The 57,671-nt window shown below is 38.9% G+C and carries 53 protein-coding genes (1 of these 53 running past the window's edge); 17 read left to right on the top strand and 36 right to left on the bottom strand.

The features are described 5' to 3' along the window. Nucleotides 1–342 carry the 3' end of a DUF58 domain-containing protein gene (locus tag ACTJKN_RS11355; RefSeq protein WP_440825053.1) on the top strand. It extends 1,005 nt beyond the left edge of the window, so only the last 342 of its 1,347 coding nucleotides appear in the window; its start codon lies off the left edge, out of view; it ends in the stop codon at nucleotides 340–342. Between the two features lie 67 nt (nucleotides 343–409). Here the strand turns inward: ACTJKN_RS11355 and ACTJKN_RS11350 are convergent, their stop codons facing one another. From ACTJKN_RS11350 to ACTJKN_RS11335, 4 genes are all read right to left on the bottom strand, one after another. After that, nucleotides 410–1,468 carry a nucleoid-associated protein gene (locus ACTJKN_RS11350; protein WP_440825052.1) on the bottom strand — a complete coding sequence of 353 codons (1,059 nt, stop codon included), beginning with the start codon at nucleotides 1,466–1,468 and terminating at the stop codon, nucleotides 410–412. Between the two features lie 103 nt (nucleotides 1,469–1,571). Further along, a complete protein-coding gene (locus ACTJKN_RS11345) occupies nucleotides 1,572–2,054 on the bottom strand; it encodes a MarR family transcriptional regulator (protein ID WP_440825050.1) in 483 nt (160 codons plus the stop codon). After that, nucleotides 2,054–2,557, bottom strand: coding sequence for a GNAT family N-acetyltransferase (locus ACTJKN_RS11340; protein WP_440825048.1), 504 nt, complete (start codon nucleotides 2,555–2,557; stop codon nucleotides 2,054–2,056). Before ACTJKN_RS11340 ends, ACTJKN_RS11345 begins: the two co-directional genes overlap by 1 nt. 103 nt (nucleotides 2,558–2,660) lie before the next feature. Next, nucleotides 2,661–3,233 (bottom strand): TlpA family protein disulfide reductase, encoded by a 573-nt coding sequence (locus ACTJKN_RS11335; RefSeq protein WP_440825046.1) that lies wholly within the window; start codon nucleotides 3,231–3,233, stop codon nucleotides 2,661–2,663. Nucleotides 3,234–3,866: 633 nt separating this feature from the next. Here ACTJKN_RS11335 and ACTJKN_RS11330 point away from each other — a divergent pair. Next, nucleotides 3,867–6,179 carry a TonB-dependent receptor gene (locus ACTJKN_RS11330; protein WP_440825045.1) on the top strand — a complete coding sequence of 771 codons (2,313 nt, stop codon included), beginning with the start codon at nucleotides 3,867–3,869 and terminating at the stop codon, nucleotides 6,177–6,179. Nucleotides 6,180–6,479: 300 nt separating this feature from the next. Here ACTJKN_RS11330 and ACTJKN_RS11325 read toward each other — a convergent pair whose 3' ends face one another. From ACTJKN_RS11325 to ACTJKN_RS11315, 3 genes are all read right to left on the bottom strand, one after another. Next, complete coding sequence (locus ACTJKN_RS11325; protein WP_440825043.1) at nucleotides 6,480–7,559, bottom strand: NADH:flavin oxidoreductase/NADH oxidase; 1,080 nt, start codon at nucleotides 7,557–7,559, stop codon at nucleotides 6,480–6,482. 106 nt (nucleotides 7,560–7,665) lie between these two features. After that, nucleotides 7,666–8,655 (bottom strand): aldo/keto reductase, encoded by a 990-nt coding sequence (locus ACTJKN_RS11320; RefSeq protein WP_440825041.1) that lies wholly within the window; start codon nucleotides 8,653–8,655, stop codon nucleotides 7,666–7,668. A gap of 2 nt (nucleotides 8,656–8,657) precedes the next feature. After that, a complete protein-coding gene (locus ACTJKN_RS11315; RefSeq protein ID WP_440825039.1) occupies nucleotides 8,658–9,053 on the bottom strand; it encodes a DoxX family protein in 396 nt (131 codons plus the stop codon). A gap of 220 nt (nucleotides 9,054–9,273) precedes the next feature. Between ACTJKN_RS11315 and ACTJKN_RS11310 the strand changes: the two genes are divergently transcribed. From ACTJKN_RS11310 to ACTJKN_RS11290, 5 genes are all read left to right on the top strand, one after another. Then, nucleotides 9,274–10,101, top strand: coding sequence for an ABC transporter ATP-binding protein (locus ACTJKN_RS11310; RefSeq protein WP_440825037.1), 828 nt, complete (start codon nucleotides 9,274–9,276; stop codon nucleotides 10,099–10,101). Between the two features lie 3 nt (nucleotides 10,102–10,104). Beyond that, nucleotides 10,105–10,923 carry a hypothetical protein gene (locus ACTJKN_RS11305; protein ID WP_440825035.1) on the top strand — a complete coding sequence of 273 codons (819 nt, stop codon included), beginning with the start codon at nucleotides 10,105–10,107 and terminating at the stop codon, nucleotides 10,921–10,923. 15 nt (nucleotides 10,924–10,938) lie between these two features. Continuing rightward, nucleotides 10,939–11,313, top strand: coding sequence for a GntR family transcriptional regulator (locus tag ACTJKN_RS11300; RefSeq protein ID WP_440825033.1), 375 nt, complete (start codon nucleotides 10,939–10,941; stop codon nucleotides 11,311–11,313). A gap of 4 nt (nucleotides 11,314–11,317) precedes the next feature. After that, on the top strand, nucleotides 11,318–12,163 hold the full coding sequence (locus ACTJKN_RS11295; protein ID WP_440825032.1) for a hypothetical protein: 846 nt from the start codon (nucleotides 11,318–11,320) through the stop codon (nucleotides 12,161–12,163). A 264-nt stretch (nucleotides 12,164–12,427) separates the two neighbouring features. Next, nucleotides 12,428–13,414 carry an alpha/beta fold hydrolase gene (locus ACTJKN_RS11290; protein WP_440825031.1) on the top strand — a complete coding sequence of 329 codons (987 nt, stop codon included), beginning with the start codon at nucleotides 12,428–12,430 and terminating at the stop codon, nucleotides 13,412–13,414. Between the two features lie 54 nt (nucleotides 13,415–13,468). Here the strand turns inward: ACTJKN_RS11290 and ACTJKN_RS11285 are convergent, their stop codons facing one another. The 3 genes from ACTJKN_RS11285 to ACTJKN_RS11275 form a co-directional block, all read right to left on the bottom strand. Next, nucleotides 13,469–14,293, bottom strand: a complete 825-nt coding sequence (locus tag ACTJKN_RS11285) for a DUF6263 family protein (protein WP_440825029.1) — start codon at nucleotides 14,291–14,293, stop codon at nucleotides 13,469–13,471. 82 nt (nucleotides 14,294–14,375) lie between these two features. Further along, nucleotides 14,376–15,149, bottom strand: coding sequence for a zinc-dependent peptidase (locus tag ACTJKN_RS11280; protein WP_440825027.1), 774 nt, complete (start codon nucleotides 15,147–15,149; stop codon nucleotides 14,376–14,378). Nucleotides 15,150–15,227: 78 nt separating this feature from the next. Further along, nucleotides 15,228–16,253, bottom strand: a complete 1,026-nt coding sequence (locus tag ACTJKN_RS11275; protein WP_440825025.1) for a Gfo/Idh/MocA family oxidoreductase — start codon at nucleotides 16,251–16,253, stop codon at nucleotides 15,228–15,230. A 105-nt stretch (nucleotides 16,254–16,358) separates the two neighbouring features. Here ACTJKN_RS11275 and ACTJKN_RS11270 point away from each other — a divergent pair, with 105 nt between their 5' ends. Beyond that, nucleotides 16,359–16,703, top strand: coding sequence for a hypothetical protein (locus tag ACTJKN_RS11270; RefSeq protein WP_131028267.1), 345 nt, complete (start codon nucleotides 16,359–16,361; stop codon nucleotides 16,701–16,703). Between the two features lie 588 nt (nucleotides 16,704–17,291). On the opposite strand, the gene ACTJKN_RS11265 is transcribed toward ACTJKN_RS11270, so the two are convergent. The 4 genes from ACTJKN_RS11265 to ACTJKN_RS11250 form a co-directional block, all read right to left on the bottom strand. Further along, nucleotides 17,292–17,969 (bottom strand): OmpA family protein, encoded by a 678-nt coding sequence (locus ACTJKN_RS11265; protein ID WP_208745766.1) that lies wholly within the window; start codon nucleotides 17,967–17,969, stop codon nucleotides 17,292–17,294. Nucleotides 17,970–18,146: 177 nt separating this feature from the next. Then, a complete protein-coding gene (locus tag ACTJKN_RS11260) occupies nucleotides 18,147–18,839 on the bottom strand; it encodes an ABC transporter ATP-binding protein (protein WP_440825022.1) in 693 nt (230 codons plus the stop codon). 2 nt (nucleotides 18,840–18,841) lie between these two features. Beyond that, entirely contained in the window at nucleotides 18,842–20,314 is a 1,473-nt protein-coding gene (locus ACTJKN_RS11255) for a DUF5687 family protein (RefSeq protein WP_440825020.1), read from the bottom strand. A gap of 66 nt (nucleotides 20,315–20,380) precedes the next feature. Further along, nucleotides 20,381–21,661 carry a replication-associated recombination protein A gene (locus ACTJKN_RS11250; RefSeq protein WP_440825018.1) on the bottom strand — a complete coding sequence of 427 codons (1,281 nt, stop codon included), beginning with the start codon at nucleotides 21,659–21,661 and terminating at the stop codon, nucleotides 20,381–20,383. A 114-nt stretch (nucleotides 21,662–21,775) separates the two neighbouring features. Between ACTJKN_RS11250 and ACTJKN_RS11245 the strand changes: the two genes are divergently transcribed. Both ACTJKN_RS11245 and ACTJKN_RS11240 read left to right on the top strand, forming a co-directional pair. Beyond that, nucleotides 21,776–22,156, top strand: a complete 381-nt coding sequence (locus ACTJKN_RS11245) for a VOC family protein (protein ID WP_025141902.1) — start codon at nucleotides 21,776–21,778, stop codon at nucleotides 22,154–22,156. Nucleotides 22,157–22,659: 503 nt separating this feature from the next. Beyond that, the gene (locus ACTJKN_RS11240) at nucleotides 22,660–23,682 is read left to right on the top strand and encodes an IS110 family transposase (protein WP_440825015.1); all 1,023 of its coding nucleotides are present in this window, start codon (nucleotides 22,660–22,662) and stop codon (nucleotides 23,680–23,682) included. Nucleotides 23,683–23,812: 130 nt separating this feature from the next. Here ACTJKN_RS11240 and ACTJKN_RS11235 read toward each other — a convergent pair whose 3' ends face one another. Then, on the bottom strand, nucleotides 23,813–25,111 hold the full coding sequence (locus ACTJKN_RS11235; protein ID WP_440825013.1) for an MFS transporter: 1,299 nt from the start codon (nucleotides 25,109–25,111) through the stop codon (nucleotides 23,813–23,815). 162 nt (nucleotides 25,112–25,273) lie between these two features. Between ACTJKN_RS11235 and ACTJKN_RS11230 the strand changes: the two genes are divergently transcribed. Next, on the top strand, nucleotides 25,274–26,011 hold the full coding sequence (locus tag ACTJKN_RS11230) for a class I SAM-dependent methyltransferase (RefSeq protein WP_440825011.1): 738 nt from the start codon (nucleotides 25,274–25,276) through the stop codon (nucleotides 26,009–26,011). Between the two features lie 109 nt (nucleotides 26,012–26,120). Here the strand turns inward: ACTJKN_RS11230 and hisS are convergent, their stop codons facing one another. From hisS to ACTJKN_RS11205, 5 genes are all read right to left on the bottom strand, one after another. After that, nucleotides 26,121–27,512, bottom strand: a complete 1,392-nt coding sequence (hisS, locus tag ACTJKN_RS11225) for a histidine--tRNA ligase (RefSeq protein WP_440825010.1) — start codon at nucleotides 27,510–27,512, stop codon at nucleotides 26,121–26,123. 191 nt (nucleotides 27,513–27,703) lie between these two features. Then, entirely contained in the window at nucleotides 27,704–28,318 is a 615-nt protein-coding gene (locus ACTJKN_RS11220) for a LytR/AlgR family response regulator transcription factor (RefSeq protein ID WP_440825008.1), read from the bottom strand. Further along, a complete protein-coding gene (locus ACTJKN_RS11215) occupies nucleotides 28,308–28,502 on the bottom strand; it encodes a hypothetical protein (RefSeq protein WP_440825006.1) in 195 nt (64 codons plus the stop codon). The genes ACTJKN_RS11220 and ACTJKN_RS11215 overlap by 11 nt, the downstream gene beginning before the upstream one ends. A gap of 121 nt (nucleotides 28,503–28,623) precedes the next feature. Then, complete coding sequence (locus tag ACTJKN_RS11210; protein ID WP_230142598.1) at nucleotides 28,624–28,974, bottom strand: translation initiation factor; 351 nt, start codon at nucleotides 28,972–28,974, stop codon at nucleotides 28,624–28,626. Nucleotides 28,975–29,122: 148 nt separating this feature from the next. Beyond that, the gene (locus ACTJKN_RS11205; RefSeq protein WP_440825004.1) at nucleotides 29,123–30,004 is read right to left on the bottom strand and encodes a diacylglycerol/lipid kinase family protein; all 882 of its coding nucleotides are present in this window, start codon (nucleotides 30,002–30,004) and stop codon (nucleotides 29,123–29,125) included. 225 nt (nucleotides 30,005–30,229) lie between these two features. Between ACTJKN_RS11205 and metK the strand changes: the two genes are divergently transcribed. Beyond that, nucleotides 30,230–31,480 carry a methionine adenosyltransferase gene (metK, locus tag ACTJKN_RS11200; protein WP_029277640.1) on the top strand — a complete coding sequence of 417 codons (1,251 nt, stop codon included), beginning with the start codon at nucleotides 30,230–30,232 and terminating at the stop codon, nucleotides 31,478–31,480. 556 nt (nucleotides 31,481–32,036) lie between these two features. On the opposite strand, the gene ACTJKN_RS11195 is transcribed toward metK, so the two are convergent. From ACTJKN_RS11195 to ACTJKN_RS11175, 5 genes are all read right to left on the bottom strand, one after another. Beyond that, entirely contained in the window at nucleotides 32,037–34,148 is a 2,112-nt protein-coding gene (locus ACTJKN_RS11195) for a peptidase domain-containing ABC transporter (protein ID WP_440825001.1), read from the bottom strand. Nucleotides 34,149–34,153: 5 nt separating this feature from the next. Continuing rightward, the gene (locus tag ACTJKN_RS11190; RefSeq protein WP_440824999.1) at nucleotides 34,154–35,314 is read right to left on the bottom strand and encodes an HlyD family secretion protein; all 1,161 of its coding nucleotides are present in this window, start codon (nucleotides 35,312–35,314) and stop codon (nucleotides 34,154–34,156) included. A gap of 61 nt (nucleotides 35,315–35,375) precedes the next feature. Continuing rightward, entirely contained in the window at nucleotides 35,376–35,582 is a 207-nt protein-coding gene (locus tag ACTJKN_RS11185; protein WP_131528933.1) for a bacteriocin, read from the bottom strand. Between the two features lie 309 nt (nucleotides 35,583–35,891). After that, nucleotides 35,892–36,425: an ExbD/TolR family protein gene (locus ACTJKN_RS11180; protein WP_440824997.1), complete on the bottom strand. Its 534-nt coding sequence runs from the start codon at nucleotides 36,423–36,425 to the stop codon at nucleotides 35,892–35,894. Between the two features lie 193 nt (nucleotides 36,426–36,618). Continuing rightward, nucleotides 36,619–37,149 carry a superoxide dismutase family protein gene (locus tag ACTJKN_RS11175; protein ID WP_108197209.1) on the bottom strand — a complete coding sequence of 177 codons (531 nt, stop codon included), beginning with the start codon at nucleotides 37,147–37,149 and terminating at the stop codon, nucleotides 36,619–36,621. Between the two features lie 119 nt (nucleotides 37,150–37,268). Here ACTJKN_RS11175 and ACTJKN_RS11170 point away from each other — a divergent pair, with 119 nt between their 5' ends. Together ACTJKN_RS11170 and ACTJKN_RS11165 are read left to right on the top strand one after the other, a co-directional pair. Continuing rightward, the gene (locus ACTJKN_RS11170) at nucleotides 37,269–37,616 is read left to right on the top strand and encodes a hypothetical protein (RefSeq protein ID WP_230142616.1); all 348 of its coding nucleotides are present in this window, start codon (nucleotides 37,269–37,271) and stop codon (nucleotides 37,614–37,616) included. Nucleotides 37,617–37,732: 116 nt separating this feature from the next. Then, entirely contained in the window at nucleotides 37,733–38,584 is an 852-nt protein-coding gene (locus ACTJKN_RS11165; protein WP_440824994.1) for an EamA family transporter, read from the top strand. Here the strand turns inward: ACTJKN_RS11165 and ACTJKN_RS11160 are convergent, their stop codons facing one another. Together ACTJKN_RS11160 and ACTJKN_RS11155 are read right to left on the bottom strand one after the other, a co-directional pair. Next, the gene (locus tag ACTJKN_RS11160; RefSeq protein ID WP_440824992.1) at nucleotides 38,585–38,869 is read right to left on the bottom strand and encodes a putative quinol monooxygenase; all 285 of its coding nucleotides are present in this window, start codon (nucleotides 38,867–38,869) and stop codon (nucleotides 38,585–38,587) included. It abuts the gene before it with no gap. After that, nucleotides 38,841–39,470: an NAD(P)H-dependent oxidoreductase gene (locus tag ACTJKN_RS11155; RefSeq protein WP_440824990.1), complete on the bottom strand. Its 630-nt coding sequence runs from the start codon at nucleotides 39,468–39,470 to the stop codon at nucleotides 38,841–38,843. The genes ACTJKN_RS11160 and ACTJKN_RS11155 overlap by 29 nt, the downstream gene beginning before the upstream one ends. A gap of 99 nt (nucleotides 39,471–39,569) precedes the next feature. Between ACTJKN_RS11155 and ACTJKN_RS11150 the strand changes: the two genes are divergently transcribed. Continuing rightward, nucleotides 39,570–40,472 carry a LysR family transcriptional regulator gene (locus ACTJKN_RS11150; protein WP_440824988.1) on the top strand — a complete coding sequence of 301 codons (903 nt, stop codon included), beginning with the start codon at nucleotides 39,570–39,572 and terminating at the stop codon, nucleotides 40,470–40,472. Between the two features lie 94 nt (nucleotides 40,473–40,566). After that, the gene (locus ACTJKN_RS11145) at nucleotides 40,567–43,059 is read left to right on the top strand and encodes a PAS domain S-box protein (RefSeq protein WP_440824987.1); all 2,493 of its coding nucleotides are present in this window, start codon (nucleotides 40,567–40,569) and stop codon (nucleotides 43,057–43,059) included. A 212-nt stretch (nucleotides 43,060–43,271) separates the two neighbouring features. Here ACTJKN_RS11145 and ACTJKN_RS11140 read toward each other — a convergent pair whose 3' ends face one another. Together ACTJKN_RS11140 and hutH are read right to left on the bottom strand one after the other, a co-directional pair. Beyond that, on the bottom strand, nucleotides 43,272–45,278 hold the full coding sequence (locus tag ACTJKN_RS11140; RefSeq protein ID WP_440824985.1) for a urocanate hydratase: 2,007 nt from the start codon (nucleotides 45,276–45,278) through the stop codon (nucleotides 43,272–43,274). Nucleotides 45,279–45,297: 19 nt separating this feature from the next. Then, nucleotides 45,298–46,833, bottom strand: coding sequence for a histidine ammonia-lyase (hutH, locus tag ACTJKN_RS11135; RefSeq protein ID WP_440824983.1), 1,536 nt, complete (start codon nucleotides 46,831–46,833; stop codon nucleotides 45,298–45,300). Between the two features lie 76 nt (nucleotides 46,834–46,909). Here hutH and ACTJKN_RS11130 point away from each other — a divergent pair, with 76 nt between their 5' ends. After that, nucleotides 46,910–47,803: a LysR family transcriptional regulator gene (locus tag ACTJKN_RS11130; protein WP_440824981.1), complete on the top strand. Its 894-nt coding sequence runs from the start codon at nucleotides 46,910–46,912 to the stop codon at nucleotides 47,801–47,803. 2 nt (nucleotides 47,804–47,805) lie between these two features. Here the strand turns inward: ACTJKN_RS11130 and ACTJKN_RS11125 are convergent, their stop codons facing one another. The 7 genes from ACTJKN_RS11125 to tssD form a co-directional block, all read right to left on the bottom strand. Continuing rightward, nucleotides 47,806–48,144: a hypothetical protein gene (locus tag ACTJKN_RS11125; protein WP_440824979.1), complete on the bottom strand. Its 339-nt coding sequence runs from the start codon at nucleotides 48,142–48,144 to the stop codon at nucleotides 47,806–47,808. 10 nt (nucleotides 48,145–48,154) lie between these two features. After that, nucleotides 48,155–52,741: an RHS repeat-associated core domain-containing protein gene (locus ACTJKN_RS11120; RefSeq protein WP_440824978.1), complete on the bottom strand. Its 4,587-nt coding sequence runs from the start codon at nucleotides 52,739–52,741 to the stop codon at nucleotides 48,155–48,157. 11 nt (nucleotides 52,742–52,752) lie between these two features. Further along, on the bottom strand, nucleotides 52,753–54,036 hold the full coding sequence (locus tag ACTJKN_RS11115; protein ID WP_440824976.1) for a hypothetical protein: 1,284 nt from the start codon (nucleotides 54,034–54,036) through the stop codon (nucleotides 52,753–52,755). Between the two features lie 18 nt (nucleotides 54,037–54,054). Continuing rightward, the gene (locus ACTJKN_RS11110) at nucleotides 54,055–55,872 is read right to left on the bottom strand and encodes a type VI secretion system Vgr family protein (RefSeq protein WP_440824974.1); all 1,818 of its coding nucleotides are present in this window, start codon (nucleotides 55,870–55,872) and stop codon (nucleotides 54,055–54,057) included. Nucleotides 55,873–55,895: 23 nt separating this feature from the next. After that, complete coding sequence (locus ACTJKN_RS11105) at nucleotides 55,896–56,741, bottom strand: hypothetical protein (RefSeq protein ID WP_440824972.1); 846 nt, start codon at nucleotides 56,739–56,741, stop codon at nucleotides 55,896–55,898. A gap of 1 nt (nucleotide 56,742) precedes the next feature. Beyond that, the gene (locus tag ACTJKN_RS11100) at nucleotides 56,743–57,462 is read right to left on the bottom strand and encodes a hypothetical protein (protein ID WP_440824970.1); all 720 of its coding nucleotides are present in this window, start codon (nucleotides 57,460–57,462) and stop codon (nucleotides 56,743–56,745) included. Nucleotides 57,463–57,551: 89 nt separating this feature from the next. Next, nucleotides 57,552–57,671: type VI secretion system tube protein TssD (gene tssD / locus ACTJKN_RS11095; protein ID WP_440825873.1), on the bottom strand; the 120-nt coding region annotated here is incomplete at its 5' end.

Raw genomic sequence — 57,671 nt, 5'->3', positions numbered from 1 at the left:
TCAGTAGTAAAACAAAGGGGCCTTTTGGTTTTCTTTACTAATTTCGAAAGTTTATCGGCACTGCAAAGACAGTTGCCTTACTTAAAGAGGATCGCTAAATACCACTTATTGGTGGTTGTATTTTTCGAAAATACCGAATTAAAAGAATTAAGCACAGCACCTGCAAAAGATGTAGAAGGCATTTACCATAAAACCATTGCTGAGAAATTTATCTACGAGAAAAAACTAATGGTTAAGGAACTCAACAAACATGGCATTTTAGCCATCCTTACCCCTCCCCAAAAACTTACTGTTAATGTAATTAACCAGTATTTAGCATTAAAGGCACAGCAGAGAATTTAGTCATGAGTCCTTAGTCTGTAGTCCAAAGTCGGACTCATGACTGAAGACTAAGGACTTAGGGCTAAACCTACTCCTCTTCCCTAAAATACACCTTGTAAAAGTTCATCGATTTATCATCGTCGTAACCTTTTTCGATCATATCTTTATTGCCATGGATATAAATATGGAAGTTTTTGTCTAGCTTTAACACGCTTTTATAGGCTCGGGCTTGTTTTTTAACAGCAGATTCGGCGATTTCAAAATTATCGGCAATCGGACTTTCATACTCTTGCTCGTAATTCTTCTTATAGTTTTTGAATGATTCAATCCCTTCGGCATTACCAATTACTTCATTACCGAATTCCTCAATATCAAAGGTTTCTTTTTCTTTGAAATACTTCATCGAGCGGTTTAAGAGATCGATTTTATCCGCTTTACTGATTTCGTAATCGTCATCAAGTTTCTGCGTAACGAAGTTTTTATAAACCCCTAAAACATTATTGGTTTGATTATAACTGTCGTTCCTGATTTTCAGTTTCAAAAATTCATCTTTCCAGTAAACAGCAGAATCGTTGCTACTTTTCGATTGATCCAAAACCACAACTTTGTAACCTTCTTCTTTATCAACGTTAAAAATCAGGCAGCCTTTATCCAGTTTATTAATACTGATCGCTTCTTGCTCGTAACTTACATTAAAGCCGTCCTGCTCAGGGTAAACTTTTAGGTAAGTATCTTTTGTTTCGGATTTAAAAACACCAACTACATCCAATTGCTCGCCTTCTATCTGCACCTTTTCAAAATAAGCGACATACAACTCGCCAGATTTAATTTTTGGGTGGTTGGCTACATCGTATAAATGTTTGGCCAGTTGTTGCGAATCTTCGTGAAAAAGTTCGATGTTTTCGAAAATTTCATGAACGAAATGGAATACTTCGTTCAACTCCAGGTTATCGTTAGGGTGATAAAAGCGATAGACTTCATTTACCTTTTCGAAAGGTTTTAAAAAATACTGCATCAACAGGTTTCCCAACACTTCATCATCAATTTTTAAAGGCGCATCAGATAATTTATAATACTCTTCAAGCAATTTATTGCCTGTATGGTGGATAGAAAGTTGCTTAAGCGAAGCCTCGAAAAATGAAATCATGGGCGCAAAAATAGTAAAATCATTGGGTTAACCTTCTCCATCATCCAATCATTCTCTAATTCAATCATTCGCCATTCCATCACTTAAACATTCTATCCTTCACTCATTTCTTAATATAAACCTCAGCCCTCTGCAGAAAACTTTTTTCCTTTAAAGATGCCTCAACCTCATTTATAGCCTTCATTAAGTTATTTTGAGTGTTCGTAATTTCTGCTGTGGCTTTAATAATCACATCCCAAACAGGCTCCATGGTAGAAAGAAGCGCTGTACCCTTTTCTGTGAGCTCAACCAAACGTTTACGGGTATCTACATTATCTTTTTTAGACCGAATCAGTTTCTCCTTCTCCAGTTCTTTCAATAAACTGATGGTAGATGGGTGCGCATAACCAATTTCTTCCGAAAGGGAAACCACGCTCATGGTTGATTTTTTATATAAAGTATAAAGCACAGGGAACCATTTGGGTTGAAAATCAATTCCAAATGCCTTATAAATCAGCAGGCCATCTTTACGGATCTGATCGCTCAGCCTTTGCAAGCGGGTAGAAATAGCCAATAAACCAGACGCATCAATTACATTTTGTTCCATTAAAGAAATTTTAAATCCAGGCTATAAAAAACATTGTCAACAGCCATCCGGGGGAAGTAAACCGGCAAATCTTCTATTGCAACTGATTTAAATCCGTTACGTTCATAAAAACGGCAGGCGGCCTGCAATACGTCTTTTGTACCCAAATATACCTCATTCAGGTTATTATCCTCACAGTAGGCTAGAAGTGTTTTCAATAAAGCTTGCGCAACACCCAAATCTTTCCCTCGGAATTCCTTTTTAACAAACATTTTTCTGATTGCCCCCGATTGATGCTCAGGTACAGCAATTAAGGCAATGGTACCGATCAATTCACCATTTAATTTGGCGCCCCAAAAAGCACCGCCAGAACCATCGTAATTTTTTTCGATATCCAACAAATCTGGCTGAGCTGCCAAATCGATATCTACATTAAATTCTACTTGTTGGATGGGAAGAATTAACCCAATAATCGCTTCACAGAATTGATTATCTAACCGTTCAATTTTAAAGTCGTTTTGCATCGTTAAATTAGTATAAAACAAATATATGTAGCTAACTACATATATTCCAAATGCAAATATCATTTGAACCTCAAATTTTAAGAAGGATCTGATTACTAGAAAGTTATTTTGTGTTCTTTAACTTATTGAGAAAGTCGACAATCTTTTTATCTGCATAATTGGCCACGCCCTCATGCCTGAAAGACAGTCGGCCCTGTTTATCGAAAATAACTGTTGTTGGTAAAGCGCCTGCAAATACTTTTTCAGGAATCTCGCTTTCTACTTTATAAACGGGCATCGCATATTTACGGTCGGACATAAACTTGCCCGATTTCACAAAATCGCCATCTGCATCTGCAAAAATGAAAACAACATGTTTATCATCTTTAAACTGGGTGTATAATTTATTGATCGATGGCATTTCAGCTCTACAGGGAGGACACCAGGTTGCCCAAAAATTAATAAAAATGACTCTTCCTTTTAAATCGCCAAGATTAATCACATTTCCTTTTACATCCTTAAACCGGATTCCGTTAAGGCTCGTTGCAATTTCCTTTGGGATTTCAACTTTTGGCGAGTAAAAACCAATTTCCATTAAACCTCTAATTAAAAATGCTTTTGCATCGGGCACAAAAACAATTACCAAAAGAATAATGACAAATAACGCGTTAAATATATTTTTCCTGATAAACTTCATTAATTGTTCGTTTTACTTATCGTAAATAATAACGAAATGGGTTTGCAATTGGTACTTCAATAATTTATTAGAAGATTTATATCCTTCTTATGTTAAACTATCGATTAAATCGAGTGTCATAACACTATAAATACAATGTTACTTTGTAAATATATATAATTGCTTAGGAATTACTACTTTTGGCCTGTTGAAAAAGCATAAACAAAACATTAAGAAATATTTATCAGCATTTATGCTGATCGTATTTGCTATTGCTTTAACTCCCTGGAGTGTTCTTCACCACCATAACCCTCTTCCTATTATACAGAAAGAGATCAACTGTAAACATGTTAGTCACGTGCAGGCCCATGGCGATACCTGTTTAATCTGTAATGCGAGTTTTGAAAAAAACTACGTACAAACGCACCACATTTATAGAATTTTCTTATCGGCCAAAATTTTTAGCCGAACTGAACCTACCTTAAAGAATGCCTTTACCGAAATAAAGCGCACTTGCTTACGAGGTCCACCTTTAGCCTAACTTTTTCTTTTCAAGCACATCCGCGCTTAATCAAATTATTTATTTGAGAAACTAAAACTAGCTTCATTTAGCTATTGCTTTGGTTTTTCTATCATTTTTATTTACTACAACACATGAAAAAATTACAGCTTATTGGCTTGGTAATTCTATATACATTATTAAGCAGCACTGTTTTTGCTGCCACTTTAAAGAATATAACAGGTAAGGTTATTGATGCCAGCACCAAACAAACGTTGCCAGGCGCAACCATTTTCATCCCTGATTTAAAAGTTTCAGCAGTAACCAACAATGAAGGAGAATTTACGTTGAATAACCTTCCATCAAAAGGAAGTTATCTGGTTGAGGTACACTATGTAGGCTATAAAACCGCTACGCAAGTGGTAAACTTTGCCAGTGCAGCTGGATTAGCGTTTTCTTTACAACCTACTGCAATAGAAACAAAAGAGATTGTAATTACCGGAAGCCTGATCAGCAGTACCAGCAAAAGAAATAGTGCTTCTTCTGCAGTAATTGGCAAGGATCAGCTTTTACAGCCTTCAACAAATTTAATTGATGCGTTAACTAAAATACCTGGTGTATCGCAGATTACTACTGGCCCATCTATTTCTAAGCCTGTAATCAGAGGCTTGGGTTACAACAGAATTGTAACTTTAGATGATGGGATAAAACAACAAGGCCAGCAATGGGGCGATGAGCACGGCATTGAAATTGACCAGTTTAAATCAGACCGCATTGAAGTTTTACGCGGTGCAGCATCGTTAATGTATGGTTCTGATGCGCTTGGTGGTGTAATTAACCTATTAGAGCCAAGTACCGCACCCGAAGGCCAGATTAAAGGTGAATTTATTACCAATTATTCTACAAATAATGGCCTTACCGCTAACTCGTTAATGTTAAATGGTAACGAAAACGGGTTTGTTTGGAGGGCCCGCGGAACGTATAAAAATGCTTACTCTTTTAAAACACCAACAGGTTATTTCCCTAATTCGGGCTTTAACGAAACCGATTTAAGTGGTATGGTAGGTTTAAATAAAAGCTGGGGTTATACCCACTTAAATGTTTCGAATTTTCATAACAATATTGGCTTTTATGAGCCCACTTTAGATGACAATGGAAATTTTGTAAAAGAAGACGGCAGTGCTTTTACCAACGATGATTATAAAAACCGTACTTTAGAATACCCTCGTCAGGATATCAGGCACTTTAAAATCGCTTTAAACAATAATTTCATTGTCGGTAACGGTAATTTGAAGGCTGATTTCGGCTATCAACAAAACCAACGCCGTGAGTTAGATGGACCAGATCCTGCCCTATTCTTCGATCTTAAAACTTACAATGCAGACCTGAAATACTATATACATGAAACCAATGGATGGCAGCCCGTTTTTGGTGTAAGTGTAGATGATGCACATAGCCAAAATAAAGGAACAGAATTTTTAATTCCAGCCTATGATACTTTTGGCTTAGGTATTTTTGCTTTTGCCAAGAAAAACTGGGAGAACAATACATTTAGCATCGGTGCACGTTATGATTTCAGAAAAAACAACGGAAAGCAATTGTTTGATGACGGAGAAGAGCTTTTTGCACCTTTCAAAAATAAGTTTTCCAATGTAAGCGGCGCATTGGGTTTTACACACCAATTTAACGAAGAATGGAATTTTAAAGCCAATGTGGGTTCTGCATTCCGCGCACCGAATCCAGCAGAGTTAGGCTCAAACGGCGTACACGAAGGTACATTTAGATATGAAATAGGTAACTCGGCCTTAAGTCCTGAGCGCAGTTACCAGGTAGATGCAGCTTTAGAATATGAAGGAAAAATTGTAAGCGCAAGTGCAAGTGTTTATAACAATTACATCCACAATTATATTTACGCTTCCAACAATGGCGAACAAAGAGAGGTTGATGGCACACTTTTCGACGTTTACCGTTATGGACAGGTAAACGCCAACCTTTATGGTGCAGAAGCCAGTTTAACCATCCACCCTGTTCCGTTTATCCACTTCGAGAATACCTTTGGATATGTTCATGCACAGAATAACACGTTAAACAGGCCGCTTTCATTTATTCCCGCAGGAACTTTAAGAAACGAATTGCGTTTTGAGCCTAAACTTAAAGGAACAAATGATGCCTACCTATCTGTGGGTATTAACTCGGCATTTAAACAAACACGTGTAGATGATGTTTTCGAAACGCCGACCAGCGGTTATACACTATTAAACGCAGGTATTGGTGCTACATTTAATTTAGGCAAACAGCCAATCAAACTATCTGTTTCGGCCAACAACTTGCTGGATCAGAAATACTATGATGCTTTAAGTAGATTTAAACCAGGCCGTTTTGATCAGGAGAATCCTAATTTAGGTGTTTACAATGCAGGCAGAAATATCACTTTCGGATTGTATGTTCCTTTTACCCTGGTAAAATAACTAACAAATCCGTCATTGCGAGGCACGAAGTAATCTAATAAAGGCAAATTAATAGCTAAATAGACTTACTTTGTGCTTTGCAATTAATACCATATTATTTATTTGGAAAGCAATGACAGTAGCTTTTAGCTTGGCTCCGGTCCCGCTAATGTTCCTGCCCCGATAGAAAAAACCGGGGCATCCACTTATATCGGGTTTAGGTAGATTGGATTGAGGTACTATGTGCCAGCCACATCATAATTGATTAAAAGGACAAAGCCGGCATTTGCCGGCTTTGTCCTTTTTTTTGGAAACCTATGATCATTTCTTAACCACTTCCCTCTTAGCCCTAACATATTGGTTTGGCCATTCGGTTTTATCGCCAAGTACTTGCGCCGCGTGTGTAGGAAAATAAGCATCACGTAACGATTCGCGGGCAATAAAAATCAAATCAGCTTTTTCCTGTTCTAAAATTTCTTCCGCCTGCTGTGCTTCTACAATCACGCCTACTGCACCGGTATAAATGCCAATTTCATTTCTGATCTTATCAGCAAAAGGAACCTGGTAATTTGGTCCCGCAGGGATAAATGCATCAGGTACATTCCCGCCCGATGAGGTATCAATCAAATCTACACCGCGATCTTTTAACACGGCTGCCAATTGTAACGAGTCATTCTCGTTCCAGCCACCTTCCGTCCAATCCGTTGCAGAAATGCGAACAAATAAAGGCAAGTTTTCTGGCCATACCGATTGTACAGCCTCAACCACATCGATTACCAAACGAATACGGTTTTCGAAACTTCCGCCATAAACATCTGTACGTTTATTGCTCAGCGGACTAAAAAACTGATGCAGTAAATAACCATGCGCAGCATGTATTTCTACAACTTTATAGCCTGCATCCAATGCACGTTTAGCAGCTGCTCGGAAAGCAAAAACAATGTCCTGAATCTCTGATATCGTTAATTCATGTGGTTCAACCTGTCCCGGCTTAAAAGAAATCGGAGATGGCGCAACTGGTTTCCAGCTATTTTCACCAGCAGCAATTTGTTCGCCACCTTTCCAGGGCACTTCACAACTGGCTTTTCTACCTGCATGTGCCAACTGGATACCTGCAATTGCCCCATTATCATGGATAAACGAAACAATCTGTTTTAATTTAGTTACATGTTCATCTTTCCAGATGCCCAAATCGGCATAGGTAATTCTTCCATCGGCAGTTACTGCAGAAGCTTCCTGGATAATTAAACCTGCACCACCAACGGCACGGCTTCCTAAATGCACCAAGTGCCAATCGGTTGCAAAACCATCAATAGCCGAATACTGGCACATTGGCGAGATAACAATTCTATTTTTTAAGGTTACATCCTTTATCGTAAAAGGAGAAAATAATTTAGACATATCTTGTTTGTTTAACCGCAAAGGACACAAAGTTTTTTCGCAAAGAAATCGAAGATCTTAACCTCTGTGTCCTTTGCGTATTCCTTCTTTTCTTTGCGGTTGAAGTTTAAAAACCTGCGTGCGCTAATTCGCTATTGATAAACTGAATCTCTTCAGTGTTCAATTTTACGTTTATAGCCTCAGCATTCTGAACGGCTTGTTTTTCATTTCTGGCGCCAACCAACGCAATGGTAATACCTGGTCGTTCAACCGTCCAACGCAAAACCAGCTGAGATAGGGTAGCATTTTTCTCATCGGCCAACGGTTTTATTTTAGTCAAAAATGCATTTGTTTTTTCGATGCTTTCTGGTAAGAAAAATTTATTCCCCTGACGGTGATCGCCTTCTTCGAATTTATAATCGGCGGTCATTTTTCCGGTTAACAAACCGCGCTCCATCGGACTATAAGCCAAAACCGATTTATTTTTTTCAATGCAAAAAGGAACAATTTCATCTTCTACACCACGGTTTACCATACTAAATGGAATCTGATTAGAAATAATTTCTAAAGTTTGATCTGCTTCTTTTAATTGTGCTACATTATAATTGCATACGCCCGCATAACGAACTTTACCCTGTTCAATTAACTTGTTCACTGCTTCGAAAGTTTCGCTGATCGGTGTGGTTACATCTGGCCAGTGGATCTGGTAAAGATCGATATAATCGGTACCCAGACGTTTTAAGGATTGTTCACATTCATAAATTACGCTCTCTTTACCTGCGTATTTATAGATATCGATTTCCTTCCCATCGTTATTTTTACTCTTAAAGCCGAAATCGCCTTTGGCCAGATCCCAACGCATTCCGAATTTGGTTACCAGTTGTAATTTATCGCGCGAGATACCTTTTATTGCATCGCCCACAATTTCTTCACTATCGCCCTGACCATAAATTGGAGCGGTATCGATTGATGTAACCCCTAAATCGTAACCTGCTTTAATTGCATTAATCGCATCGTTTCTATCCGTACTTCCCCACATCCATCCACCGGCTGCCCAGGCGCCAAAAGTGATTACCGAAAGTTCCAAATCTGAGTTTCCTATTTTTCTGTATTCCATAATTATTTTTTAATGATTTTATCAACCGCATAACTATTATGCGGCAAGTAAGCAAGTAGTACCGATAAAAATGCCACATGGATGAATTGAGAAGGCAATGCCTCCCAATTCTCAATTACTGTTGTTCCGAAAATCAGCACTAAAGAAATCATTCCAGCAAATAATAATCCTTGCCTTGTAAATAATCCTAATATAATCATTAGCCCTGCTATAAATTCGGCGAATGGCAAAATATAACTGAAGGGGATGACCAATGCATCTGGTAAATACGATTTAGAAAATTGTCCTACCATCCAATGGCTAAAACCAGCCAGCTTAGGCAAACGCACTAAACCATGCCCAAAAAAACTCAATCCTATTGCCAAGCGGCCAAGTAAATATGCCCATTTTGTATCCATAATATATCGATATACTACAAACATACAATCTCAACATTAAGGATGTTTTAATGCAACAATTATTAGACTGACATTTTACCTTCCTGTGGCGGATAACACGGAGCTATCGGCCTGAAAACGCCCACCGCTATTCGCTTACCGCTGAACTTTTTTCTATAAAAATTTGGATATCATCAAACAACAACATACATTAGTGTATTATTTAACTAATACAGTAGATATGATAAACATTAACAATCTTAATTTTGGCTACAGCAAGCATAAGCCATTATTTAAAAATATGAGCATGCGATTGAGCAATGGTCATATTTACGGTTTGCTTGGAAAAAATGGTGCAGGCAAATCGAGCTTATTAAAAAACCTGGCCGGTTTGGTATATGCACAGAGCGGTACATTGGATGTAATGGGTTTTAACCCTGCCAAGAGACAACCAGCACTATTGGAGCAGATTTGTTTTATACCTGAAGAATTCTATTTACCATCGGTAAAAATTGATGTCTATCTGAAAGCAAACGCTCCATTTTATAAAAATTTTGATCACAGTTATTTTACTGATCTGATTAAAGAATTCGATATTCCCGTTGAACAGAAGCTCATCAACATGAGTTACGGACAGAAGAAAAAAGTAATTATCGCCTTTGGTCTGGCTACACAGGCCAAGCTGATCATTATGGACGAACCTACCAACGGATTGGATATTCCTTCTAAAACCCAGTTCAGAAAAATTATGGCTTCAGCGATGACAGATGAACGCTGCATTATCATTTCTACCCATCAGGTGAGGGATCTGGATAACCTGATAGACACGGTGATTATGCTTGATGAGAACGATATCGCCCTTAAAGCTACGGTAGAAGAAATTACAGCAAAATTAACATTCAAAAAGGTTAAGGAAATTGATGACAGTATTATTTACGCTGAACCTTCCCTCTCAGGCTATAACGCGGTAATGCCAAACTACCACCAGGAAGAAAGCAAGTTGGACATGGAACTTCTTTTTAATGCCATACTTGCAGAAAAAATCAAATTTAAACCTTTATTCAGTTAAGCCATGAACAACACATTTAATATTAATCGATTTGGCTTATTGCTTAAAAGACAATGGCTTGATTTTGGGAAAATTTACCTCATCAGTCTAGTAGTGTTATTGGGAATTGTTGTGGGATTTTATAGCTATAGTATACCCTCACCATTTAAAGACAATAATTTTGACTATGACGGCAACCTTGATATGCGTTTCCGCTACCCTCTTTTCCTGATTTTGGGATTTGTTTTTATCAGCATCGTAGCCAGTAGCTATTTTAATATCCTCGGACAGAAATCAAGGGCGATTCTAGAACTGATGACACCCGCTTCAGTATTCGAAAAATTTCTGGCAGGTGTAGTTTACACTGCAATAATAAGTTTGTTTAGCTATCTGTTGATCTTTTATTTAACAGATTTGGCCTTTGTAAAATACCTGAACAGCCACCTTGGCGCCTTTAAAGGCCTCTTGCCTAAAAACGGGGCCGTTAGAGAAGTTGAAACGATTACTTATCAGGTATTTAATGATGAAGGCTATAGAAAATATTGCGGCTACTTTTTCGCATTCCCCTTTCTCATTACCAGCCTGTTCCTTTTAGGATCTGTCTACTTTAATCGTTTTCACTACATCAAAACGGCGCTTTCGGTGATGGTTTTTATCGGCCTGGCTTCTTACCTGGTGGTTAAACTTTCGATATGGTTAATGGAGGGTAAAGTTGCTAATCATCATAATTTTAGAAAAGAAGATAAAGACTGGGTTTTGCTAACAATTTTATTGGTAACAAGCATCATCACTTTAATTATCTGGACGATTACTTACATCCGTCTTAAAGAAAAAGAGGTTTAATTAAAAGGTATAGATATGGAATTTAGAGATAACAAGGCAATATACCTTCAAATAGCAGAATATGTTTGTGAACATATCCTGCTAGGAAAATGGAAAGCCGATGAAAAAGTACCCTCGGTGCGGGAGCTGGCCATAGAAATGGAGGTAAACCCCAATACAGTAATGCGTACCTACGAATTGCTACAAAATAAAAGCATTATCAACAACAAAAGGGGAATAGGCTTTTTCATTAGCAGTGATGCCATTGAGCATGTGAAAAGCTATAGAAAAGTGTTATTTATGGATGATGAGCTTCCCGTAGTATTCAGGAACATTTATTTATTAAATATTGGCTTTGATGAACTGAAAAGCAAATACGAAACATTTGTAAAAGAAAATTATAACGCTTAAAAATATGAAAACAAGCAATAAATTATTAATCAGCTTGGCTGTGCTATTAATTATTATACCGATCATAGTTGTCGGCATAAATATAAAGCTGAATTACAAGGAAAGAGGAATTGAAGACTCTTACCTTGGAACACAACAAATCAATAATGAAACTTTTGAACAAAAATCGAAAGAAAGGGTTAGCTTTCCATTGCAATCGCCTTTCAATGCGGTTCAGATTAAAGACGCAAAGGGTTTTAGTGTACAACTTTTTGTAAAAGAAGATAACAAGTATGGACTTAAGATTCAAGAAAAGTTTAAAAATGATTTAAAGTATGAAGTAGATGCAAACGGCGTACTTCAACTATCGATTAAAAATTTTAGCGAAGATAATGGCGTTGAAAAAATTGTTATTGTGATTTATTGCCCTAAAATCAACAGGGTTTCAGTTGCAAATTCATTCATTTTAGAATTTAGTGCCCATACTGACTCTTTAACACTAAATGTAGACCATAGTGAAAGTTTATTTTTATCAGGTAACATTACCAACAACGATTCCAAAGGGAAAGTTATCAGTGTAATTAACCCAACCAAAATCGGAAAACTCTTCCTGAACCTAAATAGCACCACTTTTCATGGTTATACAAATGCTTTTAAAGATCTGCATGTTACAGCAAATAAATCAGCGATCGAAATTGGGAATGAAGATGAGAACAAAGAATTCCCTTTTGATAACCTGAATATCAAAACAACGGATACATCGAGCGTAAAATTACAAAACGTTAAAGTGAAAACCTTTACTGGCGATTTTTCTGATGCTACAACCCTGCAGATTCCAACACCACTGCTTAAGAAATTGTTTAAGAAATAATTTATAAGGCTGTATCATAAATTCAAATTCAAGCCTGTCACGTTGAGCTTGTCGAAACGTTTGATCAAAAGTACTTAAACAGTTCCTTCGACAAGCTCAGGATCACAACTCTATATTTATGATACGCCTATTTTTTACGATTTAATGTATTTACAACCACCTTTTATTCCTCTTGTGTAAAAAGGGCATGATTTTTAAGCTAACTAATTGGCAAAAGTTTAACTTGGGCCAATTAGCTTTTTAGTTTTTACATCATTACCAATCATGAAGAGATATTTTCTTTTATTTGCCCTCAGCCTGTTCGTTTTTAGCCATGTACATGCACAAAAAATAGACACCCTATCTATCACCCTTGATAACGTTAAATACCCGTATCCGGTTAAATATTTTCCTATTAATACCGAAGGACAAGATATTAAAATGGCCTATATGGATGTTGCACCAACCGCAGCAGCCAACGGAAAAACAGCCATCCTTTTCCATGGAAAAAATTTTGGAGGTTATTACTGGGGCAATGTAATTAAAGCCTTAACCAATATCGGTTACCGGGTTATCGTACCTGATCAAATCGGCTTTGGGAAATCATCTAAAGCATTTATCCATTACAGTTTCCACCAAATGGCTACCTGGAATAAAAGGCTTCTAGATACCTTAGGCGTTCAAAAAACCGTAGTTTTAGGTCATAGTATGGGTGGTATGCTGGCTACACGTTTTGCTTTGATGTACCCGGAAGCAACTGAAAAACTCTTGCTCGAAAATCCGATCGGGCTCGAAGATTATAAAACTTTCATTCCTTACATCACCACTGCACAACAGTACCAAACGGAACTTAAAACCACAGCTGAGAGCGTAAGAAAGTATTACCAAGGCTCTTACTTTACGTATTGGAAACCAGAATATGAATACCTGGTGAGTATTGCGGGCGGGGTAACCAATAGTTCCGATTACCCGCGCTGGGCTAAAGTAGCAGCACTAACTTATACCATGATTTATGAACAGCCCGTAGTATACGAATTTCAGAACTTAAAGGTACCTACCGTTTTATTTATTGGTAAGGAAGACAAAACCATTGTCGGTAAAGGCCTGCTTACACCTGATCAACAGGCTTTACACGGGCAATATAAACTTTTAGGAAAGCAGACTGCAGCCAAAATTATCGGCGCTAAAATTATCGAATTTGATGCCTGTGGGCATATTCCGCATATCGAAATTCCGACGGAATTTCTGGTGGCGCTAACTGGTAGTTTGTAGTTTTCTATCAGACCTTATAGGTTTTTGAAACCTATAAGGTCTACAACAGTAAATCTAATTAACCTCTTTCCCTACAATTTTATTAATGCCCTGCATTTCGAAATCGATGTCTTGCCCCATCGATTTCATTTTACCATACAGCTCTACACGGAGGTGGCTGTTAAGTACAATTCCGGTTTTCATATCGAGTGAGGTTTCTCCAGAGTTGGTTCCTTGTAAATCAGTTTCCATTTTGTTGCCCATCACTTCAAAATTCCCCTTTGATATGAGGGTACCTTTTACGCTCAGTATGGCAATGCCATCTTTTACCTCTTTCAATGTGTATTGTGTAATTGTTTCAATCGGCATACTCATCTGCATCTTGGTATCAACCGTCCAGCTGTCGCCTATTTTAACAGGTTTGTCAGGGTAAATTTTAAATGATGATTCCATGGTTTGTTTCACCACCTCGTTGCTAAATTGTTTACTTAAAGCATTTTTAATCTGTTTAACCTCACTGGTATCCTTAGTCATCCTCGCTGCCATATTATCGAGCATTTTATCTATACCAGCAACGGTTTTAATGCCACCATTAGGGGTTACAGTCATGTAAAAAGATGCGCCTTTTAAACCGCTAAAAGGATTCTTTTTAGTACTATCCTGATCATCAGAATTAAGGGTCATGGTATTACCCATCGCAACTGATTTCATGGAAATTCTGTTGTATATTACTTTCACATCCTTTTCGCCACTATGGCCTTCGGTAATATCAAAAGTATAATCTGTCCCTATACTTTGTGTTAAATGTACATCGCGGCCAGCAATTTTCTGGTTAATGATCTGTTCGGAAGTGAGCGTAAAATCATACTTATAGCCTGTTGGATAATTTTGTCTTAACACATAGTTTTTTTGTGCAAAGGCACTTATAGAGACCAGGCTCCAGAAGATTATTGTAAATATTTTTATTTGATAATTGACCATTTTAACCTGCAGGCTGTTGCGCAAAAATGCGGCTTAACTGAAAATATAATTCCGGATGTTTATCCCTTAACTGTTCAGGTTTTTCAAAGAAATATTCAGAAACCACAGCAAAAAATTCTGCCTGATTGGTGATGGCATATGGATTAATATCCGATTTATTGTCTTCAATTTTTTCCATTTCCTCATGCATCATCTTAATCCAGGGCAAAGTATATTCATGCGCAATTAAATTCTCCGGAACACCATCTGTTGCGCCATCAGATTTATCCAAAAGGTGTACAAATTCGTGGATAGCCGTATTTTCTTTCCCGGCACTTTTAGAAAAACCATGTCGCAAGGCCGAGCGTGATAAAATCATCTGTCCATTCATATAACCTGTACCAACCATTCCCATAATATTCCTTTCGCCACCTTCAAACTGAAAATCTTTATTAAAAGTATCCGGATACAGTAAAACGCTGGTTAAGTTTTTGTATTGCCAATCGTCGAAACCGAAAATGGGAATAACTGCGCTCGAGGCAATCAGCAATTCATCTAATGTTGTCATTTCTAAACCAACCCCTTCTATCTTAACTGTGCTGAAAAACGCGGCCACTTTCTGCTCAAATCTAAGCTTATCGGTCGAATCGAGATTATGGTAGTATCCTACATAATCATCCAGTATCTTTTTGTCTACATCCGTTAAAGGTTCAACAGTAACCTTCTTTTTTTTAAGGATGAGATAAAGGGCAATTAGAAAAATAGGGATTAAGTAGGCAAGTGGAAGCGAGTTCATAAGTGGGATTACACAGATTAATGTGATTACAGGGATTTAGGGTGATTACACGAATTTAACAGATGGCACATATAAGGGTTAGCTTTCGATAATTTCTAATTGGATCAAAACATCCTCGCGTGTAACCGGATAAGGTTTATTATTATTTATTGCTTGATAAACGGCTTCGAAAAGAGGCAAATAGCTTCCTACTTCTGATGGGATTGTCTCCTCAGTTTTATGGCCTTCAGCATCAATGGTTGTTAATAAACCGTCTTTACTTGCTGGCTCAATACCGTAACCCGGATCGGTTAATTTCATCCCCGCCAGCAACTGTTCTTCCTGAATATCGGTTCTTTGTTTAATGAAACTTCCATTTACGCCATGTAAAACAAATCCTGCCTGTGGGTTTACCACCAACATGCTCGAAGTAACAAAAACATACAAACTATTAGGGTAACTCAGTTGGATCGAGAAATAATCGTCGACCAAAGTACCTACTCTATTTTTACCCAGAATTTTATGGTAACTCAATGGTTTGCCAAACAGGCAGATTACCTGGTCTAACAGGTGCGGGCCTAAATCGTATAAAAGTCCGCTGGCCTCTACCGGGTTTTCTTTAAATGCCTTCGGTCCAATTACATTACGGTAGCGATCGTAACGCAAGTGCATTTCGTTCAATTTGCCTAATTTACCGCTTTCTATTACTTTTTTAACCGAGGTAAAATCACTGTCCCAACGGCGGTTCTGGTAGAAAAAGATTTGTTTGCCTACACTATCGGCAAGCTCAAAAAGTTCCTTTGCCTGCGCAGCTGTTGCCGTAAATGGTTTTTCAACCAGAACATGCTTATGCTTAGTTAATGCCGCTTTCGAATGCTCATAATGAAGATTATTGGGCGTATTAATAACAACCAATTCTATTTCGGCATCATTTAAAAGCTCATCAACACTATCATAACTTGTAATATTTGGGTAATCATTAACTGCATTTTTATGGCTGCGTTCTACTATAGCCTTTAAATTGAAGCCACTATGTGCCTGTAAAAAAGGAGCATGAAAAACCGTCCCTGACATGCCATAAGCTAATAAACCGGCATTAATTGTTTTATTGATATTCGTATCCATAGGTTATAAATGTAGCTAAAAATACAATTACGATTCAAGCTTTAATGTTAAAACAGCAAAGCTTTTACTTATGCCTTACACCTTTTTACATTATCTTTGCAAGATATGAAGCCGTCGGAGATTAATGCCAAGTGGAAAGTTTTACAGGAAAAGATTTCAAAGGAATTTGATTCGGATTTTCCTGATTTAAAAGTAATGCTTTTTCTAATTGGCGTTCAGGAATTGGGCAAAGGACCAAAGAAATACAGTAAACGCCAAAAAGAGGAACTGATGCACATTGCCACCTGCCGTTTATTGAGCGAAATGGGCTTTTATGAGCTAGAAGGCTTAGATCAGGATGGCTGGCCACATTGGAAGTTAATAAAAGCGATACCTCCCTATACCATGCTTGAGCAGGAAATGCTGATGAAATCGCTCGTGGTAAGTTATTTTGAAGATATTTATTCTTAAATTCTATCGTGCTGTCAGATATTGCCATCTGACAGATTTCTAACATCGTGGTGTTGGATGTTACCATCCGACACAAATCTATTCAAAGATTTATTTCAAGATTTGGCAAGCAAGGTCATTTGCTTTTTTTAATGTCAGCCGGCTTTTCGCGGTATCTCCCAATCCGATGAAGAATCGGGATCGGGAGGATGTCGCTTCAATCCCGTTTAGAGCATTCAGTTTGTGCAAGTATTTGGGGCTACAGGACAGTTAGAAAACTTCGCAAGCCTGGCCCAGCACCGAATCCAGGTTAACTAAACCTGATAGAAACGGAAAGCCCATAACGCAGTGGAGGCTTGAAGTGCATAGCAGGGCTTTCGGAACCGATGTGCACAGGAACCTGATTTTCAAAAAAAAGACTAATTTATTATCTGGTGTCAGATGTTACCATCTGACACCACAACTAACTCTGCAAGAAAAACTTACGAAGTCTATCAGACTCCCAGCCCAAGCCGACTTCGTAAGTTTCACACGGCAACAAAAAACCCCAGTGGATGTACACTGGGGCTGGATTTATAATGACCTCATAGGTAGAGGGAAATTGCGATATTATCCTTGTTTTTGTGCTGTCGCTTTTAATGCATCGTTAGCAACGATTACAATCTCAACACGACGGTTTGCTGCACGGCCAGCATCAGTTTCGTTATCTGCAATTGGCTCGGCAAAACCTTTACCAATGGTAACTAACCTTGTTGAAGGCACACCTTGAGAAACGGCATAAGCTTTAACTGCTGCTGCTCTTCTTTCTGATAAGCCCATGTTATATTGTTCTGTACCGCGGCTATCAGTATGACCGATAATTTTGATATCAGTATCAGGATATTGATTTAATGAAGAAGCTAAACTCTGGATATTTGTTTTAGCTGCATCCTTTAAAGCCGTTTTATCGAAGTCGAATAAAATACCACTGTCGAATTTTACAATAATTCCTTCACCTTCACGAATAACTTCTGCATTAGGAATAGCTTTCTGAATTTCTGCTGCCTGTCTGTCCATTCTACGGCCGATAAAAGCACCTGCTGTACCGCCAATAGCACCACCAATTAAGGCGCCTACTGCTGTATTACCGGCTTTTTTACCGATCAATGCACCAATAACACCACCAGCTGCAGCACCAATACCAGCTCCTTTTTGTGTTTTAGTTAAACTATCACAACTTTGGAATGCCATCGAACCCACTGCTAACCCTATACTTAATGTTGCTATTCTTACTTTTGAAATACTCATAATAATCTAGATTTATAATTTCTACTCCTTATATTCAAACACAATGCCAAAAAGTTACTGAACTGTATTTTCTATCTGTTTTGCCCAAATTTTACCCTAAATAAAAATTATACGCACAAAAAAAAGAGTCCCGAATAATGTAGACTCTTTGATAATGTATCATTCTTAGTACAAAAACTAAGCAGAGAAATAACTCTCCAACTCCTTCAATGTATTTTCATCTGTTTTAAAATCTTTAATTATCTGCCCTTTTTCAACCAAAATGATCCTGTTACAAACGTCGGTAACGTGATTTAAATCGTGACTGGAAATAAAGGTAGTCATGTTGCCTGTTTGCTCCTTCAACAGTTTCTTTAAACGGATCTGTGTTGTTGGATCGAGGTTGGCAAAAGGCTCATCCAAAATTAAGATTTCTGGCTTCTGCATCAGGGCAGCCGCAATTCCTACTTTATTCTGGTTTCCTTTACTAAAATCGCGGATGTACTTTCCACTGTTTAATATTTCGCCATTAAAGAACTCACCATATTGGCTCAGGTATGCTGAAACGTCAGCCACACTTAAGTTATTCAAACTGCCAATAAAAATAAAATATTCCTCAGGGGTTAAATAATCAATCAGAAAACCTTCATCCAAAAATGATGCAGTATAATTCTTCCAGTTATCGTTGTGCATTACATTTTCACCTTTTGATAAAACCTCGCCATTAGTTGGGCGGATTAAATCTAAAAGCATCCGGAAGAAAGTGGTTTTACCAGCACCGTTATTCCCAACCAAGCCAACAGTTTCACCAACAGCAATCTGCAAATCTTCGATGTTTACAACGGTTTTATCGCCATAAACTTTTTGTAAATTCTTAACTTCTAAAATCATAATTATTCTCTAAAGCCTTCGGCTATTTTATAACGTTGTAATTCTAATCTTTTTGCAATGTAATTAACCCAAAAGCTCCTTAATAATAACATGGCCAGACCAAAAACAGATACGGCAACCAAACCCCAGTAAGGTTTGTTGAGCATGCCAAACGGCACATAAATTAATATTGGCGTAAGTGCATAAGGAAACATTAACAACCATTGTGTAGCTCCCGTGCCCTGGTAGTTAAAACTTGCCGCTTTGGTAATATCTAATCTTTTATAGTTTAATGTAGCAAGATAGAGCACCACTACGGTACCAAAACCAATGTTGTATAAATAGGCTGCCAGGTGTAAGAGCAATAACTTCGGACTTAAAAACCCGTAAAAACTCGCCAGTAAGGTAATAATGGTACAGCCTATGGTAAAAAGTAAAAATTTAGCCCTGATGTAATCTTTAAAATTGATTTTATTGGCTAATATCCCGTCAAAATGGGCACTTTGCCATGCAAACATAAACTGGCCATAAATAATGATCGAAACCCCTGTCATAAAAATAGCACCAAACATCATTTGTCCGAAAGCATCGCGATCTATTGCTTTTTCTTTATAAAAAATAAAGCCGTAGAACAGGAAGAAGAACCCAAGAATAACCGAAGAACGAGGACGTTTGTGGCGAAGGATTAGTTTGAGTTCCAAGGCTGCGAGTTCACCAACTTTACCAAAGCGGTTAAGGAAAGCATAGTCGGTACTTCCTTTTTTCTCTTGCTTTGTACTTAATTCTTCAACGTATAAATTTTTACGCAAGAAATTAGAATTGAAGTAAAAAACACCAAAGGCAGCAATTGTAAATACAAAACCATATAAAGGCTGTGCAGCGATGGCCCTGAATACCACATCAGAACCTGCCATGATTGAAATAACCTTATAATATTCTAAAGCAGCAAAGGCTGCAATAACAACCAGGCCTAAAAAGGTATAAAGTGTATTGGTGATCGATTTCCGCTTGATGTACAACACCAGATAGTTATTAAAAATCATGATCGAAAATATAGAAACGATATACATAATTGTAACCAGGGCTCCGTACTCAACAGAAATTTTAATGAAACAAAAAGGCAGAAAAATAAAGAATGGCCAGATATTAAATGCCGAGAATAATGCCTTAACATTTAAAAAATTAATAATCTTACTCTTCTGGATCTTTAGGTGCAAATAAGGAATAATACTAAGGGTTGGTAGCTCCTGAAACTGCATACGCATGATAAAATCGAATGCAAAATAATAGAGGATAATGCCGTTAAAGCTTGTTAGAATGTTTTGATCTGGAAAAATTTTCGGAAGAAAAATACTCATGCCAAAGCCTATCCCAACGGCTACTGCAAAGAAGTAGAGCATAAAAAAACCCAAAACAATCTGGCCAGCAATACTACTGCCTCTGTTTCGCGAACGCCAGAAAGATTTTCTTTGATGGCTTAAAAAAGTACTCAGCATATTTAGTTTAGGTGTTTGATTTTAGTCAATATACTTATTAGTATGCATTAGGCAGAAAATGTTACACTAATATTTGTATTTGTCTTTCCAGTTCTGCTTAAGCTTTTCACGCAACTTCTCTTCTGCAGGGTTTTTCCCTGGATCGTATAGTTTAGTGCCGCTTAATTCTTCTGGAAAATATTCTTGCGGTGAAAAATTGCCTTCATATCCGTGCGAATATTGGTAATCTTTTCCATAACCGATATTTTTCATCAGTTTGGTCGGTGCATTACGGATATGCAAAGGCACGGGCAAATTTCCGGTCTGCTTAACCAAAGCCTGTGCTTTATTAATAGCCTCATAAGATGCATTGCTTTTAGGCGAACTGGCCAGATAGGTTACACACTGCGATAAAATAATCCGCGCCTCCGGATAACCGATTACATTTACTGCAGTAAAACAATTATTGGCCAAAAGCAGGGCATTGGGGTTGGCATTGCCAATATCTTCTGAAGACAAGATCAGTAACCTACGGGCAATGAACAACGGATCTTCACCTCCTTCTATCATCCGGGCCAGCCAATAAACGGCGGCATTGGGATCGCTACCACGGATGGATTTAATAAAAGCCGAAATGATGTCGTAGTGTTGTTCTCCGGCTTTATCGTATAACGCAAGGTTCTGTTGTGCATGCGCCAGCACATTTTCGTTGGTGAGTACAATTTTATTTCCACCAATGCCATTAATGGCAATTTCGAGCACGTTTAACAATTTCCGCGCATCACCACCCGATAAACGGATCAATGCTTCGTGCTCTTTTATAGTAATCTTCTTCTCTGAAAGAATGTTATCTTTTTTAATGGCTGTTTCCAATAAACCCGCTAACTCCGTTTCGGTTAACGATTTTAAAATATAAACCTGGCAACGGGAAAGTAAAGCGGAGATTACCTCGAAAGATGGATTTTCGGTTGTTGCACCAATTAAGGTGACCAAACCTCTTTCTACTGCACCTAACAAACTATCTTGTTGCGACTTACTAAAACGGTGAATCTCATCGATAAACAGAATGGGCAAGCCTAAAAAACTATCCTTCAGCTGTGCAGCCCTGTCGATTACGTCCCGAATATCCTTCACACCACTGTTAATGGCGCTTAAGTTAAAAAACGGACGATCTAATGCCTGCGAAATGATATAGGCCAAAGTTGTTTTACCCACACCTGGAGGTCCCCAAAAAATCATGGAAGGAAGCTGACTGCTTTCGATCGCTTTGCGTAAAACCGCACCTTCTCCAACTAAATGCTGTTGACCAACATATTCATCGAGATTTTGAGGGCGCATACGTTCGGCTAAAGGAGGCAGGTTTTGCATAATGGTAAATATATAAAAATTGATTATTTTGTTTGTCGATAATTTACTAACCAAATATTGAAAGCATAACTGTTTTAAAACAAAAGGACGAATGCTTAGTTCTAATTTATTATTATGGACATTAAAAACTTAGATCACCTTGTACTAACGGTTGCCAATTTAGAAAGCACCTGCAGGTTTTACAGCCTTGCCCTGGGAATGGAAATTATTGAATTTGGCGAAAACAGAAAAGCCTTGAAATTTGGGAATCAGAAAATTAACCTGCACCAATACGGAAGTGAGTTTGAACCAAAAGCTTTCAAACCTATGCCCGGAACAGCCGATCTATGTTTTATTACCGATTTCCCCTTGCGCGAGGTGATGCAGGAACTTAAAGAAAAATGCATCGAAATTGAGGAAGGGCCTGTAGAACGCACCGGCGCCAATGGGAAAATTATCTCCATTTACCTCCGCGACCCGGATATGAATTTGATTGAGGTGAGTAATTATTTGTAGTTTGACGTCACCCTGACCTGAAGCGCAGCGGAAAGCTACGCTGTAAATTCATTTCAGGGCTTTATCTTTCATGGTAGATGATGAAATAAATCATTCATCCTCGTTTTCAAAGAGGACGGCAGAGAAAGGCAATTTTATCACCATTTAGTTTGCTTACCTCTCATACAATGCATATCTCGATAATCCTGTTACAACCAGGACTATTTAAGCTTTTTGCCACGGAAGCACTGATTGACATATAGAAAAAAGTCGTCCTTTAGATTTGTTTTGATATTTTATTTAATGATACCAAGTATTTACTTTGCTTACATTATAAATCAGATTACCTAAAACGGTAGCGGCACATTAAAGTTCGTCAAGGTTTTTATACCTATGAGATGATGCAATCCGCTACCGTTTTTTCCCTTAGTGACCAGATAACAATTAGGGCAATACCCATTATTAAGGACTAGGATCGATGGGGTAAAAATTAGGTAACCATTACAAACATAAAAAATAACAGGATGATTGCCACTACAAAATTTTTTATCGGGATTGATGTTTCCAAACCCCACTTCGATGTTGCATTGATGGCCGTTGTGAACCATGTAAAACAGGAGATAGCAACCGCACGGTTTGACAACACAGCGGCAGGGATAAAGTTATTTGAGAAGTGGTTGAAATCGCAGAAAACCACATTCAATGAGGACTCCTTGATTGTCATGGAAAATACCGGGATCTATCACCGTTTAATATGGACTTTCTGCAGCAACATAAATCTGCCCATCCATATTGGCAATGCAGCCCATATCAAATGGAGCTTTGGGATAGCAAGGGGTAAAAATGATAAAATAGATAGTATACGTTTATGCAACTATGCATTTAAGGAAGCGGATGATCTAAAGGCGACAGCTGCCCTAGATCCCGAGCTGATGCTCCTGAAAGATCTGATATCAGCGAGGACAAAGCTGCTCAAACAAAGGTCTGGCATCAGCGTTTCGGTAAAAGAACTTGGCAATGTCAATGGTAAAGAACATCAGAAGCTGATTGAAAAAGCACTTAAAAATGCAATTGAGGGTATAGCCAGGTCAATCAAGAACCTCGAAGATCAGATCAAAAAAATTATCACAGGAAACCAGGATTTCAAGCAGAACTACAAATTATTGCTCAGTATACCTGGGATAGGACATGTTACCGCAGTATACCTGATTGGCTGCACTGGAAATTTTGCAGGTCGGCCCAGTGGAAAAGAGCTGGCCTGTTATGCAGGGGTTGTACCATTTGAACACAGTAGCGGTATAAGTATCAAAGGTAAAACCAGGGTACACCGGATGGCCAATAAAGAGCTTAAAAGATTGCTGCATATGTGTGCATTATCTCTAATTCAACATAATCAGGAATTCAAAATATATTACAATAGAAAAAAGAATGAAGGGAAGCACAGCATGAGCATAATTAATGCCGTTAGAAACAAGATAGCATTAAGAGTTGCTGCAGTTATAAAAAATCAGACCAGCTATAAAAATAATTATAATATAGCTGCTTAAAATTTGTTTTTATCATAACAATCATCTCGACTGAAGCACAGTCCCGAACGTTCGGGAGAGATATCTATCTAGCTAGATTTCTCAACTGCGTTGCACTCCGCTCGAAATGACGACAGATGGCACAAAAAATCTAGTCCTCAATCTTCGAATGGTGTTTGGTATCTTTCATGGTGGTATATAAAATTAACGAGATTAAAATACATCCGGTTACATACCAGTAGAAATAATTTTCATGGCCGATATTTTTAAACCATAGCGCAAAATATTCTGCCGTTCCACCGAAAATGGCAACAGTTAACGCATAGGGTAAACCTACGCCCAAAGCCCTGATTTCAGCAGGGAACAGTTCTGCCTTAACTACGGCATTAATGCTTGTGTAGCCACTCACAATAATCAAAGCACCAATCATCAGCAAGAATATGATAGTAGTATTGGTTTCTCCGGCCAAACCAGTTAAAATTGGATAAGTACATAAAGTACCCAGCACACCAAAACCGATTAATAAAGGTTTCCGCCCAATTTTATCGGATAACAGGCCAAACAGCGGCTGCATAATGGCAAAAACCAATAACGAAACGAATGATAATGTTGTAGAGGCTTCTTTACTCAGGTGAACCGTATTGACCAGAAATTTCTGCATATAAGTACTAAACGTATAAAAGGCAATTGTTCCGCCCAAAGTTAAGCCTACTACGGTAAAAACTTCCTTTGGATATTTCATCAGTACCGCAATGCCACCTTTTTTATCTGCCGAGTTTTTGCTTTTAAAAGCCGAGGTTTCGTCGATATGTCTACGTAGATACAGCGCAATGAAAGAAAGTATGGCTCCGATAAAAAATGGAATCCGCCAGCCCCATTCATGCAGTTCGGCAGGGGTTAGCAACCAGTTTTGCAAGATTAATTGAATGCCCAAAGCCAGTAACTGCCCACCGATCAGGGTTACATATTGAAAGCTTGAATAAAACCCTCTATGTTTTTTGGTAGCCATTTCGCTGAGGTAAGTGGCAGAAGTTCCATATTCGCCACCAGTACTCAAGCCCTGAATCAATCTTGCAAAAATGAGTAATAAAGGAGCTGCAATTCCAATCTGTTTGTAACCTGGGGTTAAACCGATAATTAATGAGCCTATCGCCATAATGAGTACAGAAAGTGTCATCGAACGTTTTCGTCCTAGTTTATCAGCAATGCTGCCAAACAGCCAGCCACCGATAGGCCGCATTAAAAAGCCTACTGCAAAAATACCTGCGGTATCTAACAATTGTGCAGTTGGGTTACTATTTGGGAAAAAGGCAGGAGAAAAATAAAGTGCAAAGGCAGAATAAGTATACCAATCGTACCACTCAACAAGATTACCGACCGAACCGCCAAATATAGATTTCAACCGATATTCCACATCCTTAATTTCGTTCTGTTGTAATGCTTTTTCCATAATAGATAATGATTGAATGAGAGAATTTTGAATGATTGAATGAAATTTAATTTAAACAACAGTTCTTAACCAAAAATATAATAATTTTATAAGGAAAGAGCTGAGTCCTTTTCACTTTATTCACTCACTCCTTCTCTCATTCAATATTCAATCATTAATAAAATGAAAGATAATTTTTCTACCCAATCTGCTGATTACGCTATTTACAGGCCAACATATCCCCAGGAATTATTTGATTATCTTTTTAATCTAGTAAAAAACAAAGAGACCGCCTGGGATTGTGCTACAGGAAATGGTCAGGTTGCGCGTGTACTGGCCCAACATTTCGATGCCGTTTATGCGACAGATATCAGCGAGAATCAATTAAAAAATGCTTTTCAACTACCAAATATTACTTACAAAGTGGAACCAGCGGAACAGACATCGGTGGGTAATGCTAGTTTCGATCTGATTACGGTGGCACAGGCTATCCATTGGTTTAATTTCGAAGCATTTTACGCTGAGGTAAAAAGAACACTAAAACCAAATGGCCTTTTCGCGGTGATTGGTTATGGACTAATGTTTATCGATAAAAAAGTGGACAAGGCTGTACATAAACTTTACGAAGACATTTTGGGTAAATATTGGGACAGCGAACGCCGTTATATTGAAGAAGGTTATAAAACCATCCCTTTTCCTTTTGAAGAGATCGTTGCTCCTCATTTTCAGATCAAAACCATCTGGAATTTTAACCAAATGATCGGCTATTTAAATACCTGGTCTTCTTTACAGCACTATAAAAAGGCGAATGAACGCAACCCATTAGAGTATATGTTTACCGAATTAAAAGAAGCCTGGGGCGATGATGCGGAGAAGGATGTTCATTTTCCGGTTTTATTGCGGATTGGGAGACTAGGTTAACCGCAAAGAAAAAAAAGGCAGGCGCAAAGTGCACAAAGCGGGTACATAACCGATCCTCTGCGCCTCTCGGCGAAATCCTTCGCGTTCTTTGCGGTTAAAAATGCAAAAACTATTTCAACAACTCCAGAATACCCAAAACACTAAGCTTCTTCTGCTCACCGCTTTGCATATCTTTTAGGGTAAGTTCTCCGCTTGCAATTTCATCCCCGCCGATTAAAATTACATAAGGAATGTTCTTCGCATCGGCATAGGCCATTTGTTTTTTTAGTTTCGCCGAACTTGGGTACAACTCTGCCGAAATCCCTGCATTTCTGAATTGCTGCACAATTGGCAAAGCATATTTTTCAGCTTCTGTATCAAAATTACTGATCAACACTTTTGTGCCAACCTCTGCCGAGGCAGGGAAAAGGTTAAGTTCTTCTAGTACATCATAAATACGGTCGGCACCGAAAGAAACACCAACTCCGGTTAAATCTTTTAAACCGAACATACCGGTTAAGTCATCGTAACGGCCACCGCCACCAATGCTACCCATGGCTACTTCGTTGGTTTTAACTTCGAAAATGCAGCCGGTATAGTAGTTTAAACCTCGCGCTAAAGTAATATCCAATTCCAGTTTAGCCGTTAACGGCAAGCTATAAGAAATCAAACTTTCTACATATTCAAAAACCTGTTCAATTTCTGCAACACCTTTTAAACCTGTTTCTGATTGTGCCAAAACGGTTTTCAAACTAGTTAGCTTTTCTTCGTTGGTGCCTTCTAACAAAATTACCGGACGAAGTTTTTCTAAATCCGCTTCAGTAAAACCACGTTCCAACAATTCTTTACTTACGCCATCTAAACCGATTTTATCCAGTTTATCGATGGCCACGGTCATATCGATAATTAAATCTGGTTTACCGATAATCTCAGCAATACCCGATAAAATTTTTCGGTTGTTAATTTTTACGCTGAAATCTTTCAAACCCAATTTGCTCAAGGCTTCATTGTAGATTAAAATAAATTCAGCTTCGTTCAATAAACTTTCAGATCCCACCACATCCACATCACACTGATAAAACTCACGGTATCTGCCTTTTTGCGGACGGTCTGCACGCCAAACAGGCTGCACCTGAAAACGTTTGAAAGGCAAAGTAATTTCGTGCTGGTGCATCACTACATAACGCGCAAAAGGCACCGTTAAATCGTAACGCAAGGCTTTTTCAGAGATTAGCGGAATCAGTTTATTGCTATTATCTTCATCTGCAAAATCGAAAGATTTCTTTTTTGGATCTTTAAGAAATTCGCCACTGTTTAAAATTTTAAAAATCAGTTTATCGCCTTCATCACCATATTTCCCTGTCAAAGTAGAAAGATTTTCGAAACTTGGAGTCTGAATTTCTGCGTAACCATATTTTCTGAAAACCGTTTTAATGGTATCGTAAATAAAATTGCGTTTTACCATTTCAACCGGAGAAAAATCGCGGGTACCTTTTGCTAATGAGGGTTTAATAACTGACATAGCCGCAAAAGTACAAAAATGTAAGGTTTATTAACCACAGAGTTTTTAAAAGAAGGCAATGGATGTTGGATGAACCACAAAGACACCAAGAACACAAAGAAGTTTTTCTATTTCAATAAACAAGTCACTCCAAGGCAAATCAATCAATTGTCTTGGTGTTCTTTGTGCCTTGGTGGTGATAGAATGAAAAATTACTTCCCCAAAACCTCTTTCACCAATTCCCGATTTGGTTTCGATACCGGAATTTTATCGCCACTATCCATTAAGAGTGTCCCACCATCTTCCTTAAGCCAGCTTTTTACAAATATCGGGTTAACCAAATGGCTTTGATGTGCCCGTACAAAACCGTGGGGTTTTAGCAGATCGGAATATTCTTTTAATGATTTCGAAATCAGCAGCTGATCACCGTCGCTAAAAAAGAAATTGGTATAATTATTATCCGCCTCGCACCTCATGATTTCTTCGATACCAACATATCTAATTTCATTCTGTTGAGGTAATGCTATTCTGGTATTTCCTTTAATCGATTCCTTTTTGTCGATTCTTTCTTCAATAGTAGGGTCTTGATAAGCAAGCGGAGGTGCAAAGTTTATGGCTACTGTATTCGGGGCAGCGTTTGATGATGTATTACGGTTTTTTTTAATCAAAAAGTAGATCAGCATGAAAATGCCACCAAAAAATCCGAAAAAGACAAGGCCAGCTACCAAAAGCATAATTATTTCGGGTGCACCCAACATCGCAGCATGAGCTGCCTGTATGCCATACGCAAAAATAAAAGTTAACCCGAAAACTATCTTATTTTTCATTTTCTACCCGCTTAGATCTCTTAAATAAATATAGACATAAGAAAACAAAACTGATCATTACGGCGATTGAGATAAAGCCCACCATAATGAGAAGAATTATTTCGGGTCCACCAATAGTTGCAGCATGGACAATTTGCAGGTCTATAAAAATGATAAAAAAGAGTAAAAATAATAATTGTTTCATGTTGATTGATTTAAATGGTGCAACGAAAGTAGTGACGTGTTATCCATTTAAAAATCAACATTGAGAATAAGTCGGTTTGCAATGAGAATTGATGAGCAGATTTTTAGTATTTTACAAAGGCCTAGCCCCCAGCTTTTTTCACTTTGTATCCATCCTTCTGAAGGATGCCCATTACTTTATCGCGTACATCGCCCTGGATCATAATTTCGCCGTCTTTAACTGAGCCACCTACACCACATTTGGTTTTAAGCATTTTGCCCAATACTTCTAAGTCTTCAGTACGCCCTCTAAAACCGGTAATTAAGGTTACCGCCTTACCACCACGGTTCTTTTTATCGAGCATTACCCTTAAATCCTGTTGATTGTTTGGCGAAGTAACGGTATCATCAACTTCCTCTTCGTATTCGAACTCCGGATTGGTAGAATACATAATTCCGCCAAGATCACTTAAACTATTTTTCTTTGGTTTCATGTTTTATAAAAGTTCATTGGTTCACTGGCCACTTGTTCATTAGTTTGGGTGCATAGCCTAACAATTCGTTGCAGGGCAAGATTTGAGTGTGCAAAGCAATCTATTTGATCAGGAATCAACGCCAACCGCCGCACGCTTAGCGCCACACTCAAGGAACAATTACTTTGAGCGAGAGTGGATTTACTACCGCGTGTATCTCTGTCCCCATTTGTAAAGGCTCACCATCTACATGCACTGCGCCAGCTTTTTCTCTCGTAATTTTAATGTTTTTGCCTTTAATAATTTCAATCATGTCTGATGTTTCGGCCTTCCCCCTTAACATTACATAACCCAATAACGGCAATTTTATTATCGGGAAAGGTTTAATAATGCAAACATCAAGCAAACCATCTTTTACCGAAGCATTGGGTGCGATATAAACATCGTTGCCATACTGCGATGAATTGGCTATGCTAATGGCAAAAGCTTTTCTGGTATATTCGGCGCCATCAATGTTTAACAAATAAGTTTGGGCTTTATAGTTAAAAACCTCCTTAAAACCCAGCTTTACATAACCTGATAGGCCGCGTTTTTTATCTTTCGAAAAAACAGCGCTCAAATGGGCATCGAACCCCATGCCAGCCAGATTAAAAAAACATTTGTTATTAAACTCGGCAGTATCAATCTCATCAACCTTAAAATTATTGATCAGGGAAAGTGCATACCTTAAATTTTTCGATATTCTTAAAAACCTGGCGAGGCCGTTTCCAGATCCAAGTGGTAAAATCCCCAAAATCTTTTTGTGTTTTAATACTTTACTGGCCACCTCATTAATAGTCCCATCGCCACCTGCAGCAACAATTACATCGAAATTTTTAGTCGCGGCTTCATCTGCCAATTCGCCGGCATGACCAACATATTCGCTAAAAACAAAGTTTGGGCTAAACTTTTCCTTATCCAGATATTGATCAATAAAATCAGGGATGCGTAATTTCCCTCGCCCACCAGAGATAGGGTTTATAATAAATAGGATATTGATCTTTGTGTGCAAAGTGTAAGAATGAATGCACAAAATAATCTATAATTTTTGAAATAAAGAAAATATGCTAATTTTGCACCAGTAAAAAAGTGGATTGATTTGCTATCCCGACACCTCGGGACCGGATTGCAACCACTTAAAAAAATTGCTAATGCCTCCTTTCAATCATTTAAACACCTGTTTCCAAGGGGTTTGGCAAGTATTAATTTGTTTATTTACCATTAATTTATTTAATAAATGTCATATTTATTTACATCAGAATCTGTTTCTGAAGGCCACCCGGATAAAATCGCCGATCAAATTTCGGATGCATTAATTGATAACTTTTTAGCTTTCGATCCAGAATCAAAGGTTGCTTGCGAAACTTTGGTAACTACAGGTCAGGTTATTTTGGCTGGTGAGGTAAAATCTAAAACATATTTAGATGTACAACAGATTGCCCGCGATGTAATCAAGAAAATTGGCTATACCAAAAGCGAATATATGTTTGAGGCCAACTCTTGCGGAATTTTATCGGCAATACACGAGCAATCTCAAGATATTAACCAAGGTGTAGATAGAAGCAACAAAGAAGAACAAGGTGCCGGCGATCAGGGTATGATGTTTGGTTACGCAACAAACGAAACCGAAGATTATATGCCTTTGGCATTAAATCTTTCTCATAAATTATTACAGGAACTTGCTGTTTTACGCCGCGAAAATAACGAAATCACTTATTTACGTCCGGATGCAAAAAGCCAGGTTACTTTAGAGTACGACGATAACAATAAACCAGTGCGTATCGATGCGATTGTTATTTCTACACAACATGACGATTTTGATGAAGAGGCAACGATGTTGGCTAAAATCAAAACTGATTTAGTGAATATCCTGATCCCAAGAATTATCAAAAGCAATCCTGCATACGCACATTTATTTAATGATAAAATTGAATACCACATTAACCCGACCGGTAAATTTGTAATTGGTGGCCCGCACGGCGATACTGGTTTAACTGGAAGAAAAATTATTGTCGATACTTACGGTGGTAAAGGTGCACATGGTGGTGGTGCTTTCTCTGGTAAAGATCCAAGTAAAGTAGATAGAAGTGCGGCTTACGCTACACGCCATATCGCTAAAAACCTGGTAGCTGCTGGTGTAGCCGACGAAATCTTGGTTCAGGTATCGTATGCTATTGGTGTTGCAAAACCAATGGGTATTTACATCAATACTTATGGCACTGGTAAAGTGGGTAAAACGGATGGCGAGATTGCTAAAATTGTAGAATCTATTTTCGATATGCGCCCTTACTTTATTGAGCAACGTTTGAAATTAAGAAACCCAATTTATAGCGAAACGGCTGCTTATGGGCACATGGGCCGTACGCCAGAAACGGTTACCAAAACTTTCAGAACACCAAACGGTGAAGAAAAAACAGTTACGGTTGATTTGTTTACCTGGGAGAAATTAGATTACGTAGATCAGGTTAAAGCTGCCTTCGGCATTTAATCCTTCTAATAAATTTATAGAAAAGGTGTTCTTGCAACTGTGCAGAACGCCTTTTTTGTTGTTGCCAGCACAAAACTTACGAAGTTTCAAAGGCTAGTGGGTAGGCAAAACTTCGTAAGTAGGCTGTGCTTGGCCGATTCCAATATTTGTGAGCCATCAAGCAACAGAAAAATTAATTGATACTTTTTTGAAAAGCAGGGTTCTGCGCACATCGGTTCCGAAAGCCCTGCCATCCGCTTTACCTCTCTGCGTTCGGTACCGCTTCTGTCAGGTTTATTTAACTTGGGCTGGTGGTTCTTGGGGAAATAATCCTCTTAAGAAATAATACACTGAAACTGTGCAGACTTCCGGTAATTAGCAAAGGCTTAACCTACCTAAACCTGATTGAAATGAAAAGCCCGTAAGCCCGGTCCTTCACCGGGAGCGGACTTGTAATGAAAAGCAGGACTGACATAAAAAGAGCTTCTGCAATTGCTTTTCAAAAAAATAACTCAAATTCCTCCTTGCTAGACTTACGAAGTCAGCCTGCGCTACGGTCTTGGTAGACTTCGTAAGTTTAGGCCAAATGGTATTTCAGCTCCTGATGGCTGCCTTGCTCCACCACTAAACCTTTATCCAGTACAATAATTTTATCAGCATTGTTCAGGGTGCTCGATCGGTGCGTAATTACAATTACGGTTTTCTGTTCAGCCTTTAAAAGCTCGATCATGCGTTGTACATGTTGCTCAGAAACCGAATCGAGCGATGAAGTGGCCTCATCTAAAATTAGAATTTCCGGATCGCGGTATAAAGCCCTTGCAATGGCAATCCGCTGTCTTTGTCCGCCAGATAATGATGTACCGTTTTCACCCAGATAAGTCTGAAAGCCTTTAGGTAAAGCCTCAATAAAGCCAATTAAACCCAGTTTAGTGGCAATATCAATAATCCTTTGCATATCGGGCTCTTCTTCACCAATGGCTATATTCTCGATTACATTACCAGCAAATAAATCGATCTGCTGAGGCACAACCGATACCACTCTACGAAGCGACGAATTGGTAATGTATTTCAGATCATATTTACCGATGCGCACATTGCCCGCTTGTATCGGATAAATATTCTGCAGGATAGACATTAACGTTGATTTTCCTGATCCACTCTCGCCCACAATGGCTGTAAATTTACCTTGTGGAATGGTTAAATTCAGGTTTTCGAAAACGGGTAGCCTTGCCCCATAGCGAAAGGAAACATTTTCGAAATGAATATCGCCAATTTTATCGGCACTCAGTTCAATCTGGTTCTCATCACTTTCTCGCTCCAGATCCATAATTTCGAATAGCCTGTCTGCAGCAATAACGGCATCCTGTACGGTTTTATTCATTCCGATTAAAGAGGACACAGGCCCTGTAAAATAACCGATCAACGTATAAAACGACAATAATTCTCCAGGGGTAATCGAATTGCTTAGCACATAACCCGCTCCCACCCAAAGCAATACAATAGTAATCATCCGCGAAATAAACTCAGTAGATGTTCCTGATACAACGGCATTTATATTTGATTTAAAGCCTGCCTGGAGCAACTTGATGAAACGGGTTTCGGTTTTATCGTTAGCATGATCTTCTAAGCCGAAACGTTTAATGGTACCTACCGCGTTTAAGCTTTCTACCAATTGCGATTCGAGCTCAGCAGCATCTTCCATTAACCTCCGTTGCGTACGTTTGTTAAATTTATCGGTAATAAAATAAATAACCAGGTATAACGGGATAACCGTAAGCGTGATGAGTGCCAATTTCCAATAGTAGGTAAACATCATGATGAATGAGAAGAAAACAATAAAAATGTTGACTACAAAATTTACGCATACATCATTTAAAAACGTTCTGATTTTTACCGCATCGTTAATCCTCGAAATAATTTCGCCCACCCGCATGGTATCAAAAAACTGTTGTGGCAAACGGAGCAGGTGTTTGTAGTAACCTAAAATAAGCTGCGAATCGATTAACTGACCGGTTTTTAAGGTAAAAATTGTTTTTGCCGAGCCAATAAACAGTTGTACCAGAAGAATAACCATCATGGCTATACTCATGAGGTTTAGCAGATTATGGTTACCATCTACCAGCACAAAATCAACTAATTTCTGAACAAAAATAGAGGTGGATAAACCCAGTACAGTATAAACAATAGCACCAAATAAAACTTGCGTCAGAATGCCTTTGTGTGGTTTAATCAAACTCCAAAATCTCCCCTGGATTGATTTTTTTTCATTGCCGGTCTGGAAGTCTTCTGACGGCAACAATAAGACTAAAGCACCAGTCCATTCTTTTTTGAATTCATCATGCGTTTTACGATGCACTTTCCCATCTATAGGGTCCATCACCTCTATAAACTTGCTGTTTACCTTGTAAATCACTACATAATGCTGAAGGATATCATTCACAATGATATGTGCTATAGCGGGCGTAGGTATTTTAAATAAACTATCAAAAGGTGCCTTAACACCTTTCGCTTCAAATCCTAGTTTTTGGGCCGCTTCTACAAGTCCTAAAACGGTTGTACCCTTTTTATCAGTTCCGGCAAGCTGCCTGATGCGGGCAACGGCCAAATCTAATTTATAATGAGCAGCAATTGAAGCCAGACAAGCCGCACCACAATCTGTTATATCTCGTTGCTTAACTTTTGTACTCATTGCTTCTATGTTTTTTGGATTAAATTCGGATTAACCCAATCATCTACCTTATCATAAAGTAATTGATATAAACTCCGGTCGGTTACTTTAAAGCGGGCCGTAAAATTCATTCCTTTTTTGAGGTATCCCTTGTAACCGTTTTTTAGCATCAGAAAATTTTTATCCATTAAACACTTTACCTTAAAAGCAGGCTGGTTACCATTTAAGATCACAATATCGTCCGAAATATCGATCACTTTACCTACCGCCAAACCCCACTGGTTATAATTATAGGCATTGACCTGAAAATGCACTTCCTGTCCTTTTCTGATCAGGCCGATATCTGATGGATTAATGTAGCAATAAGCAGCCAAACCTGCATCTGGAGAAACCTCTCCTATTTTTTGGTTGGCAAAAACATAAGCACCTTGTTGCAAACCAATTAAGTTCTGCACAGAACCATCAATCGGCGCCCGTAATACATATTGTTTTTTCTGTTCGTTAAGTTCTGCCTGCTGCCCCGAAAGCTGGCGCAGCTCATTCCGGTAACCATTGGCTTCGGTTTGCCATTGGGTTTTATATTTGGTACGCACCATTAAGTAAACCGATTCGGCCTGCTCTAGCTCGTATTTGTATTTTTCGTATTCTGATTGTGTAAGTACTTTATTCTGATAGAGCTTACTGTAACGTGCAAAATTGCTCGCGGCTTGTCTTTTTGCAATACCAGCATTTTTTGACTCCTGCACATATTGTTGCCAAGAAGCCACATATTGGCCGCTTTGCAGATCGGATGAACCACCATTAAATGAAAGTAGTGTACGAATATCCTGCAAAAATTGGGTGATCTGGTTTTTACGCGTTTCTACCAAAGCATCTTGCTGTTTGGGTAACCCGGCATCAATAGCCAAAAGCGTATCGCCTTGTTTAAGTCTTTTATTATCCGAAAGTCTATACTGTATTAACCGGCCATTAACCGGTACAATAAGTTCTGTTTTTTCGATGGTCGATTGTAAAACGCCTGTCCCATTTATACTAATGGGTATTTTAACAAATGGAAGGGCAATCAAAACAATTAAAATGGCTGCCACGGCAACGATATAAATTAACTGACTTGATTTACTAATTTGAGAACGGTAAACGAGAGCGGTATTTGAAATTCTTTCTGTAGAGTAGCTGGTTAACGCCATAGTGTTGAAATCGTAAAGCATCCGCTATTCTGAAACCAAAATAGCGGATACAATAAATTGCTTATAGACTCCAAACAAGTTTCAAAACATTGGTTACTGTTTTGCTTAAAAATGCTGAAGTGTCTGCACCAACTGCATTTAAAGTTCCTGAAAGAGAAGCTAAAAGTTCAGATAAAGTATTGTTAACAATACCACCACCTTCAACTTGTGACATTTCAGTTGTGTTCATTTCTTTAACACCAAGATTTTTTAATTCTAAACTTTTCATACTAGATTTTTTTTGAGTTTTAAGGTCCTACTCTTTTGAAGGCTTTTCGGGATGCGCCTGATGCTTGGCCAAACACTTCGACTAATGTAACATTATTAGCTATATGGATGTAGTATTAAGCATCTAACACAAACGTAACGATTCGTTAATGATCCAAAAAAAAGCCCTCCAATAAACAAAAAACGCAATCACTACCAAAAAACTAGGGCATTAGTTTCCATATTCAATTTATTCATTAGCCACAAACTGCTTTATATTCTTTTTATTCGCTGTTTTTTTAAATAGTCTGCTTTAAAAAAAATAGCTTCTTTAGATCCCGTTCATTTTCATAAATTCAATCTCCTTTTCTGCAATATGATCGTCATCAATCGCATACGACTTAATATTGGCAATTTTCATTTCATCAATTACATCAACAAAATCCTGGAATTTAGCCGTTTTAGCTGGCTTGATAATGACGATCATGTATTTGGCTGGATTATGCTGATGAGTTTCGGCAACCAGTTTTTCATTTTTACTGATTTCTTTTTGAATGTTTGCCACAGGTATAATGTGCATATCTGCCTTTTCTATCGTACCCATGTAGCAAACGGCCTTGTTGTTTTTGCCGAGCAGGATGGTCATGGTACGTGATTCGGGATAATTTTCTACAACATCTGTGTCCGTTTTATCCGGCTTAGCAATATCGGCCGCATTTAAGCTACCCAAAGAAGTGGTGAGCATAAAAAATGCAGTCAATAAAAACATCAGATCAACCATTGCGGTAAGATCTACCCTTGGGGCTGGTTTTTTGGTTCTTCCTTTCGCAGCCTTGCCGCTTTGAGATTCGTTTAATGTTGCCATAATAATTTAGGTTTTTAATGATGATGACAAGCCCTATCAAATTGCATAAAAAAAGCGATTAAAAATTTAATCGCTTAAAGACTCCAACAGAAAATCGTCATCTCGACTGAAACGCAGTAAAATGGAGAGATCTTAATAGATTTCTCGACTGCGTTGCACTCCGCTCGAAATGACGATCAAACTAATATACAAATTACTTCACTGCTTCAATTACACCGCAACCTACCCGTGGCCCTGAGTTACCAGTTGGTTGTGTAGTATAATCGTCGGTACCGCCATGCACAATAATTCCACGACCGATAATATTTTTAATATCGCCATCCTTAATGCTCCATCTATCGGTAGTAACCGAAAGTGTGGCATGGCCTTTATTATCTAACATGATGTTGCCAATGTCACCGCTGTGATAAGCGGCAGATCCCCATTTGCCGTGAGCTTCTTTAGTTGGGTTCCAGTGGCCGTGTGTATTTTCGCCCATATTGCCGCAATCGCCATGTTCGTGAAAGTGGACCGCAACATTACTGTCTGCACGCGCAGCAAAATTCATCTCGATGTCCATCTTAATTTTTCCATCGCTTAATTCGTAAAACTTTGCCGTTCCAATAGTTTTTGTATTATCAGCTGTTTCGGTTAAAGTGGCCTGAGCAATTTCTTTGTCGGTTTTGGCACAAGCACTGATAAGTGCTACGCCTGCAATAGCTAAGCTTAAAAGATATTTTTTCATTTTATAAAAATTTAGTTTAGATAAGAAACAGATTGACAATCATTTAGTTTGCTTTAAAAAGAAGGATAGGAAAACCATTTCGAATGCCACTTGTTTAATCAGTATAAAATCGTATAACTATGGAACAGCCAATTGCAATGAACACTTTAAGTCAAATTTTGGAGAAATTGAGGCTGAAAGGAAAAGATAACGAATTAAAAATTTCTGATCATGGTAAGATGCAAAGTAAATCGCTCGGAAAAATTTATAAACCCGAAGATTTAACCATTGTTAAAACTTATCGGTTTGAAGGAGACTCAGACCCTGCAGACAATTCAGTATTGTATCTGGTAGAAGATCAGGAAAAAAATATTGGGTATATATTAGATGCTTACGGTATCTACTCTGATAATGAGGGGCCGGCATTTGATGATTTCTTAAAGAAAATTCCAACCGAAAATAGAGACGAACAGGAACTTTTTTGTTAATAGCCTAAAGATTTAATTTAGAGGGAGAATTAGCGTAATCTGATTCTCCCTTTTTTTATTTTAAAATATTGGCAGGTTATAATTCCGTAATTTTGCGCCTCATTTACGAGCGACAGATGAAAAGCAAAATCAATATCCCACCCATACCGGCCGTTTTACTGTCTATTATCAGCGTGCAATGTGGGGCGGCAATTGCAAAAGGGCTTTTCCCACAAATTGGGGCCGCTGCTACCGCCTCGTTACGGATCGGTTTATCAGCGGTCATTTTATTAGTCGCTTTTAGGCCAAACCTATTTAAACTAAATGCCAAACAATGGAAATATGTTACCTTATACGGTGTTTGTTTAGGGGTAATGAATATGGTTTTCTATATGGCTATAGCAAGAATTCCGATCGGCTTAGGCGTAACTTTAGAATTTGTTGGCCCATTGGGCCTGGCTATTTTTGGATCTAAAAAACCTGTGGATTTCCTTTGGGTAATACTGGCCGCAGCCGGCATTGCACTAATTGCCCCCTGGACCAGTACAGGGCTAAATGTTGTGGGTGTATTGTTGGCACTTTTAGCTGGTATTTTTTGGGCAGGCTATATTATATTAGGCGGTAGGATCTCAAAAATAATGAAAGGCGGTGATGCCGTTGCCATTGGAATGTTATTTGCTACCCTGGTCATCTTGCCATTTGGTATTTTTAGCGGCGGTTTAAGTGGCCTTAATCCGAAATTACTGGGTTTAGGAGCAGCGCTTGCGCTACTATCAAGCGCCATCCCATTTACCCTCGAAATGAGAGCCCTTAAGCAGCTCCCTGCCCGTACTTTCAGTATTTTAATGAGCCTCGAACCCGCCATGGCTTCATTAGCTGCACTCGTTTTTTTACAAGAATACCTCACTTTAAAAGAGTGTTTTGCCGTGGCTTTCGTTGTTATTGCTTCTGCGGGTTCTTCATTAACCGCCAGGCGTGCAAAACTGTAATTAGGCCAGTTTTTCTGTTTTATAGATTACAATACCTTCCGTTAACGTATCTACCTGTGCTACAAAGGCTAAAATATAAGGCTGCTGGTCATGGAGATCCAAACCTGCCTGATCTTTCCACTCTTCCTGAAAAATAAAAGTATTATCAACTGGAGATTCATGCAGATCGTACTGAATGCAGGCTTCCTCTTTACGGGAATTTGCAACCATATCCAGCAGCATAGTTCTTAATGCCGCTATGGTTTCTTTTTTACTTTTAACAATTGCTGTTAGATAAATGCTCATATACTCTTGTATTTAAAAAATGTTGGGTTAAATGTTCCTCGTGCAATTTAAGTGCACTTCTAATATCTGCATTCTTTTCTACATCGTGAAAATGGATGCCATCTATGCGTTCCATTCCGGTAAAAGCGTTCATTCTATGAAAACCAAACAATACACCATCATCTACACTGGTTTCCATAAAAAATTCCTCAGGTAAGGTAAATGCTTCTTTTGGGGCATTCCACGATGATGTTACCATGTATTTACGGCCATGCAACATTCCACCGGTACCGTAATTTCTTGTCGGGTTATCTGCTTTACGGCCATCACTTACATAAATTCCTTTTTTATGCCCTTCAGTAAATACAACATCGATATATTGTTTAAACCCATGTGGTAACTGAAACCACCAGATGGGTGTATGATAAATTACAACATCTGCCCAAACATATTTTTCCACTTCCTCTTTTGGATCGTAATTATGATTGATGTTGGTTGTTTTTACTTCGAAATCTGCCAATGAGGAAAAGAAACTGGCTGTTGCATCAGCTATTGTTTCGTTAAACCTGCCGCCAGAGTGACCAAATTTTTGTCCTCCGTTGATGATGAATATTTTTGTCATTTCGTTTTTCTTTTTTGATAAGACAAAATTACAGCGCCCAAACCTATTATTAAAACAAGTTAATTCATAGCTTTGTATCAGAATTATAATAGCAAGATTATGGTTAATTTAGAATGGTATAGAAGCTTTAAGGCAATTTATAAAACAGGAACCTTAACTGGTGCGGCAGAAAATCTGTTTATTTCGCAGCCTGGGGTAAGTTTGCACTTAAGTTCTTTAGAAAGTTACGTCGGCTACAAGCTGTTTGAGCGTACGGGCAGGAAGATGATCCCAACCGAAAAAGGAAAAGTGCTTTATAATTTCATTGTAGAGCCGCTTACAAAACTTGAGGATGCCGAAAAGCATTTTCAAAAAAGCACAGAAAAACATACACCAACCATTAGCGTAGGCATGTGTTTCGAAACTTTTCAGATTACGCTCGAACAATATATATCTACACTTCCTTTTAATGTGATTATCCGTTTCGGCGAATATCCTGAAATGTTAGATCAATTGGATAAAGGCATTTTAGACCTGATTATTACCCCACAAAAAGGCAATTCGGCCAATGTAGAACATGAGGCTTTTTCTTCTGAAACCATTGTTTTAGTAGGCGGAATAGAAACTGATGGCCAAACTTTTGACTCGTTGGTTAAAAAGAAAGATTTGGCCGGAATGGAAACCTGGTTAAAACAGCAAAAATGGTATGGAACAGCTGGCGATATGGAGCACCTTCTACGTTTCTGGCAGCTTAACTTTGGCAAGCATGCCGATTTTCGCCCTAATTACATTGTACCTAACCTCAATTCGATTGTGCGCTGCTTATCCGGAGGAAAAGGTTTAGCTATTATACCCGATTTTCTTTGCAAAAAAGAAGTTGAAGAAGAAAAAGTAAAAGTAATTTGGGAAGGCGCCTCAAAACTGACCAACACTTTATACTTTGGTTGTAGGAAAAACACCCAGTATGCATCAGAAATTCACATCATTAAAAAACTTTTTAAGGAGGTTATGGTTAGTATATAGTTTATATCGAAAATGATCATGGTTAGATCCCTGATTTAATTTTGTTTGGACAATAGATAAATAATTATTTCAGATAATACTTTAAGCTTCCATAATGAGTTATCCTAATCACCTATTAAGTAGCGATCAATTATTAGAAGTTTTTAATTTGACCCATACGGCCACAGCCGTTCATGTTGGCGAAACGGCTGTAATTCAAGCGGCTAATGATGCCATGCTCAAAATCTGGGGGAAAGACAGAAGTATAATCGGAAAATCGCTTGAAGACGCCTTACCGGAGTTAAAAGGACAGCCTTTTATTGAGATGTTCAGGAAAGTTTGGTTAGAAGGCTTAGTTATCTCAGGAAAAGATACCGCAGCGGATTTGGTGATCGACGGTAAACTGCAAACATTTTATTTTGATTTTGAATACCGGGCTATAAAAAACAATGCAGGTAAAACCATCTGCATTTTACATACGGCAATTGATGTAAGCGAGCGGGTACTGAGACAGCAGGCTGTAGAACAAGCGCTTGAAAGAGAAGAGGCGTTACAACGTGAGCAAACTTTAAATGAAGAACTGGCGGCAACAGTAGAAGAACTTGCCACAACCAATGAAGAGCTTGTGGCCACCAATGAAGAACTCCAGGAAACACAAGAAACACTGCACATTTTAAACAACGAACTGGAATTAAGGGTTGTTGAGCGCTTTAACCAGCTTTCGGAAAGCGAAAAGCGTTTTAGGACCATGGCAGAAGGAACCGATATTTTTATTGCTGTTGCTGATGAAAGTGGAAATGCCGTTTATTTTAATAAATCGTGGGTAAAACTCACGGGCCGATCGATGAAAGACCTGCTCGATTTTGGCTGGACAGATTTAATTCACCCCGAAGACCACGATAGATATGTAAATATTTACCTCTCAGCCCTTGCCGAAAAAAAATCTTTTACCGGCGAATTTAGAATACTCACCAAAAAAGGCGGTTACAGATGGTTGCTTGCTAGCGGCCCTCCACGTTTTCATGCCGATGGCTCATTTGCTGGTTACATTAGCTCCTGCATTGACATTACAGAACGAAAATTAATTGAAATAGAGCGACTTAACCTGAACAAACTTATAGAGGCCAGTTCAGAATTTATAGGCGTTGCCGAATTGGATATGTCAATCCAGTACTTAAATCCTGCCGCTTTACAAAAACTAGGTTGGTCTGGCATTTCGAACAGAACAATCTTAGATTGTGTTTTTCCTGAGGATCGATTAATGGCGGAGAAAATTCTACCAGGAATTTTAAAGAACAATACCTTCAGACAGGAGATTCGATTCTGGAATGAAGAAACAGGGAATCCTTTTTGGATTGAATGGAATGGCTTTGCCATTCGAAATGAAACCGATGAAATAGTTGCCATTGCTACGGTAAGTCCTGATATTACAGAGCGAAAACTTTATCAGGAAGAACTGCAAGGCATAAATATGGAGATGGCAGCAGCAAACGAAGAGCTGGCCACTACAAATGAAGAACTTGCTAAAACGCATGATGACCTGATCAAGTATACCAACAAACTATCAGACAGTGAAGAAAAACTCAGACAGGCTATAGAAACGGGCAGAATGGGTACCTGGAGCATCAATCCGAAAACATTTGAAGTTACCATGTCGAGCTTTGTTAAGGAATTGCTGGGCTTGCCTTTGGATAAACCAGCAGAAATGGATATGATTATGAAGGCCGTGAATCCGGATTACCATAACATGCTTTTTTCGGCACTCGATAATGCCATGAAAAACCATTCACCCAGCGATATGGAATACCCGATTAACAATTTAATCGATGGGCAGGAAAAATGGGTTAGAGCAACCGGGCGTGTATTTTTAGACCAACATGGAGATCCTACAGAGTATTCTGGCCTTTTCATCGATATTACGGAGCAAAAATTAGATGAGCTTCGAAAAAACGACTTCATCGGAATGGTTAGTCACGAGTTAAAAACACCGCTAACGGCAATTAATGGTTTTGTGCAGGTTTTGCAGCGCAAAGCAAAAAAAGATGAAGATAATTATGCCATTATCGCTTTAGATAAAGCGCACAGCCAGATCAGGAAAATGACCGCCATGATTAATGGTTTCTTAAATGTATCGCGTTTAGAATCGGGCAAGCTGCTTATTGAAAAAACAAACTTTAGCTTAAGTGAACTGCTGAAAGAAACCATCGAAGAAACTTATGTATCACAATCTTCGCATCAAATTATATTAAACCCAACATGCGAGGTTAACATTAATGCTGATAGGAATAAAATCGGGAATGTGATTTCTAACCTGATCAGCAATGGCTTAAAATACTCAGACAATGGTACACGCATCGAGATTAACTGCAAATTGCACCATACTGAAGTTGAAATTCAGATTAAAGATGAGGGAATAGGTATAAAGCCTGAAGATATTGATAAACTTTTCGAACGTTATTACCGCGTGCAGGGTAATCACACCATTTCTGGTTTTGGAATCGGACTTTACTTAAGCGCCGAAATTATTGAAAGACATGGCGGCCGGATATGGGCAGAAAGCGAGGAAGGTAAGGGTTCCGTTTTTTATTTTACTTTGCCATTGGGTTAATTAGCACAGTTTTTACCGCAAAGATCACTAAGGTTTTCGCAAAGTGAGCTAAGTTTTTTCTGGAAAAATGGTCGTTACGGAATTTGCACGATCTATATTTTTTTGTCATTCTGAGTGAAACGAAGAATCTTTCTCTTCTGTATGTGCTGTTACATGAAAAGATTCTTCACTGCGTTCAGAATGACAAAAAGGCGTTTTTCTTTTGTAAAACCTTAATCTATCCCCAATCCCTCCAATACCCCATCATCAACCAAATTTGGCAGTGTAATTTTTAAAGTACCAGTCCGTTCCATTTCACGTTCGATAGCAAAGCGGGCTTCTTTATTTCGTGCCCAGCTTCTTCTGGCAATGCCGTTGTTTACATCATAAAAAAGCATGTTTTGTAGTTTTTCAGCAGCTTGTTCGCTTCCATCCAATACCATCCCGAAGCCACCATTTATTACTTCTCCCCAGCCAACGCCACCACCATTGTGGATCGAAACCCATGTGGCGCCCCTAAAACTATCGCCAATTACATTATGAATAGCCATATCTGCCGTAAACCTGCTTCCATCGTAAATATTGCTGGTTTCTCTAAATGGAGAATCCGTTCCGCTTACATCATGATGATCTCTCCCAAGAATAACTGGCGCCGATAATTGGCCGGTATTAATCGCTTCGTTAAACCTCAGCGCAATCTTTGCCCTTCCTTCAGCATCAGCATATAAAATCCGCGCTTTTGAGCCTACCACAAGTTTATTTTCCTTTGCCGCGCTGATCCAATCGATATTATCCTGCAATTGTTGCTGTATTTCTACCGGGGCATTAAGTTTAATCTCTTCCATCACCTCTTTAGCCATTTGATCGGTTAAATCGAGATCCTTCTCATTACCTGAGGCACAAACCCACCTAAATGGACCAAAACCGTAATCGAAACACAATGGACCTAAAATGTCTTCTACATAAGATGGATATTTAAAATCTACCCCGTTTGGCGACATTACATCAGCACCAGCCCTGCTACACTCCAACAAAAAGGCATTTCCATAATCGAAAAAATAAGTTCCCTTGGCTGTATGTTTGTTAATACTGGCGGCATGCCTTTTTAACGAATCCTGCACATCAATTTTAAACCGATCAGCTGCATGGGCCATCATTTCATTTGCCGCAACAAAACTTAAACCTACCGGATAATAGCCTCCAGAATATGGATTATGCAGTGAAGTTTGATCAGAACCAATGGCCACTTCAATATTTTCTTGATCAAACCGTTCCCAAACATCAACGATATTGCCAATGTATGCCAGAGACACCGTTTCTTTTCCTTTTTGGGCAAGTATTACACGTTTAACCAATTCATCTAAATTATCGATCAGCTCATCTACCCAGCCTTGTTGATGCCTTTTGGTTGCAGCCTTTGGATTTACCTCTGCACACACCGTAATACAGCCTACAATATTGCCCGCCTTGGTTTGTGCGCCACTCATACCACCTAATCCTGCAGTAAGAAAAATTTTACCGGCAGTGCCCTGTCCATAAAAACCCTTTTTGCGGAAAGCATTCATTAAGGTAATGGCCGTGCCATGAACAATGCCCTGTGGCCCTATATACATGTACGAACCTGCCGTCATCTGGCCGTATTGGGTTACCCCTAAAGCATTAAACTTTTCAAGATCGTCAGGTGAAGAATAATTCGGCACCATCATCCCATTGGTTACCACTACCCGAGGTGCAGCAGTACTTGACGGGAATAGGCCCTGTGGATGCCCGCTATAAATATTCAGCGTTTGCTGATCGGTCATTATAGCCAGGTATTGCATGGTTAAGAGATATTGTGCCCAATTTTGGAATACACTTCCGTTTCCACCATAGGTAATCAGCTCTTCAGGATGCTGTGCAATTGCGGGATCTAAATTGTTCTGGATCATGAGCATAATTGCTGCAGCATGAACAGTACGACAGGGATATGCGGTTATGTCTCTTGCATAAATGGTATAATCGGGCATAAAACGGTACATATAAATGTGCCCGTAGTTTTCCAGTTCAGCTAAAAATTCCTGCGCAAGTGTTTGGTGCCATTCTTTTGGGAAATAACGCAAAGCATTTTTAATGCTCAGTTTTTTTTCATCTGCATTTAAAACATCCTTCCTTACAGGCGCATGGCTTAGTGCTATATTTCTGTTTTTGTGTGCAGGCAATGTTGAAGGAATACCTGCCAGTATCTGTACTTTAAAATCCATGTTTTGCAATTTTAAATGCTTAATTCAATGTTGATTCTGCCTCGCTTGCAATGGCAACAATTTCACCTTTTTGTACCATTTTAATGGCATTCTCCATCCTATCATACATAATCTGATCTTCTTCAAAATGATCAATTTCAGTACGCACAAAATCGTGTACCGCAGCCAATATTTTGCCAGGTTTTAATGGATGGTGATAATCAATAGCCTGTGCGGCACAGAACAGCTCGATACCCAGGATTTTCTCTACGTTTTCGATCACCTGCAAGGCTTTACGTCCGCTGATTGAACCCATACTCACATGATCTTCCTGACCTAAAGACGTTGGAATACTATCGGCACTGGCCGGAAAACAAAGTCCTTTATTTTCGCTGGCCAAAGCAGCAGAGGTATATTGAACAATCATAAAACCCGAATTTAATCCGGTTTCTTTCATCAGGAGTTTAGGTACGCCTGGCGTATTTCCTTCCAGGGAAAGATAAATCCTACGATCGCTGATGTTTCCGATTTCTGAAGCGGCTAAACAGGCATAATCGAGCGGTAAGGCCAATGGCTGACCATGAAAATTACCACCGCTGATCGTTAAATCATCATTAAATATTACAGGGTTATCGGTTACCGAATTCAGTTCGATTTCTAAAGCTTCTTTTAAATGCATCCATGCCGTTCTTGAAGCGCCATGCACTTGTGGAATACACCTTAACGAATATGGATCCTGTACTTTGGCACAATCGGCATGCGATTTCATAATTTCAGAACCTTGCAACAATTTACGTACTTGCTCCGCCACCGCTATGTTTGCCGGATAAGGCCTAAGCTGGTGAAGCTGTGCATGAAAAGGCTTTTCAGAGCCTTGTAATCCTTCAATCATCATCGCCGAAATGATATTAGCAGAAGCCAGCACATTTTCTAATCGCTGTACCACTTTAACGGCGTGTGCTGCAATAAACTGGGTGCCGTTAATGAGTGCCAGGCCTTCTTTTGGACCCAACTGCAGCGGATTCATCTGATATTCTTCTAAAAGCTGAGCTGTAGCAATAATTTTGTCTTTATAATGAACCTTTCCTAAGCCAATTAAAGGCAAAAAGAGGTGAGATAAAGGAGCAAGATCGCCAGAAGCGCCAACAGAACCTTGTTTGGGTACTACAGGTGTAGCGCCGATTTCTAAAAACCAGATCATTCGATCGAGTGTTTCGATTTTAATACCTGAATATCCCTGCGCTAAAGCCTGTAGTTTTAAAACCAACATCAGCTTTGATATTTCACTATCTATCGGCTCTCCAACGCCTACAGCATGACTTTTTAAAATATTCTCTTGTAGTTTACGGGTATCAACTGCCGAAATCATGGAGGTACACAGTGGTCCAAAACCAGTATTGATGCCGTAAACGGCTTTACCTGAAACCGCTATCCGTTCAACTACCTCGCTACTTTCCAGCACTTTATCGCGGGTACTCTGGCTCAATATGCCTTTTATCTCACCATTGCTAATCGCCAAGGCTAGTTTAGCGGTTAAATGATCTGTTCCATAATTAAAAATCTGTTGCTCGCTCATGTTAAAAAGGTTTTAAACAAAAATAAGCCCTATATTTGATACCTATAAATACCAATTACATCATCATGTAATAACCATGGGTTATCAGATAGAACTTAGGCACTTAAAATATTTTCAGGTTTTGGCCGAGGAACTGAAGTTTAGAAAAGCTGCAGACCGCCTTTTTATTTCACAACCAGGCCTAAGCAGGCAGATTAAACAGATGGAGGAAATTTTTAACGCCCCATTGTTCGATCGTAATAAGAAAAAAGTAGAGCTTACGGAAGCAGGTCGTTATCTTAAAGATGAGGTAGATTTTCTGTTTGGCCATATCGAAAACATTAAAAAACAGATCAGCAGTATTAATGAAGGCAAACAAGGCGAACTTCGCATTGGTTTTTTAGGCTCAGCAGCACAGAAAATCGTACCTGAAGTTATTTTTAAACTCAACAAAGATTTTCCAGAAATAAGAACCAATCTGGACGAAATGTCCAATAAGTTACAGATCGAACTATTGAAAAAAGATATGCTCGACGTGGGCTTTGTGAGGATGCAACAGTTTAAACCGGGTATTTCTAAACACATGATCCATCTGGATACTTTTTCGCTGGTATTGCCTAAAAGCCACCCCATGAAAAAAGCATCATTTGAAGCGGTAAAAAAATTGGGCAATGAACCCTTTATCTTTTTCTCAAGTGATGACAGTCCATTCTATTACGACCTGATGATGAGCATTTGTGAAGATCACGGCTTTAAACCCAACACCTACCACAAATCAGTCAATGCACTCACCATTTACAAACTGGTAGAAGAAGGTTTGGGCATTGCCATTGTACCAACAGCCCTGCAATACGGCTATCAGGAAAACGTAAAGTTTGTAGAGCTTACCCATATCCCCCAAAGAACGGAGCTCTATATGATCTGGAAAGAATCTAACCGGAACCCGGCGTTAAAAAATGTGATCAAACTGTTGTTAAAAGATAAGATTTAAAATCATTCTTCTACATACGCTGATAAAACACCGAGTGCCTTTAAAAGATATTCACCATCATAGTTGGTTGTAGATTCTATTTCAAATAAGGTATCCTGAATTGTACCCTTATTAATTTCCCGAATTTTTAAAATTAATTTTTCTTCAATATCATAGCTAAAATTGCTTTTGAAAAACTGTAAATATTTTGTTTGATCGTTTAATTCAATGTTAATTTCTTCTTCATATAAAATTGAAGACAGTGATAAATACTTATTGTCATCCGAGACAAAAGTTATTTGGATAAATTCATCCCAATTTTCAGGATCACTATAGGTTATTGTGTTAAATTTAAATACCATTTTTTTCTTTTTAATGACAACTTATTTCTGCTTTTTTCCATGATTTACCTCCATTTTTCACCATGTTTATATCGTCCCCTTGAAATTTAAATACCTTTCCAGAACTCAGCTCATGTACTTCTAAGTCTGTTATTCCAATTGATCTTGCATATTCAAGTATTGCAGGCCTACAATTTGGACAAACATCAAGCCCATCAACCACTAACACTCCTTTACCACCATATAATCCAGCTTTTTTAGCTTGATTCATGGCATCTATTTCGGCATGCATACTAAATTCATTTGAATTGACAAACCCAGTATGTTTAAGTTCCGGGATATCTGCATTGATTCTCGGTACACGATTTGTTGGGTTTGTACCTTGAAAAACCTGACCTTGCATTTCAAAGAGGGCGCCAACAACTTCTTCCAATCCACCCGGATCGATCATTAAATTTGAATCGTGTACATATCTAAATAGGTTACCCCCTCCCATTAGGCCTATCGGATCTTTACTTACATAACTCCCAATCTCCGGATCATAATACCTAAACCTATTATAATACAGCCCCGTTTCTACATCCTCATATTGCCCCTGATACCTAAATGGCACAAATCCGCTATCACCGCTAAGTTTACGTATTTTTCCATAAATATCAAGTTCGCAGTCCCACACTTTTTTTCCTACACCATCATAAGCCTGCACAGGTGTTCCCAAATAATCGCTGATAATAGAATAATACTGGCCATTGACAATTTTGGCACTTGGGGTAAATTTATGTTGATCGTATACCCAGGTAATTAAATCGTTGCCCAGCGGTTCAATTTTATCGTAGCTGAGGAGGCCGTGTTCGTTAACCACCAAATTTGGCCGTTCGCTTAAAGGGTAATTCCACTCATGTAGCAGTAAATTACCATCCCATAGATACCGGTAGACTGTATTTTTAACAATTTTAGCTTTCCTCCTACCTAAGGCATCGTATTCAAAACTGATGATCTCGCCATTTGGATTTTTAACGGCCTTCATCATGCCATTAGCCGCCCAGGCGTAAGCCCAGTCGCCTTCTTTCCACTCTGGTAAATCGGATTCAGCATCAGCCAGGATAGCCATCATCTCAGCTTTGGGAATATCAGGATCAGCCATTCCCCAGTGTAATTTTTTGTCAAATAAACCACTCTCTTCTGGTTCCGCAGCTTCTTCTTTCGCCAGACCGATAATATTACGCTTGCTTTTTTGCACCAAGTTACCTTTAGCATCGTAACGGTAGTACCATTGATTGTCTTTAAGTAGTTTGCTACCTTTATCGTAACGCCTGTCGCTCCGATCTGCTGTTCTATATAAGTTCCCTGTTTCATCGGGATTTTTATAGATCACTTTACCATCATCACTATAACTTGCCGAAGAAAGACTTCCAAAAGTATCGTATCTGTAATCGATGCTGCCACCAGTTATGCTATTTAAGCAACTATTCAGTTTATCGTTTGGCCCCCAGGTATATTGTTTAAATGCTGTGATGGATCGGCTGGCTTCAACTTTTTGACTAATAGGGTGCCCTTCGTGGTCGTAATCGAAAGTAGCTTTTACTCCACCACTTAAACTTCGGCTGGTTTCCTGTCCTTTTTTGTTGCGGCCAATGGTTGCAGCCCATTCGGCTGATTCGTCACTTTGAGCTGCGATGCCATTCAGGTAACCTGTTTCATCATAACTGTATTTAATATCGGCCCCTAATGAACTTTTTAAACTAATCAAATTGCCAAAAACATCATATTGGTAATTAATCTGGTAGCCATCCTGTATCTCCTGGGTAATCATACCCAACGGGTTCCGGTTAAAACTAACTAAAGAAAGTTCGTTCTCTGCAGCAATGAGTAAACCGAGTTTATTGTATTGAAAGGCTTCGTAGGTACCATCTTCATACCTACTGTATACCAAACGGCCGCTCAGATCGTAATTATGGTAAATGGCCTTGCCATCGGCCTGTATCGTTTTAATAATCTGCCCGTCCTGGTTACGGACATATTGTTGCTCTTGTCCGTCAAAGGCAATTTCTTTCACCACATCATCATTCGCGTCCCTTAAAAAGGTATACTCTTCGCCTTTTTCGTTGGTAATAGCTTTTAAATTTTCCCATTTGTCATAGGTAAAATGAAGCGTCTGAATATTTTGGCGGGATAAATGACTACTTCTTTTTTGTGTTTTCAGACTACCCATAGGCGTATAGTTCATGTGCCATTCTTCGCGCCCATCGGTGGCGTAAACCGGAAGATCATAGGCGTCGTACTCAAAACGCAAGGCCTCTTCTCCAAAATCTTTTACAAGGGTTACGCGGCCCATCTCATCACGTTCCCAAATCGCAGTTTGATCACCATCCGGACTAAAGCGGATGAGTCGCCCATAATCATCGTAAGTCCAGCGACGACTGTTGCCCTCGCTCGAAACCGATTCAATCAATTGGTTTAAACTGTTATAAGTCCAATGGACTTCATGGCCATTATTATCGCGACAAAACACTGGTAATTTCTGTCCTTCGATATAATAAAAATCGACTATACGGTCATCTTTTTGCACATGTTTAAGCAATTGGTTCTGCTCGTTATACAACCAGGTTTCATTTGCTCCTGCAGGATCGCTCCGCAAAATCAGGTTATTGTTTTCATCATATGCATAATGGTATTGCTCGCCATCTGCGGTATGATAAGTAGTGATATTGCCCCTATCATCGTATTCGTAGCCAATCACCCTACCCTCAGGGCTGGAAACCATCTTCTCTTCATTATAACGATCGTGTTCATACCAGGTTTCGCCACCCATGGCATCCACTTTTTTGTACACCAGGTCATTTTCATCATAATAATATCGTTCTATCTTACCATCACGATAATATACTTCGTTATACCCTTCTTCTGGAAAATAGCTTATCGATCCACTCATAAAACCATCTCTACCTTCGGTATGGATTACACGGCCTTCTTCATCATAATGCCAGAAATAAGCCATCCCATTACGGTTGGTTCTTTTCACTACACGATTGTGTGCATCGTACTCAAAGCTGATGGCTTTACCCGCCCGATCGTATACTTTGATCATATTGCCGCGTTGATCGTAATCGTAACTCACCAACAGATCGCTGGTGTTCTTATAATGATAATAAACTGCTTTAATTGCCGTACCTGCCTCATTGTGCTGCATCTCGAGTACACGACCAGAATTTTCTACAATGCGTGCTAAAAGTTGTTTCTGATAATAAAAGCTCAGGTTGTTACCGCTGGTATATTCAATCTGGTTAATCCGATAAATATCTCCATCGGCGCCACCACTAAAAAGGATATAAGTATAAATATCCTGATTGATGGTAAGTATCCAGGTGTTTTCATCAGGCCGTTCCATCCAGATTTTTTGTGCACGATCGTACTGTTTGCCTGAATACGGTTCGATATAGGGCAAAGGCATCACCATATTTTCTTTTGGGTGGCTAAAACCCACAATTCCGGCGTCAGGATCAGGGTAAATATAAAGGTCATAATTATTATACACCTGGTTGCCCAACATGCCCGCATATGGCTTATCGCTACGCCATACATTATTCCAAGCCAGTGCTTGCCCTGCTGGCAATTCGAAATCAGTCCACTCGAAAAACATAGCCCCAGTAACAAAATTAACAGGCTCCAGGCCCCAATGGCAAAGTTTTTTCGATATGGGATTATTCTTAAAAAGCCCCCGTAATACTTTGTTGACACCTTTTAAGGCCGCTTTGGATAAGGCACTTCCCAATTTCGTGAGTCCCCTCATAATACCAATGGCCGCAAAACGCATCAAATACTCTTTCAGTGTATAATTATGGGGCGCAAATGTACCACCAACCAACACGGGTTTTCCAGTATTAATCTGTACATACATACTCAGTAAATCGCTGTAAAAAGCGAAATAGGCCAATGGGTTTTTCTTCAATTTACCAGGCACCGTAGGAAGGGGTTTTAAACCCATTGGTGGGCACCAGCAGGTAAGCACCTGGCCAGGATTAGAGCCGCTCATTTCCGAACCTTGCCCTTTTACAGTAGTAGAACCCCAGTATACCTCGCCCTCGTGTGGCGAACCAGGTATGTTTACAATAAAATAAACAGGAATGGAACTGATATGCCGAAACGGGAGTAAAACGCCCATCACCGAAGTGGTGGTAGTGGCCTTATGGCGGCCATGTACATAAATAGAGCCGCCCATAGGGATACTGGCCGCACCGATTAAACCCTGTGCAAATTTTGGAATGGGAATGCTAAAACGCAGGTAATCCATCGGATCGAACACCATCCCGATAAAAGGGTGAGGCAAAGGCAAAGGAATAAAGCCAAATGATGGCGGAATGGGAATGGTTGTCCAGTGAAAATCGATTGCCAATACCACATCAAAATGTTTGCTAACATGTTGTACAGCAGTATTGGCCATTGCAGGCTTTTTGGCTTTTAAAAGCTTTAACGAACTTTTTGCCGCAGGTGGGTTACTTCCAGGGGCAACACCTCCACCACCGCCAACTGCTTTTGGTTCGGCTTTAGTTAAGCTTGCAGACAGGCTGATAGACCTATCGGTAGACATATTCGGTTTACTCGCTTTTACTTTTTTCATCCGTATATTTTTTATGATAATGGATTGGCGTGATTTTTTGGTACTTCGGCCATTGATTTCCAGTCTTCTCCGTAATCCTGTCGCATATCCATATCTAATTTTTTGCCTTCAGGGCTTTCCTCACCATATTTTTTTAAGATGATCGATGCGGTATAAGCCATAGAACTTTGTCGTCGTTTTTCAACCGGCATTCTCCTGGCAATTTCCAAACACTTTAAATAATAACTCATTGCTTTTGCAGAGCCGGTTATTTTGCTCTCAGAAAGTTGGCCAAGTAAGCGGGTACATTCCATCGCTATAAAATCATTCTCAATAACTTCTGCAATTTTAATTGCCTTTTCAAAATACTTTTTGGCTTCATCTTTACCTGAGTGTGCCAACAGAAAACTTCCATAACTCATGTGGATGTGTGCACTCAATAACGAGCTTTCTCCTGCACGGGCTAAGGCCAGTTCGTATTGCTGGCGTGCTTCTTTCTTTTTGCTTTTTACTGCTAAACTCTGCGCTAACATAATCCTTGCCGCCACTACGGCCTCATGCAATCCTTGTTTTTGAGCGATAATGATTGCCCGTTCTAAAACTGCATTGGCCTGTTCATGCTTGCCTTTGCTTAAATAATTACTCGCAACCAGTATCTGTTGCTGGTAATCGCTTTCAGGATCGTTCTTTTCCCTGTTGGTATGTGCTGCTGCATTTTGCATCAACTGGCTAACATCTATATTGAGCTTAAACTCCGTTCCCTGCTTTAATTTTTTTAAAGTCCGGTGTATGTGGTGCTCAGTGTAAACCAGTTTAAGGTTATGGCTCCCCAAAGTTTTAACACAACTGCACCACTCGTTAATCCATTCAGTAAGGCCAGTTACATTATTGATGTTTGTTGGCGCCAACTGAACATATATTTTCTTTAATTTTAAACCAGGATAAAGATTACATAACCTTACAAGTGCCATAACTGGCAAGTAGGCATCCGTTTTATAATTTTGAGCACCTTCGCCTGATTCAGCATCCCAAACAACACCTGCTCTTGTATCTTTTTGCCATAAATCAAAAACCTCCTTCCATTCTTTAACCAAACTCTTGCCATAATCATTTACACTTTCGAACGGCTGATAATGGAGCAAAAACATATCATCGGTACGGCTTTCTTCTGTTAACTGATATTTAAAATAAGCCTCAAAAAGATTTACTTCGTGACGCTCGCCAAGGCAAAGAAATAAGGTTTCTGATGGATGTTGCCTTACTATCTGTTGCCATTGTTTATCTATTTTAAATAATTCCAGTTGTATCGGATTCATTGAGCTTTAATGTCGAAATTAGTTTAGGTTAATGGTACCACTGCTAATGTTGGTTTCGCTTTCGCCACCTACATTAATCTTTTTTGATGCAAGATTCGCCTCAGTTTCTCCACTCATTGAAAGGGTTTTTGTACCGATATCCAATGTTTGAGATTCTATACCGATTCCAGAAGTTGGTGTTCCATCTTCAGGTCCCACACCTATACCAATACTGATCGAGGCAGAATTTCCGATATTTTCTCCGAGTGTTAAAATATCTTTTCCTTTAATGATGATCTTACCTGTTTTATCCATGAAAATACTGCTCTCACCGCACTTAATCAGGATTGATTCTTTAGTCTCGAAAACAGCTTTACCTGCTCCATCCAGTTCGATAAAGTTGCTGTCTTTATCCCGCATAACCATACCTGCCCCATCATCCATGGTTAAGGTATGTCCACTTTTAGAGGTTAAACTTTTACTATTATTGCTGGCACTGCCCCCGCTCCCGCTTTTGCCGTGGAATACTGAGCCTAATACAATCGGTCGGGCAACATTTCCTTCTTCAAAAGTTAAAGCTACCTGATCACCGATTTCGGGGATAAATACAAAGCCCCTGTTTTTGCTCACTTTATCACTGCTTCCTGCATCTGGTGTAATTACCCGCAGCCACTCCGTTACATCATTAGTTTTACATTCCCATTTAAATTTCACCTTAATACGGCCCTGCCCCTGCGGATCGGCATTGTCAATTACATCTGCTAATTGCATATCAGGGCTTGGCTTGCCATATTTTTTTACCAAAAGGCGTTCTGTTGTAGCTACTACGCCTTCGAAAGTGTTGTAATATTTACCTGTACCATCAATATCATGGTTGATACTGGTAATGAGAAATTTGCCCAGGCTTTCTGTAGAAAAAGATAGTTCTTTTCTCACGCTCATCGTAATTTCAGCAATACTTCCTATACTTAAAGCAGCATTATCTCCACTTGCATTCACCTTTAAAAGATCGCTGATATGTGCTTTCTCTTCGTTTTGTACGTGGTTTTTAATATCGTTGTTGTTATCTACCCGGATAAGAGAAGGTTGATTAAAGGTTTTGCTGTACATCGCGTTAGACACCTGTATCGCATGTGCCAGATCGGGTGATCCATCGCTCTGTCCGCTACTTTCACTCTGGAGCATTTCATCCTGTTTGGGGTTATAGGCAAAACGTTTATTTTTGATCGGTGCAATTTCCATGGCATATTGCAGGTTCTGCACATCGCGCCCATAAATCAGGGCAACTTCTTTCTGACCATCTGGTTTACCAAAATTCAGCTGTTTGCCATCATAGTAAAACCATTCATGGTATTCGCCCGAAAGCCTGTTCAGAAAATCAAAATCACTCTCCCGATATTGAATCAAATAATCAATAGGGTCTTTTCTAGCGGCATTTGCCACAATTTTAATATCGTTTGAAGGCACATCCGAGGTAGCAAGATTTACAATCGTATTTAAATCCTTATCGAGATAAGAACCTAAATCGGGACCGCGATCGATTAAGATGGTTGGACTATAACCGCTCACAATCAGCACGCCATGATAGCCATGGCTCTGAGCCAATTCTACTTTAGTTACCAAACCAGCAAATTCTTGTAAACTGCCCGAATCATAACCGAAGGAAGCTGTAAGGGTTTTACCCACAAAATCACGACTATCGTTTAAACTGATCATACCAGGTGAACCCATTTGATCATGGTTAAACCGCAGTTCGAAATAATGATGCGCATTAAAAGCTTGTTTTAAGCTAAATGAGGCAAAATGGGTAATTGCCTTATCTTCTATGTTAATTTCGGTGATTAATTTCTTTTCCATGCGGATTAAATAATAGTTTATTACTACTTGAACATTCCATCCCGAAAGGTTAAAACGCCTCTTTTCCCATTAAAAATGGATCCGTTTTTAGTTTCTGTAACCTCTGGGTAACTAATAGTCTTATCTTGAGTATTATAAATCATCGCCAGCTGTGCAGTAAGTTTTTCCTTACTTTGATCCTCCTTGAGATCTGCAGATGCGAATAATTGAGTTTTAACTGTTTTACCCAACTTAAACAGGGCTTTGTTAATACTGAATTTTGAATGATCAACTACTAAAATATGGCTAACACTATAAGGTTCGGTCCCACTCATTTGCCCATACCCGGTAAACAGATATGTTTTTTGAGGGGAAGTATTTAAGCTGTATATGTGTTCGAAAAAGGGAGTAGGGCTACCTTCATTGTCTTTATCCTGATAGAGATCGTTAAACGAAATCGCAGTTACTGCTTTATTTTCATCCAGGTACTGAATAATATTCTGCACATGCCACATTGAACCGGAATATGGTGAAAGCCAATAAAACACCCTGAGTTTATGATCGTCGGCGCTTAACTGGTTAATTTCATATTTTCTTAAATAGGCAAAATCATCCTCAAAGGCATTTGGCTGCTTTAACGCCGTTACAAGTGCTCTGATAAATGTTTCTTCAGCCTCTGTATTCCCATCGCTTAAATAACTTTCTCTGGAGGCTATCATTTGTGCAGCCAATCTCTCAAGAGAACCTGCTTTGGCATAACCAGCATTTATCTTCTTCTTTACAACAGTATCAGCATCATCTATTCCACCTGGTTGCTGATCATGATGCTTTGCACCACAAGAAAACAGCAGGAATATCAGAGAAAAAAATAAGATGCTTGTTGTTTTCATGCTATTGTCTGGGTATATTAATTAATCCTCTGTTTTCCATAGCTTTTAAGATTACAGCTGTTCCAATTTGTTTATTTACATAATCGAGACTAAAAAAATGATCTCTCGGAAAACCGCCTTTAGTGTAAAGATTAGAACCACCCCACAGATAAGGCGAGTTGATATTATTTTTCTGATAGGCCTTTGCTATGCCATTGTATTGCTCTAAACGCAGCAAAACTTTTGGCAGAGACCAAACTGTTTCTTTATCCAGGCCACGTAGTTTTAAGGCATCAACTGCACTTTCCTCAAAAGTAAATGGTGGTCCGTGGTTAATTTTTGGCCTGTTAGCAGGGTGCTGTCTGGTAAAACCGCTTAACGGATCGCCATTATGCAGGTGTTTGGTAAAGTCAGCATTACTTTCTCTATAGTGTACACAGGCAATAAAATACCATGGAATGCCCATATTTTCAGAGAAAACACTATGATCTAAAAATGTTCTGCTAAAAAAACTATTGCCGATTTTTGGATTCCTTTTGAGGAAAAAATCGTCGGGTTCGGTTACGAAGCAAGTATTTCGGTAGGTGTACCCAGTTAAATGGAGCAGTTTATTTCTTACTGCCTGGTATCTTGATTTATTGCTTATGATTTTATCATCAATAATCCGGTTGATCTCAACCGATTTTATCGGAGAAACTGTGCAGGAATTAAATAGCTTAATGTATTCTAAATCAGTAGCCATAATTAGCGCCTTATATCACACCTCTAAAGCAAAAAAACCGTTACCAGCACCAGCTTTTTAGCAAGTAACCCGTAACGGTTTTATTAAAATTAAGCTTTAGGCCAATCATTTTCGTGTTCTGCATTGCCCAGCTTTAGCTTACGGGCCGATACCACAAAACTTAAAGTCATTGGTGTATTGTCGTTTACCGCAATACCCTCGTTATACTG

The sequence above is a fragment of the Pedobacter sp. 22163 genome, from assembly GCF_052045595.1.
GTDB lineage: Bacteria > Bacteroidota > Bacteroidia > Sphingobacteriales > Sphingobacteriaceae > Pedobacter.
Note: the sequence above shows the minus strand (reverse complement) of the source record. Positions and strands in the feature narration are given on the sequence as shown.

Excerpts from the sequence above, each read along its gene's own strand:
- ACTJKN_RS11235 (WP_440825013.1), bottom strand. The coding sequence starts at position 25,111 with ATGGAAAAAGCATTACAACAGAACGAAATTAAGGATGTGGAATATCGG.
- ACTJKN_RS11210 (WP_230142598.1), bottom strand. The coding sequence starts at position 28,974 with ATGAAACCAAAGAAAAATAGTTTAAGTGATCTTGGCGGAATTATGTAT.
- ACTJKN_RS11155 (WP_440824990.1), bottom strand. The coding sequence starts at position 39,470 with ATGACAAAAATATTCATCATCAACGGAGGACAAAAATTTGGTCACTCT.
- ACTJKN_RS11115 (WP_440824976.1), bottom strand. The coding sequence starts at position 54,036 with ATGAATCCGATACAACTGGAATTATTTAAAATAGATAAACAATGGCAA.
- ACTJKN_RS11250 (WP_440825018.1), bottom strand. The coding sequence starts at position 21,661 with ATGCAAAACCTGCCTCCTTTAGCCGAACGTATGCGCCCTCAAAATCTC.
- ACTJKN_RS11125 (WP_440824979.1), bottom strand. The coding sequence starts at position 48,144 with ATGGTATTTAAATTTAACACAATAACCTATAGTGATCCTGAAAATTGG.
- ACTJKN_RS11255 (WP_440825020.1), bottom strand. The coding sequence starts at position 20,314 with ATGCTGAGTACTTTTTTAAGCCATCAAAGAAAATCTTTCTGGCGTTCG.
- ACTJKN_RS11160 (WP_440824992.1), bottom strand. The coding sequence starts at position 38,869 with ATGAGCATTTATCTAACAGCAATTGTTAAAAGTAAAAAAGAAACCATA.
- metK (WP_029277640.1), top strand. The coding sequence starts at position 30,230 with ATGTCATATTTATTTACATCAGAATCTGTTTCTGAAGGCCACCCGGAT.
- ACTJKN_RS11245 (WP_025141902.1), top strand. The coding sequence starts at position 21,776 with ATGGACATTAAAAACTTAGATCACCTTGTACTAACGGTTGCCAATTTA.
- ACTJKN_RS11105 (WP_440824972.1), bottom strand. The coding sequence starts at position 56,741 with ATGAAAACAACAAGCATCTTATTTTTTTCTCTGATATTCCTGCTGTTT.
- ACTJKN_RS11280 (WP_440825027.1), bottom strand. The coding sequence starts at position 15,149 with ATGAACTCGCTTCCACTTGCCTACTTAATCCCTATTTTTCTAATTGCC.
- ACTJKN_RS11270 (WP_131028267.1), top strand. The coding sequence starts at position 16,359 with ATGAAGCCGTCGGAGATTAATGCCAAGTGGAAAGTTTTACAGGAAAAG.
- ACTJKN_RS11275 (WP_440825025.1), bottom strand. The coding sequence starts at position 16,253 with ATGGATACGAATATCAATAAAACAATTAATGCCGGTTTATTAGCTTAT.
- ACTJKN_RS11180 (WP_440824997.1), bottom strand. The coding sequence starts at position 36,425 with ATGGCAACATTAAACGAATCTCAAAGCGGCAAGGCTGCGAAAGGAAGA.
- ACTJKN_RS11310 (WP_440825037.1), top strand. The coding sequence starts at position 9,274 with ATGATAAACATTAACAATCTTAATTTTGGCTACAGCAAGCATAAGCCA.
- ACTJKN_RS11260 (WP_440825022.1), bottom strand. The coding sequence starts at position 18,839 with ATGATTTTAGAAGTTAAGAATTTACAAAAAGTTTATGGCGATAAAACC.
- ACTJKN_RS11305 (WP_440825035.1), top strand. The coding sequence starts at position 10,105 with ATGAACAACACATTTAATATTAATCGATTTGGCTTATTGCTTAAAAGA.
- ACTJKN_RS11165 (WP_440824994.1), top strand. The coding sequence starts at position 37,733 with ATGAAAAGCAAAATCAATATCCCACCCATACCGGCCGTTTTACTGTCT.
- ACTJKN_RS11150 (WP_440824988.1), top strand. The coding sequence starts at position 39,570 with ATGGTTAATTTAGAATGGTATAGAAGCTTTAAGGCAATTTATAAAACA.
- ACTJKN_RS11215 (WP_440825006.1), bottom strand. The coding sequence starts at position 28,502 with ATGAAACAATTATTATTTTTACTCTTTTTTATCATTTTTATAGACCTG.
- ACTJKN_RS11190 (WP_440824999.1), bottom strand. The coding sequence starts at position 35,314 with ATGGCGTTAACCAGCTACTCTACAGAAAGAATTTCAAATACCGCTCTC.
- ACTJKN_RS11325 (WP_440825043.1), bottom strand. The coding sequence starts at position 7,559 with ATGTCTAAATTATTTTCTCCTTTTACGATAAAGGATGTAACCTTAAAA.
- ACTJKN_RS11300 (WP_440825033.1), top strand. The coding sequence starts at position 10,939 with ATGGAATTTAGAGATAACAAGGCAATATACCTTCAAATAGCAGAATAT.
- ACTJKN_RS11340 (WP_440825048.1), bottom strand. The coding sequence starts at position 2,557 with ATGCAAAACGACTTTAAAATTGAACGGTTAGATAATCAATTCTGTGAA.
- ACTJKN_RS11265 (WP_208745766.1), bottom strand. The coding sequence starts at position 17,969 with ATGAGTATTTCAAAAGTAAGAATAGCAACATTAAGTATAGGGTTAGCA.
- ACTJKN_RS11330 (WP_440825045.1), top strand. The coding sequence starts at position 3,867 with ATGAAAAAATTACAGCTTATTGGCTTGGTAATTCTATATACATTATTA.
- ACTJKN_RS11170 (WP_230142616.1), top strand. The coding sequence starts at position 37,269 with ATGGAACAGCCAATTGCAATGAACACTTTAAGTCAAATTTTGGAGAAA.
- ACTJKN_RS11290 (WP_440825031.1), top strand. The coding sequence starts at position 12,428 with ATGAAGAGATATTTTCTTTTATTTGCCCTCAGCCTGTTCGTTTTTAGC.
- ACTJKN_RS11175 (WP_108197209.1), bottom strand. The coding sequence starts at position 37,149 with ATGAAAAAATATCTTTTAAGCTTAGCTATTGCAGGCGTAGCACTTATC.
- ACTJKN_RS11315 (WP_440825039.1), bottom strand. The coding sequence starts at position 9,053 with ATGGATACAAAATGGGCATATTTACTTGGCCGCTTGGCAATAGGATTG.
- ACTJKN_RS11140 (WP_440824985.1), bottom strand. The coding sequence starts at position 45,278 with ATGGATTTTAAAGTACAGATACTGGCAGGTATTCCTTCAACATTGCCT.
- ACTJKN_RS11145 (WP_440824987.1), top strand. The coding sequence starts at position 40,567 with ATGAGTTATCCTAATCACCTATTAAGTAGCGATCAATTATTAGAAGTT.
- ACTJKN_RS11195 (WP_440825001.1), bottom strand. The coding sequence starts at position 34,148 with ATGAGTACAAAAGTTAAGCAACGAGATATAACAGATTGTGGTGCGGCT.
- ACTJKN_RS11320 (WP_440825041.1), bottom strand. The coding sequence starts at position 8,655 with ATGGAATACAGAAAAATAGGAAACTCAGATTTGGAACTTTCGGTAATC.
- ACTJKN_RS11345 (WP_440825050.1), bottom strand. The coding sequence starts at position 2,054 with ATGGAACAAAATGTAATTGATGCGTCTGGTTTATTGGCTATTTCTACC.
- ACTJKN_RS11185 (WP_131528933.1), bottom strand. The coding sequence starts at position 35,582 with ATGAAAAGTTTAGAATTAAAAAATCTTGGTGTTAAAGAAATGAACACA.
- ACTJKN_RS11120 (WP_440824978.1), bottom strand. The coding sequence starts at position 52,741 with ATGAAAAAAGTAAAAGCGAGTAAACCGAATATGTCTACCGATAGGTCT.
- ACTJKN_RS11220 (WP_440825008.1), bottom strand. The coding sequence starts at position 28,318 with ATGAAAAATAAGATAGTTTTCGGGTTAACTTTTATTTTTGCGTATGGC.
- hisS (WP_440825010.1), bottom strand. The coding sequence starts at position 27,512 with ATGTCAGTTATTAAACCCTCATTAGCAAAAGGTACCCGCGATTTTTCT.
- hutH (WP_440824983.1), bottom strand. The coding sequence starts at position 46,833 with ATGAGCGAGCAACAGATTTTTAATTATGGAACAGATCATTTAACCGCT.
- ACTJKN_RS11335 (WP_440825046.1), bottom strand. The coding sequence starts at position 3,233 with ATGAAGTTTATCAGGAAAAATATATTTAACGCGTTATTTGTCATTATT.
- ACTJKN_RS11100 (WP_440824970.1), bottom strand. The coding sequence starts at position 57,462 with ATGGCTACTGATTTAGAATACATTAAGCTATTTAATTCCTGCACAGTT.
- ACTJKN_RS11350 (WP_440825052.1), bottom strand. The coding sequence starts at position 1,468 with ATGATTTCATTTTTCGAGGCTTCGCTTAAGCAACTTTCTATCCACCAT.
- ACTJKN_RS11110 (WP_440824974.1), bottom strand. The coding sequence starts at position 55,872 with ATGGAAAAGAAATTAATCACCGAAATTAACATAGAAGATAAGGCAATT.
- ACTJKN_RS11230 (WP_440825011.1), top strand. The coding sequence starts at position 25,274 with ATGAAAGATAATTTTTCTACCCAATCTGCTGATTACGCTATTTACAGG.
- ACTJKN_RS11130 (WP_440824981.1), top strand. The coding sequence starts at position 46,910 with ATGGGTTATCAGATAGAACTTAGGCACTTAAAATATTTTCAGGTTTTG.
- ACTJKN_RS11295 (WP_440825032.1), top strand. The coding sequence starts at position 11,318 with ATGAAAACAAGCAATAAATTATTAATCAGCTTGGCTGTGCTATTAATT.
- ACTJKN_RS11240 (WP_440825015.1), top strand. The coding sequence starts at position 22,660 with ATGATTGCCACTACAAAATTTTTTATCGGGATTGATGTTTCCAAACCC.